This is a genomic window from Algoriphagus sp. (assembly GCF_039969895.1).
Lineage (GTDB): Bacteria > Bacteroidota > Bacteroidia > Cytophagales > Cyclobacteriaceae > Algoriphagus.
Genome location: NZ_JBDVMZ010000014.1, coordinates 230686 through 288356, shown reverse-complemented (window position 1 = coordinate 288356; position 57671 = coordinate 230686). Strand labels below are relative to the sequence as shown.

Below are 57671 nucleotides of genomic sequence, written 5' to 3'. Positions count from 1 at the left end.
AATCCTGAGGGAAAAGTGTATTGAGCAAGTCAATATTCACATTATTTACCGCGAGGCTAAGCTGATCATCAGGCTGAGCGCTAGCTTTTCCTTGTAGGGAAATGGATTGATTTTCGTTGAATAGCCTCAGACTATCTACTTGAATTAGGCCTGGAGTGATGGTGATAAGATTGAGGGAGTCAAATTTCCACTCACGGTCTAGCACTTTTAATGAGGAGGGCTCAAAGGCAAGTTGGGTATTCAGCGCTGAGAACCTAGCCGTGGCATTAACTCGGGCGGAACTTTGCGTGGAATCCTGGTCGAGCGTGAAATCAATATCCATTTCATCCCTGTCCCATATAGCTTCAAACCCGAAATTGGTGAACTCCAGGGAGCTGCCGAGTGCTTGAGTTTTGGAGAAAACATAGAAAGACGCCAAAATATCAGGGCTATTGATCAGTTTGGATGTGTTGAAGTCAATGTTGACCTGTTGGGCTGTGTTGTTTTTGTATTTTAATGTATCAATACTGGTGAAAAAATTGAAGACTGTATTTTCTTGAGTTTGGTAGAAAGCACCCTCTAATACCATATTTCTAGAGAGGCTAAGATTGGGTTCGAACAGCTGCACGATGGGGTTGATATGGATGAGTCGTAGGTTCAGATCTAGATTATAGTTTTCTGAAAAATTCCGCTCCAGATCAGCTATAGGCTGTTCCTCATTGAGAATAATAGCCACGTACTGCTGAAGCAAAATATCTAAATCCCTTCCCATTTGCTCCAAATTGAACTGTCCGGAAGCTGCCGCCACCAAGTAGTCAGAATTGATAGACATGGTACGAGTGCCTCCGGCAAAAAGCGACTGGAAGTTGAAATTTCCCACATCCAGAAACCGATCTTCGTAGCCTACTTTGATGTTTCTGAACCTGGCAATACCCTGAATGTCATCGAGTTCTATTCCTTTGACGTCTATGTCCAAATTGCCACTTATAAAGGTGGCTTTTTCGGTGAGGTTCAGCTGATCCAGAAATGCCGTGTCGATTTGCAGACTCATGCGGACAGAATCTGTGGATTCGCGGAGGTTCAATTCCCCGTTTGCATTGATCTTCAAGTTGGGGTCATTGATGGCTAGATTTCCCTTAAACAAATCCAGGCCGTAGGTAGCATCTGTTTTAATATTGCTATAAACATAACCCTGAACCCCGAACGCCGAAACATCCGCATCCACATCGATTAGGAGATTTTCCAGAGAGTTTCCTGTGGTATTTACCCTGCCTTTTAGTGTAAGTTTTTGTAACAAATCTCTGTTTTCAGCGATCACGCCCAGGTCAAGATTTTGTGTGGAAATATTGGAAACTGTCGTAGGCAGGCCATCCACTCTATCGAAATTCACACGCCCGGTGATATTTCCTATGGATGTTTTGAATTCTCCATTGGTATCGAACCTATTCAAATAGCCGGCAAAGTCTGCCGTTAGTCGGATGAGATTGAATTTATTGATTTGCTTGGAAATATCCGCTGGCAGATAAGGCGCTAAATCTCTCGCCAAAACCGTGGAGTTTTTAAGTGAAAGGTTGATGTAGGTATCTTCTATAGCAGGAAGCCCATCCAGTCTGAAGGCTCCGAAAATCGCGGTTTTTTCTCCCAGTCTGATCAGCAACTCGTCTGAGCGTAGATCCGATACCGGCCCAGACACAGTTCCTGAGAGGTATATTTCATCAGCTATATCGGGTAGTGCTGGCGCAAATAGCTTCAGGTCCCGAAGATCAATTTTAGTTTCATCGAGACTGGTGATAAGTACTACTTCTTCTACAAAATTGGCAAAAGCAGCTGGGGTAGCGTATTCAAAGCGCAGAAAGTTCTTGATATGACTATTGGTGGACTTGAGACTGAGTCTGTCAAATTCCAAAAACTCCCTGGCATAGGTTAGTTTGGTTTTAAGTTCCTTGATTTCCAGACCAGAAGTGAGCTCTTTTCCAGTAAGTATTTTAATATTAACGCCGATTTCCGGTCCGTCTAAGTAGAAATCAGTGGCGTTTAAGGTGATATCCGAAAAGCGGAGTTTGGTATAATCCAGTCCTTTGGTAATCGCGTCCGTGATCTCGTTCACCAGGAAAATTTCGGAATTTCGCAGCTCAACAGTATTGATCTGCAACTGAGTTGGACTGGAAGATTTGCTGGATGTGCTGAACATATTCGCCAGTTCATCTACCCAGATATTAATATTCATAGCAGAATCACCAGCATGGGTAAGCATATGGAGTTTGGCGTTTTCCATGCGTACGGCATTGATGGTAGTGGTGCCAGGTGGGATTAAAGCCAGCAATTCAAAGTCAGCATGGATTTTTTTGGCAGAGATCATCATACTATCCCGATGATCCAGGATGACCACGTCGTCTAATTCCAACGCATCCCACCAGGTAAGTTGAATTCGGCCGATGTTGGTAGTAAAAGTGGAGTTTTTGTTGAGAATGCCTGAAACTGTGCTGATTGCCTGATTTTGAACCCAAGGAATCTGCAGAGAAAGAGCCACAATTACGAAAAGCATGACTGAAGTAAAAACTATCCAAAGAAGTACCCGAAACGCTTTGTGCAAAAAATCCTTAACTTTCGCGTTCTTTTCCAATGGGTACCAACGATATTATTATTCTAGCAATTGAATCCTCGTGCGACGAGACTTCGGCAGCCGTAATAGCTGACGGCAAAGTACTTAATAATATTGTCGCCACGCAATCGGTTCACGAAAAATATGGGGGAGTGGTGCCCGAGCTTGCCTCGCGTGCCCATCAAGAAAACCTCATTCCGGTCGTTCAGGAGGCTATTTTGACTTCCGGGATTTCCAAAGATCAACTTTCAGCCATAGCTTTTACCCGAGGTCCAGGTCTGATGGGTTCCTTGCTGGTAGGAGTGAGCTTTGCTAAAGCTTTTGCTTTCGCCAGAAAAATTCCTTTGATCGAGGTGAATCACATGAACGCGCATATTTTGGCACATTTCATAGAAGATCCCAAACCCAGTTTTCCCTTTATTTGCCTGACAGTGAGCGGTGGGCACACGCAGTTGGTGCTGGTGAGGAGTCATCTGGAAATGGAAGTGATCGGGGAGACGCAAGACGATGCGGTGGGAGAGGCATTTGACAAAACTGCAAAGCTCTTGGGTTTGCCGTATCCCGGAGGTCCGCTTATTGACAACTATGCCAAAGAAGGAAACCCTAAAGCATTCCAATTCCCTATCACCCGAATGCCCGAATTGAATTACTCCTTTAGCGGCATCAAAACCGCAGTGCTTTATTTTCTTAGGGATCAGTTGAAAGAAAATCCAAAGTTTATCGAGGAGAATTTGGCAGACCTTTGCGCTAGCATACAGTATTCACTGGTGGAAATGCTACTCATCAAACTGAAAGCAGCGGTGAAAAAATACGGCGTTAAGGAAATCGCTATTGCCGGCGGAGTTTCCGCCAATTCAGGTTTGAGAGATACGCTGACATTGCTGGCTGCACAAAAAGGATGGAACCTGTACATCCCAAAATTCGAATACTGCACTGACAACGCCGCCATGATTGCCATGGCCGCACATTATAAATACCTGAAAGGTGAATTCTCCACTATGGATGTGACACCGCTCGCAAAAATGAAAATCTAAGCATGGCTAAGGAAAATAAGTTTGACAAAGTCATCAACCTCAAAAATAGAAAAGCTCGATTCCAGTTTGAGTTCATCGATACCTACGTAGCTGGAATGGTACTGAAAGGCACAGAGATCAAATCGATCCGGGAGTCTAAGGTGTCTCTTACAGAATCTTTTTGTGTTTTTTTGGATGGAGAGCTTTATGTACGTCAGCTCCACATTGCGCCATATTCTATGGCGGCAAGCTACAATCATGTGGCGATCAGAGACAGAAAGTTGCTGCTGAGCAAAAGAGAACTGGAAAAACTCGAAACTAAGTCGCAGGAAAAGGGTTTGACTATTATTCCTGTTCGTATATTTATCAACGACCGAGGCATGGCAAAAATGGAAATTGCGCTAGGTAGAGGTAAAAAATCACACGACAAAAGACAGGACCTGAAGGAAAAAGATGCGAAAAGAGAAATCCAGCGAATGGCCTTTGATTGATGCTTTTGGGATCTGCAGGCAGACAATTCTCCCCCTATATCGCAGACCTACTTTTGACTCCGCTTTAGTCACGCAGTTGCTTTTCGGAGAATGCTATCAGACGATAGCGATGACTTCAGATCAGCAATGGTTTAAGGTTTTCCATGAAGACACCGGTTTGCAAGGCTGGATCACGACGCAGACCTTAAAAGAAATTCCCAAATCAGATTACCACAAATTCCTCAATACTGATTTTCAAATAGTCAGTAGCCCCATCGCAGCCATAGAATATCAAGGAACCAATCTTTATCTCCTTCCCGGGAGCAGGTTACATTTTTCTGATTTGGAGTTGTTCAATTGGAAGGACCACATTGGTTTTACCGGTTCTGTACGTAGTCATGCGGTGAAGTCGGATAGGGAGGAGTTGATCGAGATTGCGGTCAAATACGTAAATGCGCCTTATCAGGCTGGAGGGAGAAGTATTTTTGGGCTGGATGAGATTCAGGGGTTTGAGTTGATCTTTACTATTGCAGGCTATTCCTGGCTTTCCGGGCAATTACCAGGTAGAAAAATTGACCCTGAATTGGTTTTGCCGGGTGATTTGATGGTTTTCAAGGAGCTGGGAAAAAAGCATACGAAATACGCACTCTACCTAGGGGCTGAAGAAGTAATGTGGATGGATAATCGGATCAGGGTTTCGGACCTTAGTGAATGGGAATATCTCATCTGGAGCAGTAAGGATGATCAGGTAGAAGTAGAAACACGATCAATCATCAGTTAACCTATGGAAAAGCGGGTGTTGGTATTAAATTTAGATCATTCTCCCGTGGCGGTAGTTTCGCCTCAAAAAGCCATCGTACTACTACTTTTGGAAAAAGCCACTAGCCTCGCTACTTATGAACTTTTACAGATCAGAACTGTAAGTAAAAGCTTTGACTACCCGGCGGTCATCTGTCTCAATTCCTACAAAAACATTCCTTACAGAGGCGTATTGCTCAATCGGGTAAACCTTTTCCGTAGGGATAAAGGGGAATGTCAATACTGTGGCAGCAAAAGACAGCTGACCATAGATCATGTGATCCCTAGATCAAAAGGAGGGAAATCAAACTGGACAAACCTCACTACGGCCTGCCACCGATGCAATGTCCTTAAAGGTGATAAAACCCCGGATCAGTCAGGGCTTACTCTTCGTACCAAACCCTTTAAACCCTCCCTGGCTTATTTTCTATCGGAATATGCCGAAAGACAAGCGGAGCAATGGCTCCCTTATTTGCACAGCAAGCAAGAGAATCTCAAACTTGAAAATTAGCTTCTCGATTCCTCTCATTAGTATGGCAAAATAATTGCCCTTAAACTCACATGTATCTTACATATATCTCTACGATTTTACTAGCCCTTATCCTACAGAGTAGTCAAGTGAAGTTCGAACAGCTCATCGGTACTTGGCAATTGGTTCATTTCGATGCCATGGATGAGTTGAGGAATTCCCCGCAGTATAAAAGCTCTGATTCAGCCATGCGTGCTGGCTTGGAATATAAAATTCAGAATAGATTGGAAAACACCGTCTATATTTTTGTGGCAGGCGATAGTCTCAAGTACACGGATTATGTGAAGAGTGAGGTGGTTCAAAAAAAGGCAACCATAGAGATCAATTCCAATAATATCCTCACCATAAAAACCGGATCTGAAGTGAAGCAGGCAAAGATCGTAGCGTTTGGAACTGAGAGGATGGTTTTGCAACCTATCAGTACCAGTCCAGGATCAGGAAAGCTTGTTTTTGAAAAGATCAAGTAGATTTTTTTAATCGAGAGTTTTTTGATCCTGCAGAAAAGAATCAGCTATCACATCGATACATAGCGATTAATGTTCGTATGGTTGCAAGACCGGAAGACTTTATACCCTTCAACAAAAATGATCGGTTCTTAATTTTAAGCCCTATTAAGAATTACTCTTACTTTATTGAAGCGAATATCTCTGTTTTGAAATCAATAACTGGCCCTAGGCAAAGTACAATTAGATCCGCTGGAGAAGTTAGGCCATTTTGATAGGTAAAAGAGTAGGTTTTTTTTGTCTAGTTCTATTGCCATTTTTGGGGCTGAATATCCCCAATAAGCTATTACTAGTTGGTTGGCAAGCCTCCAGAATGGCCTTAGAGCGCGTTCAGGCTTATTGGTACGGTTTTGAGTCCTAATCAATCGAACCATTAACCAATATATAATATGTTACGCTGGATATTAATTTTCTTAGTAATCGCGCTTATCGCGGCAGTTTTAGGATTTGGTGGGATAGCTGCAGGAGCAGCTTCCATAGCCCAGATCATCTTTTACATTTTCCTGGTCTTGCTAGTGATCTCACTGGTGATGCATCTAGTAAGGAAATAGTAAAGATCATCTAATCATTTATCAAACTAAATCGCAGGATATATCTATCGAAGGTTTCCTGCGATTTTGGAATTCTCCCCAATCATGATCGCGAAACCCACAACCTCCGAAGGCAAAAAAGATAAATCTAACAGAGGGATTTTTATGGATAGTTTGATTCAAGGGTTTTTAATCCTTCTACCGCTAACCATTATCCTAGTCCTGATTTCTTTTGTATTCAATTTTATTTTCGGGATAGTTGCACCGGTGAGCGCCATGCTAGATCCGGGGACTGACGACCCTCACTGGATAATCAACGTGCTTTCATTGGGGATTTTTTGTGTGTTTGTATTTTGTATCGGGTTGCTGGTACGAAACAAAGTGGGTAAAGTTTATTTCAAAAGTTTTGAGAAAAAGTACCTAACCAAACTCCCGCTCTATAATCTTATTCATCAGACTGTTTTTCAGTTTGTGGGATTGAAAAAACTTCCTTTCTCTGAGGTGGTATTGCTGGATCCGTTCAGATCTGGCACCATGATGACAGGCTTTGTTACTGATCAGGTCAACGAGCAACTCTACACGGTTTTTGTTCCTACCGCTCCAAATCCCACCAATGGTAACATCTATCATGTGCCCAAGGAATTACTTACTTTTCTCCCTACCACTACTCAGGATGCCATGAGAACGGTAATGGGAATGGGTACAGGCACTGCGGATATGCTTTCAGGCATGGATCTGGAAGAAATTCTGACTGCGGGAAGCGTCCAGGAAATCAAGAAAAGTGGCCTGCTGAATGAAAATCTGGAAGCGACTCCAGAAGGATGAGCTAAGCCTGATGCTCATTTAGAATTACCCGCTTTTCTACCAGTAAAGAAAATACCAATCTTGGTATTAATTAAATTAATAATGTAGGCCATTTCGGTCGTCCATCTTGCATACAGGTATCCAACAATCCCATGCGCCTGATATCACTGCGGATCACAATATTCTAGTTTTTTAGACTGGTCTTGCAAATGGGATCTATACTCAGGCTTTTTTGCGAGTAATCGGTTTTCCAGATTCCACTTGATTTCGATCATCACTAGTTTTCTTCCTGATAATGTAAGTCACATTAAGGTTATTTAATAGAAGCTTTCCATTACCACTTGTTACACCAGCAATGGTCGAACGCTAGTTTAATTTTCAAGTGACTTCTCCTGCTCAAGCCCAGTCGCATCTACAGGTTTTTTGCGGAACAAAAAAACTAGGCTTTTTTAAGTGGTATTTGATTAGGGGTAACTAGGAAACATGTATTTTGGACATCTATTCTTTTTCTGAAAAGTCAATGACCATCCTAGTTCTATCCAGCCTACTACTTATCGGACTTATTCTTTTGCTTGCAGAGGTTCTCTTTGTGCCTGGCACTACAGTCGTGGGAATCTTTGGCCTGGCCGTCAGCTTGGCTGGAGTGGCTTACGCATTTCTAAGCTTTGATGCGGAGATCGCATGGTGGGTGACTGCTCTTGCCGTAGTGTTGAATATGGCTGCTATTGTGTATGGCTTTAGCTCAGGAGTATGGAATCGTTTTTCACTTAAATCTTCTATGGAAGGTGGAGCTTTTGATGGACGCACTATTGGATTGGAGTCGGGAATGGAAGGCATTGCTATATCAGATTTGAAGCCATTTGGAAAGGCCAGCTTTGCGGATGTGATTTATGAAGTGAAGTCCGAGAATGGATTTATTCCGGTAGAAACTACCGTGACGATTATCAAAATTGAAAACAATAAAATCTTAGTCAAATAACATGGAGAATCTAGATCCCAACAGTTCAATGTTTATCCTCGTGGCCGCTGTCGCAGGAATTGTCCTTCTTTTCATCTTCTTATACTTTGTTCCTGTTAATCTATGGATCACTGCTCAGTTTTCGAATGTTCGAGTAGGCATCGGGGAACTTATAGGAATGCGAATAAGAAAAGTGCCACCAAGCATTATTGTTAACTCATTGATCACAGCTACCAAAGCAGGTTTGGAGATGACGACAAATGAACTTGAGACACATTACATGGCGGGTGGAAATATTCCTAATGTAATCCGTGCATTGATCTCGGCTGATAAAGCCAATATTAACCTGACTTTCAAGCAGGCAACCGCCATAGACTTAGCAGGAAGAGATGTGTTTGAAGCAGTTCAAATTTCTGTTAATCCAAAGGTGATCAATACACCTAATGTAGCTGCTGTAGCTGCTGATGGGATTCAGTTGATCGCCAAAGCCAGAGTAACTGTCCGAGCGAATATCGCTCAGTTGGTCGGTGGAGCAGGTGAAGAGACTATTCTCGCCAGAGTAGGAGAGGGAATCGTCACTTCTATAGGTTCCGCTGCTACCCATAAGAGTGTATTGGAAAATCCTGATAAAATCTCCAAGCTGGTTCTTCAAAGAGGCTTGGATGCAGGAACTGCGTTTGAAATTCTTTCCATAGATATTGCAGATATCGATGTGGGAACTAACATCGGTGCGAAATTGCAAATAGACCAGGCATCAGCAGATCTAAAAGTTGCAGAAGCAAGAGCTGAAGAGCGAAGAGCTATGGCGGTGGCGCTGGAGCAAGAGATGAAAGCTAAGAATGTAGAAATGCGTGCTAAAGTGGTAGAAGCCGAGGCTGAAGTTCCAAAAGCTTTGGCAGAGGCATTTCGCTCTGGAAGACTTGGTGTAATGGATTATTACAAAATGGAAAATATCAAATCTGACACTTCCATGCGAGAATCTATCGCCAATTCAGATGAATCCAAAGATTCGGGGAAAGGCAAAGGAGAAAAGAAATAAAAAAGGGGCTTAGGCCCCTTTTTTATTTCTTTTCCCTACTTCCTCCATGGTTTGAATCACAGTCGGGACATAGTCATTTTTGGTAAAAATCTGGCCATTTGACCAATCTACCAGGATTGTTTTATAAGCTAAGGGAAGTAAAACTTCTCCATTTTCATTGATTACCCCTGTCAATCCATCTTTTTGAACGATGACAAAATTCAGTCGCTCTCGTCGGAGTTTCTCGAATTCGGCGGGGATGACGACCGAACCTTCACTATTGAGAAGTCCTGTTTTACCAGCTTTTTCTACAATGAAATACCCATCTGTCGTCCTGAAAATAGCATCAAAGCCTTCTGTGTTTACTAGATTACCAGATTTGTCTAGGAGGTAAACCTTACCCGAACGTTGAGCGATTGCGATGCCTTTTTGAAAGGGCTTTATTTCATCCCAGCTCGCAAGCCCGATTGCTTCTCCCAGAGTGTTTAGTAATCCCCAGTTTTGAGCGGTTCTGTAGGCAGCTATTTTTTCTGAGAAGAGGGTGGTCTCAGCGTATTGAGGTTGGATCACCCATTTTCCTTCTGAATTTACGAAACCCACTGCGCCCTTTGATTTGGCAGGGAATAGTTCTTCATTACCAAATTTGATTTCATCTACCGCTAGCATGGGCTTTACCAGCCATCCTTTTTTTCCCAACAAACCAATTCTTGCATCTCTGAAATGAACATTGTAAAGGTTTTTGCCGATTTTATTGACCGAGGTAATTCCCACATCGTCAAGCAATATTCCGTCATCTTCCATTACCCGGCGTAGTTTGCCATGAATGTATTCTAGCATGACATCATTTTCGAAGGTAATCTTGTGGAAGGAGTTGTAACGAATATTAGATTGGATATCGTTGCCTTCTATTAGTAAATATTGATCTTGGTTGAATCCGAAATAGAAATTACCATGCGTATGCTGCAAGGTTTCGATGATGGGTTCCAACACATAATCTCCTTCACGATTGATCAATCCATATCCGCTGGGTTCTTTGGCTAGTACAAATTCCCCCTCATTATCTGCTAGAAGTTCGAAAGTTTTATCTGGATTTAGAGACAAGGGAAGGGAATATTCGCTCCCTTTGCGGGTGATTACTAATCCTGTATTTGTGATTTTTGCATCATCCAATTCACCCAGATAGGTTGTTTTGTTTGCACCTCTCTGAAACAACCAATATTCATTTCCTTTACTTGCCAAAAGAAGGTTGAAATAGGTGTCAATTTTCTCATACTCCAAAGGCAACACTTGCTGGCCATATTCATGAAAAGCACCAATTCCTTTCGGGCCTTTCACTAGAATCCAAGGCTCTAAATATTGATAAATTTCCGTTCCAACCAAGGGTACGGCAGGCTTCATGTCATTTGAAAGCAGAGAGAGTTCATTTCCGATTTTTCCTATCCTCACAGTTTCGCTCAGAAAATCAATTTCATCATAGATCAACCGTGACTGGAGCTGAAGCTTGGTGTTATAAACTTCCCAGGATTGAGACAAAACATCTTCTGAAAATAGCAAGGAGGTGATGATTCCTAGGATTAGGGTAAATTTTTTATTCATCGAGCGGTTGATTATTCTGAATGCTGCTAAAGATAAAATGACCAAAGGTTTGATTCAATCCTTTGGTCATTTTTAATGGGGAAGTGGCCTATTTTACTCGCTTTTTATTTTTTCCAAGTCAAACAAATCAGAGATGATCTGAATCATTTCCTCTGCTTGGTCGCGCTGGCAAGCTGCTCGTAGTTGCACCACAGGAACTTTGAGAATCTTCTGCATCATACTTTTGGTGATTTTGTCAATCACGGCAATTTCTTTAGCATCCGTATTTTTCATATATCTCGCCATTTCTTCCTGACGGATTTGTTCTAGCGATTGCTTGAGCTTGTTGATGGTAGGCGATGCGATCATCTCTTTTTTCCAATCAAAAAACTCCTTGATACTGTCTTCGATTATTTCTTCTACTTTGGGTACAGCAGCTAATCTTTTTTCCAAGGTTTCTGAAGCTTTGCTACGGATATTGTCCACATTATAGAGAACTACCCCAGGAATATCTTCTACGGAAGTTTCTATACTTCTAGGTACAGAAAGATCGACCAGCAACTTATAGCTATCGATCTGGAATTTCTTCACCAATTCCTTCGTGATGAAAGGCTCGGAGCGGAGAATAGAACAAACGATAACGTCTGCTTCTTCCATTGCTTCTTGGCAATTCTCATAGGGAACTACTTCAAAGCCCATTTCAGCAGCAATTGCTTCGGCTTTGGAGATCGTTCTATTGGTGATTTTGACTTTGGCTGTAGGTAGATGAACCATGTTTTTTGCAACATCTGTACCTATTTCACCTACTCCTATGAGTAATATTCTTGGTTCGAAGGTGTTTGAAGTCAGGCTTTCGATCAATTCAATGGCAGCATAGGACAAGGAAGCAGCGCCATCTCTGAAGGCCGTTTCTTGAACAATACGCTTATTGGTGAAAAAAACCGTGTGCATCAATCGATGAAGGAATGGACCCGCCAAATTCAAATCTGCGGCGGCTTGATAGGCTCTCTTTATCTGATTAGAAATCTGAATATCTCCCACCACCTGAGCTTCAAGACCCATAGAAACTCGAAATAAGTGTCTGATTGCGGCCTTGTCTTCGTTGAAAATCTCAAAATACTCGAGGTAGTTGACGATATCTGCTAAGCCTTTTTCTAGACCTATTAGCTTGATGATCTCAGTGCTGATGTCTCGCTCGTGGGTGTAATATACTTCGGTCCTATTGCAGGTGGAGAGAACCAAGGCGTTGTTTAAGCTAAAAAAATCCTTGATTTTCAGTAAGATCACCTGTACATCCTGCTCGTCCAAAGAAATGATTTCCCGGATTTGAACTGGTGCATTTTTATGTGATAAACTAAGTGCTCGGAATTTAACTGGCATCGATTAGAGGCTTGGACTGCAAATTTAACAGACTAAGGCAAGGGAAGTGTTCATTTTGTCCATGAACTTTTAATTTAAAATCTATCTAAATAACTCTCACGGCTTTTGGCTCCGGTATCTCCGCTATTGATTTCTGAATCAAATACAGTTACCTTAAAGTATAATTGATACCATGTGCCTTTTTTACTCCTACCATGAGCGCAAGATTTTTTTATTGGCTGAAGGTTTACCTAGGGTTTTCTAGAAAGGAATCTCGGGGTTTCATCCTACTTATCCCTGTATTGATAGCCCTCGTAGCATTTACTTCGATTTTAAAACACCTAAGGCGATCGAGTGCTGAAAAGTTTCATCTCAGCTATTTAACTACGATCGATAGTCTCCAAGCTTCAAACATCAGTCTTATCAACTCTAAATTTCCTGCATTCAATCCCCAGGATACCGTAGTTAAGAAATCAAATGCCAAACAAGTAGAAAATTTGAATCGCATAGCCTTCGCAGAGGCAGATTCTATCTTGCTCCAAATTGTACCCGGGATAGGTCAAAGTACTGCGAGTAGAATAGTGAAATTCAGAGAAAATCTAGGTGGACTTCATAGCAAAAGTCAGCTTTCGGAAGTTTACGGGTTGAAGCCAGAGACAATCGATGCGATATGGGAGTATTTTGATTTTTCGCCGAATATTTTCAGACGTCTGAAAATCAACGAAGTAGATGTTGATGATTTGGCTAAGCATCCCTATTTCACCTATGCTGAAGCTAAGGTTTTGGTAGCGTACCGCAAGCAACATGGAGATTTCGAGTCACCGGATGATATCAAGCAGATCAAGATTTTCAAGGCAGAATGGGTAAATAAAATCTCACCGTACTTAGATTTTCAGTAGGCATCCCCTTTCATTTTTTACTAACTGAGTGATTTTGCCCATCTTTGAATCATGGATTCAAACCTGGACCAAGTCCAATTACCCCATTTAAATTTACCTCAGTTCGATCCGCAGCTGCTGCAAAAGGAGGGTAAATTCTGGGTTTTTGATTCGCTTCGCAAAAAACATTTGGTGCTCACACCGGAGGAATGGGTGAGACAGCACTGGGTTAACTTTCTGATTACCCAGCTTAATTTCCCGAAAGGACTTTTGGCCTTAGAAAAAGGGCTGATGTACAATAAATTACTTAAGCGCACAGACGTAGTTGTTTGGGATAAAAGCGGTAAGCCGTACTTACTCATTGAATGTAAGGCACCAAAAGTAAAGCTGACACAAAAAACTATAGAGCAGGCTTGCATGTATCACAAAGAATTGAAGACACCTTTTCTGCTTATTAGCAACGGTTTACAGCATATTTGCTTGAGTTTTGACGTCCTGAGTGAGAAGTTTACTCAAGTGAATAATTTCCCTGAACCGCCAGTTTAATTCTTATGTTGTAAATTTGAACATCAACTGCAACCTTAATCATCACACCAGAGTATGTCAAAATCACCGTCTATCCACCCTTGCGATCTTTGCGCCAGCCGCAAATTTTCGATGTTTTCTGACCTCACTGAAGAGCAGGCTTGCAATATTTCAGACAATAAAAACATGATTTCTCATCGCAAAGGACAGATCCTTTACTATGAAGGCGCCAAGCCGTTGGGAGTTTTTTGTTTGAACTCTGGGGTGGTTAAAGTTTACAAAACTGCTTCTAACGGAAAGGAGCAAATCATTCATCTGGCTAAAAATGGGGATCTCTTGGCTTACTCGGCTTTGCTCGGAGAGGAGAATCACACCAACTCTGCCATGGTGATCGAGGATGCAAAAATCTGTTTTATCCCAAAGGAGTCATTCTTAAAAACGCTGATCAGTAGTGGGCCATTTTTCAGAAAACTAACCAAAGCACTTAGTCATGAAATAGGCGTAATGGAAGAGAAACTTGTAGATGCTTCGCAAAAAAGTATTCGAGAGCGGTTGGCTTACCTTCTATTGCAATTAGCTAATACCTACGGAATAGATGGTGCTGGACCTCAGCAGATAGATTTGACGCTCAGTAGGGAAGAAATAGCAAGCTTGATAGGGACAGCTACTGAATCCGTTATTCGTCTCTTATCTGAGTTTAAAAAGGATAAGCTGATTGACCTGAAAGGCAAAAAAATAGTAATTCTAAATAAAGAAGGATTGGTGAAGCTGTCGGATTTTTATGCTTGAGGTGAACAGATCCATCCTTATTGGGGTTGAAGCCATATGAAGACGTCACTCTTTAGGAACATTTTCTCGTTTGCACTTTTGCTGGCTTTTTTTTATGTTCCATCAGATCTTTCTGCGCAATCCATTGCCTACAAAGCATTACTATCGACCCTTTACGATTCTGATTTTCCTGTAATAAAACCTGCGGAATTAACCGATTTGAGTCACTACCAAGTTGTCGATACCCGAGAAAAAGAGGAGTTTGATGTAAGTCACCTCAAGGGTGCCATCTGGGTGGGTTACGATACTTTTAGCCTGAATAATGTTTCCTCTTTGGATAAAAGTAAACCAGTTTTGGTCTATTGCACAGTCGGAGCCCGTTCTCAGGAAATCGGCAAAAAACTCAAAGCCGCAGGATTCTCTCAGGTGTACAACTTGTACGGAGGATTGATCCAATGGTCAAATGAGGAAAAACCCATTTTTCATGAGAATGTCCAGACCGACAAGGTGCACACCTATTCTAAGTCATGGGGAATCTGGCTAACGAATGGAGTAAAGGTGTATTGAGATTTTTTAAGTCGTACGAACGACCTAATCGCTTTTCCCCTCATCCTTATTCTTGTTAGTATCGTAACTCTACGTAAACAAATTAGAAATGAAAAATCTGAACATACTACTCGCACTTTTCTTAAGTATAATCTTGCTAAGCTGTAGCAGCTCCGTCCCGGGAATGGCTGAGACTACTCCGCCAAGTCACAAAGCTTGGAATGAACTGCTCAAAGCGAATGTGAGCGCAGATGGAAAGGTGAATTACAAAGGCTTTATCAAAGAAAAAGCTAAGCTGGAGGCTTACCTGAGTAGCCTCAGCAATAACGCTCCCGATCGCAAAATCTGGTCAAAAGATGAGCAATTAGCCTATTGGATCAATGCTTATAATGCCTTCACTGTAAAGTTGATCGTGGATAATTATCCTGTGAAAAGCATAAAAGACTTAGGCCCGTCGCTGAAGATTCCTTTGATTAAGGATGTTTGGCATTACAAATTTTTCAAAATCGGAGGTCAGGAATCCAGTTTGGACGAGATCGAGCATTCGATTTTAAGAAAGGAATTCGAAGAACCAAGAATTCACTTTGCGATCAATTGCGCATCTGTTTCTTGTCCGCCTTTGCTCAATGAAGCGTTCGAAGCCAAAACTATCGATGCTCAATTGGATAAAGTAGCTAAATCATTCATCAATTCATCTAGAAATAAAATCACTCCCGACGCGATCCAGATTTCCTCTATTTTCAATTGGTTTAAGGGGGATTTTACAAAAAACGGCAGCCTGATTGACTATTTGAATAAGTATAGCAAAGTCAAAATTAAGGCAAATGCGAAGGTTTCTCATTTGGATTATGATTGGAATTTGAATGAATAGACCAGAGTTTTAGGTAAATTCCCACCTGAGTCCAAAATCAACCCACCCCCAATGAATTCAAATCGCCATGTAGTCATCATAGGCAATGGAATAGCAGGAATTACTTGTGCCCGGCAACTTCGGAAGTTGGACGAGCAGGTGAGAATTACCGTGATTTCCGGTGAATTCAAGTACTTTTTTTCTCGAACTGCACTGATGTACATCTTCATGGGGCACATGAAATTCGAGCACACGCAGCCTTATGAGCATTGGTTTTGGGAGAAAAATAGAATCGAATTGAAGGAAGCATGGGTGGAATCCATAGACTTTTCTGCCAGGAATCTGCTTTTCCAAAATGGCGAAAAATTAGGGTATGATGAGCTGGTCATAGCTACCGGTTCCAAACCAAATAAGTTTGGCTGGCCGGGACAAGATCTTCAAGGAGTGCAGGGCTTATATTCCAAGCAGGACCTGGAACTGATGGAAGAAAATACCAAGTCGGGAGTTCAGCGGGCTGTCATCGTAGGTGGAGGTTTGATTGGAATTGAGATGGCAGAAATGCTTGCTTACAAAAAGATCCCAGTGACTTTTCTAGTTCGGGAATCAGGCTTTTGGAGGAATATCCTACCAAAAGAAGAATCCGAATTAGTTGGGCGACATATCCGTGAGCATCATATTGATTTGCGTTTGAATGAGGAGTTAGATGAAATCATCTCCGATCAAAATGCCCGAGTCAAAGCTGTCCGAACCAAATCTGGAGAGGAAATTCAATGTCAGTTTGTAGGCTTGACCGCCGGAGTATCCCCAAGCATTGATTTTCTCAGAAATACAGAATTAGAAGTGAACCGAGGGGTGAAAGTGGATTTTGGTTTCCAAACCAACATTCCCAATGTGTATTCCATTGGTGATTGTGCAGAATTTCATGAGGCTCCCGCCGCGGATCGCAAACCTGTGGAGCAAGTTTGGTACACGGGACGAATGCACGGTGAAACCTTGGGGTATATTTTGGCTGGGAAAAAAGTATCCTACCAACCTGGAGTTTGGTTTAATTCTGCCAAGTTTCTGGACATAGAATATCAGACTTATGGGGCTGTTCCTGCTAGGTGGGATGCAGATAGATTTCAGACTTTTTATTGGGAGCATGCTGGAGGCAAAGTTGCCTTTCGCATGCTAATGGATTTGGAAGGAAAACTAGTTGGAGTAAACAACTTCGGTTTCCGGTTAAGACATGAGTTTTTCGATCAAGCAATTCGAGAAAAATGGGCAGGCGCAAAGGTTATTTCCAAACTCGATAAAGCCAATTTCGATCCTGAGTTTTTTGCTCCTTATTATATAGCCATTCAAAAGGCTTTCAAGAGTCAATTTGGTGGAGATGTAACTGTTTCCAAAAAGACATTTATCCAAAAAATATTCGGAGCAAGCGTATGAAATCAGGTATGAAGTTGATTCAGCAAGTAGGAATTGGGTTGTTTTTGATAGGTTTGGCTGTCTTCACTGTAATGCCTTTTCTTGGCAATTATACGCTGACCGAAGAATTGGTTTTGGCTACTACCAAAGACATTCATCAAGAGAAAATGACTGAGATTCTTTCGCCTATGTATGGTGAAACCTACTCATCCAACTTCGCTTTTCTTTCTGCTTTCAATGGCCATTTCAGCTCATACAACGATGCACTGAAAGATGAGTCTAAATGGGATGAGGTGATCTGGGATGATTATAGTTTTCCGCTGGCTCAAGTATCAGTAAGCAGCCCAGTTCGCGACAATCCCTGGCTTTTTATGGGTTTATCGATTGGATTGGCAGTTTTGGGAGGTTTGATGTATAATCTTCCAACTCATCGAAACGAACCCGCTGGGATCAAAAACAACGGGATTTTTCATTCTTCCATGAAAAATCGAGGCTGGATGGGAATGATCACAGGAGCCTATTTGATCCTTTTCTACATAATCCTGTATTGGTTTCCGGCCTACATCGTGAATCAGGTTTGGATGGTCTCGCCGCTAAGCATGATTTTGAGTGGAAATCCAGCAAGTCAATGGTTTCTTTATGGGACAATTTACACGCTAGCAATCATCGTGATGGGGGTGCGGATGTTCCGCAAATACAGAGGAAATAAATATCAGCAGCTGCGAACTGCCTCGGTGATGTTTTTCCAAACCGCCTTTGCATTCCTTATTCCTGAGATCCTCGTTTTGTTGAATCAGCCTTATTTTGATTTCAAAAATATCTGGCCACTGGATTACGATTTCTTCTACGATTATCAGATTGACACCTTTCTGAGCGCAGGTGGAGTCGGGATGTTTATGTTGATTTGGGGGATTTTGCTGATTATTATTGCCGTTCCGCTGTTCACTTATTTTTATGGAAAACGATGGTATTGCTCCTGGGTTTGTGGCTGTGGAGGATTAGCTGAGACAGTGGGCGATCCCTACCGTCAGCTTTCGGACAAGTCACTTAAAGCCTGGAAATTTGAACGGGTGATCGTTCACAGTGTATTGGTTTTGGCTGTGGTAATGACCGGTTTGACCATCATCAATTACTTTTCTGGATTTGCACTATTGGGGAACGTCACGAACCAATTACATTCGTTCTATGGTTTTGCGATTGGGTCGGCCTTTGCGGGTGTTATCGGTACTGGTTTTTATCCTTTTATGGGCAACCGGGTTTGGTGTAGGTTTGGCTGTCCACTGGCAGCCTATTTAGGCTTAGTTCAGCGTTTCAAATCCAGATTCAGAATCACCACCAATGGAGGTCAGTGTATTTCCTGCGGCAACTGTTCCACCTATTGCGAAATGGGAATCGACGTCCGTTGGTATGCGCAGCGAGGTCAGGAAATCGTGCGATCAAGCTGTGTGGGATGCGGAGTTTGCTCTTCAGTATGTCCACGTGGCGTATTGAAATTGGAAAATGGATCAACAGAAAACCGAATCAACGAAATGCCAATCATCATTGGAAATGATTCCATCAAGATTAATGCGTAAATGATCTTCTTATATCTTTTGATTGGGATGTATGCCCTTGGAATGCTGTTCATATTCATCTACAGCTTAGCTCAAGGGCATTTGCTTTTGAGCTTTTTGAGGTCAAAAAAGAACCTGCTCAGCGTGGCTCATCCTGCGCCTGATTCCTGGCCAAAGGTCACTATCCAACTTCCCATTTATAATGAGCTATATGTAGTAGATCGTTTGATAGCGGCTGTCGCCAAAATGAATTATCCATCAGGCTTGCTGGAAATACAAGTGTTGGACGATAGTACCGACCAGACTGCGGCGTTGATTCAGGAGAAAATTGCTGAGTTTCCAGAAGTTAACTTTCAATACATTCATCGGGTAGATCGAACAGGTTTTAAAGCCGGGGCTTTGAAAGAAGGCTTAGCAAAAGCCAGCGGTGAATTCATCGCCATTTTCGATGCGGACTTTATTCCAGATCCAGACTTTTTGCTGAAAACGATTCCCTATTTCTCTTCTGAAAAAGTAGGAATGGTGCAAACACGATGGACACATTTGAATAAAAACTATTCTCTATTGACACGACTGCAAGCTTTTGCGCTGGACGCTCATTTTCTGATTGAGCAGATTGGGAGAAACAGTCAACATGCTTTTATCAATTTCAATGGGACTGGTGGGATTTGGAGAAAGTCCTGCATTATCGATGCCGGTAATTGGCAAGATGACACGCTGACGGAGGATTTGGACTTGAGTTATCGAGCGCAGCGAAAGGGATGGGAGTTTATCTATCGACCAGAAATCGAATCTCCGGCCGAGCTGCCGCCTATCATGTCAGCAGTGAAATCTCAGCAATTCCGCTGGACCAAAGGCGGAGCCGAATGTGCCGGAAAGCATGCTAAGGCAGTTTTGAGTGAGGATTTACCTTTTGGGACTAAGGCCCATGCGATGGCTCATTTGTTCAATAGCAGTATTTTCATTGCGATTTTAGTAGTGAGTTTGAGTAGCATTGGCGTGTGGTGGGCTGGAATGCAGGGATTGATTTCGGCTGATTTATTTCGGGTTGCGGGCATTTTTATGATTGGATTTGTGATCATCGCTGGCGTTTATTTGGTGTCTTATTTTTATGAAAGAAGGTCCTTTTGGAAAAGCCTATTCCAAGCTATTTACATGTTGCCACTTTTCCTTTCTGTATCTATGGGGCTAGCTTTACACAATGCGCAGGCTGTTTGGGAAGGCCTTTCAGGTAAAAAATCACCCTTTATCCGCACACCCAAATTCAATCTGGAGGGAGGAATAGGTTTGAAATCAAATACCTATATCAAATTCAAAATTCCTGCAACTACGTGGATGGAAGGAATCCTGATGCTAGTCTTTTCTGCTATGGTGATACTTCATCTGTATTGGGGCACTTTTGAAATGTTGCCTTTCCACCTCATGCTGGCTGTTGGGTATGGCTTGGTTTTCTTTTCTTCTTTCAAAGCCTACAGTTTAGGTAAATAATCCCCATGCACAATCCTCCCATTATTGATGTTATCATTCCTGCTTACAATGAGGAAAAGTCCATTCCTAAGGTAATTGCAGACGTTCCGGCTATTGTCAGAAATATTGTCGTGGCCAATAACAACTCTACAGACAGCACTGGGAAAATAGCTGAAGCTGCTGGTGCAAAAGTGGTTTTCGAACCTCAGAAAGGTTATGGGAAAGCCTGTCTGACGGCAATGGATTGGATCAAAAAGCTGGACATTCAGCCTGATATTGTAGTTTTTTTAGATGGGGATTACAGTGATTATCCGGAAGATTTGCTGGATTTGATTCAGCCACTACTAGATCAAAAAGCCGATATGGTCATTGGGTCTAGAGCCTTGGGTGAGCGGGAATCCGGCTCGATGACTTTTCCTCAGGTGTTTGGAAACTGGCTGGCAACCACCATGATGAAGTACATGCAAGGTGCCAAATTCTCTGATCTAGGCCCTTTTCGTGCGATAGTCTGGTCGAAATTGCTGGACCTAGCCATGGTTGATCAGAACTTCGGCTGGACGATAGAGATGCAGATCAAAGCGCATAAAGCCGGACTCCGCTACACGGAAGTACCGGTGAATTACCGCAAGAGAATCGGCGTATCGAAAGTCAGCGGAACTGTGAAAGGGGTGTTTGGAGCTGGGTATAAGATTATTTATACGATTTTTAAGTATTGGTAAATTGTAGCGGCTAGTAGTAATACATAAGTGTCAAGATGAATGCTGTTTGAATCTATATTGAACGAAAATCGTAAATTGGACGAATGAAAGAATTAACAAAACATATAGATCAAATCAGAGCACTTTGTAAAGCAAATAAAGTCGCTACGCTTTTTGCTTTTGGCTCTATCACTTCAGATAAATTTACTTCAGAAAGCGACATTGATTTGATTATTGATATAGATGAAAATGATCCGCTAGAATATACAGATCACTATTTTGCGGTGAAGGATGAACTTTCAAAAATCCTTAACAGACCTATAGATTTGCTTGAAAACAAGTCTTTAAAAAACTCCTTCCTGAAGAAGGAAATAGAGCAGTCCAAGGTGCTGGTTTATGGACGTTAAAATTAAAACTTGGCTTGAGGATATTCTTAAAGCGATAACCGAAATAGAGGGATTCTTGCCGGAGGAAAAGAATTTTTTTGTTTTTCAAAAAGATCTTAAAACGAAAAGAGCCATAGAGAGAAATTTGGAAATCATAGGTGAAGCTGTTTCGAGAATTTTGAAAATTCAATCTGATTTTCATTTAAAAAATTCACGAAAAATTGTTGATTCTAGAAATCGGATAATTCATGGATACGATACAGTTTCTGAAGAGATTATTTGGGCAATTGTTGTTCGTGATTTGCCAAAGTTGAAGAATGAAACCACTCAATTACTAGCTCAGAAATGATTGTCTCCAAAAAAAACATAGCAATTGTAATTTACCTCTTTTCCGCTTCTATAATCTCCTCATGCAATTCCACAGGCAGAAAAGCCATCGACGAGGAGCAGTTTGCTTCGCATTGGTATCAGGATAGGGCGGAGATCAATGTCTTTGACTTGAAACAAATGCGCTATGGGCAGGCAAGGGAAGGGAAAGCTGTGATGATTTTTGTGACGGAGGATTTTTCCAAGCGTAAACAAGTCAAACTCGATGATCCTGCTGGTGCCGGTAAGGATGCCATGAAAGTGATGAAGCTGAATATGACCCGAGATTTTGTGACGGGAATTTACCCTTACCATACCATGCTTTCAGTTTTTACGCCGGTTTATGATGACTTGAATTCTCCCAAAATCGCTGCTTCGGTTACGGAATGGTGTGGACAATCCTTCATGCAACTCAACTGGAAAAACAACAAATATCAAGGTCAACTTTATTCGTACTTTGAAGCGGAAGGCGATCAGGAGTTATCAATTTCTGCAAAATCTGAAGACGAAATCTTCAATCTGATTCGCTTAAATCCTGAGTTGGTTCCCACCGGCACTTTGAAAATTATCCCAAGCTTGATTTTCAATCGTTTTACACATCTTCCTTTGGACGCAGAAAGTGCGAATATCGCCAAGAGAAAAATCGGCTCTAATCAGGCTGAGATCGAAGTGATCTATGAGGAAATCGGAAGGAATTTGTTGATCAGGTATGTGGATGCTTTTCCGTATGAAATTATCTCTTGGAACGAGACGCAAACCAAGGAAGACGGTACTGAGGAAGTGACCTCTGCTGTACGTACTGAAGTTCAAATGGTAGATTACTGGAGAAAAAACGGACTTCAGGATGAGCCGCTTCGCAAAAGCTTAGGGCTTTGAGCCAGAAGCAAAAAAAAGGGTTAATTCCTTTGATCTGCCTGCTGATTTCAGCTGGATTTTTTTGCTTGGCTTACCTCATTCCAAGAGATAATTTCTGGCTTACTTTTGCCATTTATTGTGTTTTGTTCGCCGGAATGCTGGCAGTTTACCTTTTGAGTAAGCAAGCGAAATGGCAGCTGATTTTCGTAGGAGGTTTGCTGATTCGGCTTTCCCTAGTATTGGCGATTCCCCAATGGTCTGATGATTATCCACGATTTCTTTGGGATGGGGAGATGGTGAAGATGTGTGAAAATCCCTATTTGGAAACTCCCGAAAATTGGCTACAAAGTAATCCTGAAGCCACAAATCCTTACCTAGAGAATCTCTTGGACCTGATGAATTCTCCGGCTTATTTCTCTGTGTATCCTCCGATTAATCAGGGGATTTTCTATCTGGCTGCTGCAATCGGAAGCCAAGATGTTTTGAAAGGAATTGTGCTGCTCAGGTCAGTTTTGATTTTTGGGGAAATAGGCATTTTTTTTCTGTTACTCAGGCTATTCGGATATTTCAAACGCTCACTTGAGAAGCTTAGCCTGTATTGGCTAAACCCGCTGGTGATCATGGAAATCACAGGAAATCTACATTTCGAGGGCTTGGTGCTGCTTCTATTGCTCGCATCTTTGTTGGCTTTGTGTAAACAAAAAACTGGACTTTCTGGAGCTTTCTGGGGTATGGCTATAGGAATGAAGTTACTTCCCTTGATGCTAATTTCTTCCTTTTTTTCCTTTGGGAAAAGCAGGAAATCCAAGTCTTTCTGGATAGGATCTGCTCTAGCTTTGATTGTGAGTTTTGCCTGGTTACTGATCAATAATTCCTGGATTCCTTTTCTGCAAAGTTTAAAACTCTATCAGGGGAAATTTGAATTCAATGCCTCGATCTATTACCTGATTCGTGAAGTGGGTTTCTGGATTCAGGGTTACAATATTATAGGGGAATTAACTCCGATACTGAGTGGAATTACCTTAGTGGGGATTCTATATTTCTCTTGGAAAAGGAAGCCGGAGAATCCACTGCAGCTTGTAGATCTGTGGGTAATGATTTACTTGCTCTATCTGATTCTTCAGCCCGTAGTTCATCCATGGTATCTGATTCCCGGTTTTGGCTTGAGTTTATTTACTAACAAAAAAGCATTTCTCATCTGGACTTTCGCGGTGATATTCTCTTATCAAGCCTATGGAGATCCAAATTATCAAGAAAGCTCTGTTTTCCTTTTCTTAGAATACACGTTGCTAGCAATAGCTATATACTGGGACTATTTTAGATCATCTACCAAATTTCTTTTAACCAAATGAATTGTAAATCTCTACTCTCTATTCTCCTAGCTCTTTTATTTTTCTCATGTTCTCCTAGTCCTGAAAAGCAGGCTCAGGAACTCATCGAAAAGTCACTCAAAGCTCATCAGCTATCCAAAAACTGGGGGGATGTAGCGACTATTAAGTTCAAGAAAGTGACAAGTTCCTTGGATGAATCTGGAGCTTTAGAAAATGAATCCGAGCAATGGGTTGAGTTTAGACTGAAACCTTATTTCGAAGCTAAACTGACCTGGACGAAAGACAGCATTCTACACGTAGTCAACTTCAACGGAAGCAAAACTAGCTATCAGATGGGTGATAATTCTATTCAGAATGAAGGCTTTTTGAAAGCTAAAAGAGCTGAGATAGACGCTGCATTCTTTGCTTTTGCGCAGCCTTGGAGTCTGCTGGATGAGAATACTAGCATGTCCTACGAAGGTCAAAAGACGCTGGAAAATGGTGAACAAGTGGAGTTAATTCAAGTAGGAAACTTGCCTTCTCCCAATCCATCTTGGGTTTATTTTGACCCGGTTACTTTTAAAGTGAAAGCGATGGAAAGGCTGGAAAAAGATCAAAAAACCTTAGTCGAAAATACATCTTACGATGAATCTACGGGTTTACTTTTCCCAAAAAAGCAGAATAAGTATAGGACTGACGATGCTGGCAAAGCGCTGATTTTACAAGCGGAATATCTTTATTCTGATTTTGAAGTAACTTTTGAATAGGATTGCCGTGACCAATGAGATTGAACAATTATAACGAAGTAGTAATGAGATTACCCCTTTTTCTAATTCTAGCAGTTTTTGTATTTCTTGCTTCCTGCGATTCTAGAACCGATGCTGAGAAAATTGTCGATGATGCGATAGCTGCTCATGGTGGTGAAGCTTTTAAAAACTCGAAAATTGAATTTGATTTTAGAGATATACACTATACTATTTTCAAAACTGAAAATGCATTTGAGTACATTCGGGAGTTTTCGGATTCGACTGGAAATGTGAGAGATCTGCTGAACAATGAAGGTTTTGTCCGAACAGTAAATGGTGCCAAAATCGATACACTTTCTGAAGAGTGGATAGGGAAATACTCCCGTTCGGTGAATTCCGTGGCTTATTTCGCTTTCCTGCCCTATGGCCTGAATGACCCTTCGGTCTTCAAGAAATCTCTGGGCGAGACTGAAATTAATGGAGAAAAGTACAACTTGATCAAAGTGACTTTTGCTGAAGATGGTGGGGGAGAGGACTTTGACGATGAGTTTTTATATTGGATTGGAATAGATGATTCTTTCGTTGATTACATGGCTTACAGCTATCATACCGATGGTGGAGGAGTGAGAATGAGAGAAGTGAGCCGGGTCAATGAGGTGGGAGGAATTCGTTTTCAAAACTACCTCAATCTGAAACCTGAAGATGAAACCGTACCGGTGGAAAAGATGCAAGAACTCTACGAAGCCGGGGAATTAGCGTTACTTTCAGAGATCAACCTGGAAAATATCAAGGTGAATACGTTGAAAAACTGAAGCAAAATGAATCCAAAGCGACTGAAATTTACCAATAGGAACGGAGTTGAACTTGCAGCACATTTATACATGCCTGCCGATCAAAAACCAAAGTTTTTTGCGCTTTTCGCCCATTGTTTTACCTGTTCCAAAAATTTCTCCGCAGTTACACGCATTTGTCGGGCTTTATCACTGAATGGAATTGCGGCATTGAGTTTCGACTTCACAGGACTGGGAATGAGCGAAGGGGAATTTGAGGAGTCAAGCTTTAGCAGCAATATCAGTGATCTGCTGGATGCTGCAGAATTTATTGAAAAAGATTTTCAAGCTCCGAAAATGTTGATAGGTCATTCTTTGGGTGGCGCGGCGGTATTGTATGCCGCTATGGAAATGCCTGCTGTGAAAGCCGTAGTGACTATCGCTGCACCGGCATATCCTGGTCATGTTCGAAATCTCTTTTCTGATAGTGTAGCCAAAATCGAGAAAAACGGCAGTGCGAAAGTGACAATCGGAGGAAGGCCATTTACTGTCAGCAAGTCATTTCTGGATGATTTGGAGCAAAAGCCCCTGGATACCTTTCTCAAAAAGCTAAGGAAATCACTTCTTGTTCTACATTCTCCGCAGGATGAAATCGTCGAAGTATCGAATGCCGCGGAGATTTACAGTTCTGCCCTTCATCCCAAAAGCTTTATCTCCTTAGATGGGGCTGACCATTTGATTTCCAACCCTCAGGACAGCGAGTACATAGCTGAGGTGATTGGAAGTTGGTCCAAGCGGTATGTGATAGAACAGGAGGAAAAGCAAGAAAATGATACGCGAGGGAATCAGGTTTTCGTGAGACTTTCCGGAGAAAAATATACCACCGAAGTGATGACGCCAAATCACCATTTGATCGCCGATGAGCCATCTGAGGTGGGTGGAGCGGATTTGGGGCCAAATCCTTATGATTTGTTGATGGCCTCTTTGGGAAGTTGCACTGCGATGACTCTGAAAATGTATGCAGAGCGAAAAAAGTGGCCTTTGGAACAGGTTTCAGTTTTTTTGAATCATGAGAAAGTCCATTTGGCAGATAGTGAACATCCAGAGGAGAAGTCTGCAAAGGTCAGCCAATTCACTCGAATCATCGAAATAGAAGGAGAGCTTGATACAGATCAGCGGCAGCGCTTGCTGGAAATTTCCAATAAATGTCCGGTTCATAAGACACTACAAGAAGAAATTGTCATCCAAACTATGCTCTCCAAATGAAATGGACTTGGTCTAGGAATTACTTGATGAGTTCGGTGCTAGTAATCCTAGGCTTAGGTTTATGGGCGATTTTTCCCTTGCAACCAGACGCTGTGATCGCTTTGGAAAAATGGAAAGGCGTATGCTGGGTAGGAAGTAGGTCTCCACTAATCGGACAAGAATTGGAGATTTTGAAATCCACAGGTGCGGATGCGATTTCCCAAACTCCTTTTGGCTGGCAAGGTGATGTGAATAGTCCTGAACTCCGCTGGGATACCAGCAATGAAAAAAAATGGTGGGGTGAATCTGCACAGGGCATCAAGGCAACGTTTGATTCATCTGCACGGCACGGGATTATGAATATGCTCAAGCCTCATATTTGGGTTCGGGGGAGCTGGCCGGGTGAAATAGCGATGCAGAATGAGGAAGATTGGGCCCTCTGGTTCGAGAATTACCAAGGTTTTATTCTGGATTACGCTAGGATGGCCCAGGCTTATCAGATTCCGATGCTGTGTGTGGGAACAGAGTTAGAAATGACTTCAGAACGTGAAGAGGATTGGAGAAAAGTTATAGCTGAGATTCGAAAGGTCTATTCTGGCAAATTAATTTACGCTGCCAACTTCACTGAATTTGAGCAGGTTAAGTTTTGGGATGCACTGGATTACATCGGAATTCAGGCTTATTTCCCACTTTCTACCAAAGAAAACCCTAGTCTCTCGGATCTCAAATCTGGCTGGAAGAAGGCACTGCCTAGCATAGATAAGGTGGTACGGAAATACCAAAAGCCGGTGATGTTTACCGAGATTGGCTATTGCAATACGGTCGATGCAGCAAAGGAACCTTGGGTTTGGCCAAGTGAGCGAAAGGAAACAGAGCTTTCGGAGGAGATGCAAGCGCTATGCTATGAAGCATTTTTTGAAACTGCTTGGAAAGAATCTTGGATGGCAGGGGTGTTTTTCTGGAAGTGGTATCCTGACGGAAGGCATAGAAATCCAGATTTTACACCCCAAGGAAAAATGGCAGAACAGGTGATGAGAGCTTATTTTCTCAATGACTAATTCCTGAGTGAATTTTTTGACATTTGTCATATCACGGATCTAGCGCTAGGTGTACTTTTGTACCGAAGAATCCAAACAGTCCTTCCTTTAAAAGTTTGCTTAAAAGTGCGAATCACCCTATTTTTTTAGCTTATTTCTAGATTTAAAGCTAGCAGCTCAGCTAGTAAATCTGCCCCTAGTGTAATCATCAGGTGCCATATCGAAGACCGAAAGACACAATCATTGGGATTTTTATTTGTAAGGTGACCAGACTTCCTTTAATTTTTTATTAATTAGACAAATCTTTAAACTTTAGCTGGTATAAGCTCGAACCAAGTCATTCGCTTTTTGCAAAGCTTGATTTCTGTCAGTTTAAGGTTCAACTGCCTGATGATTAGTAGGTTTGGTAATTAGCTAGAAACTTTAAAAACATGAAGAATAACCAAAGAAGAGAATTTCTTAAATCCACCGGATTGGTAGGTCTAGGGCTTTTTGGGGCGGGAAGTACGCTCGCCAATGAATTTGAAGCAAGGCCTTTTCAAGCCAAAAAAGGTGTCCAACGGATCCAATCCTTCAATATGAGCGGTTTTGCAGCTGCCAAAATTGATACGGTTCGCATAGGAGTGGTAGGTCTAGGTATGAGAGGACCAGGGGCTGTTGACCGATTGAGCAAAATCGAAAATGTAGAAATCAAAGCACTTTGTGATTTGCTTCCTGAGCGTGTAGAGAAGGCTAAAGCACAACTGAAAGGCACGCCACATAGCCCAGATGGCTATTCAGGCAATGCCTATTCTTGGAAAGAAATGATGGATCGGGATGACCTGGACTTGATATACATCGCTACACCTTGGGAGTGGCATACTCCGATGGCTGTGTATGCAATGGAAGCTGGCAAACATGCGGCTTGTGAAGTGCCCATCGCGCGTACACTTGACGAGTGCTGGCAGCTGGTAGAAACTTCGGAACGCACCAAGAAGCATTGCATGCAGCTGGAGAATTGCTGCTATGATTTCTTTGAATTGATGACTTTGAAAATGAAGCGAGAAGGTTACTTCGGTGAAGTAGTTCACGTGGAAGGTGCCTATATCCATGATTTACTTGCGCTGAATTTCAATAAGGAAAATGGCTACCAAGATATGTGGAGGTTAAAGGAGAATTACAGAAATGGAAATCTCTATGCCACTCATGGTCTCGGTCCTATTTGTCAAATTCTTGATATCAACAGAGGAGATCAGATGGACTTTTTGACATCGACTTCTTCCAATGACTTCTCCATGCATCCAGAGGCAGTGAAACTAGCTGAGAAGGATAATTTTTTCGCTTCCTTTGCGGAGAAAAAATTCCGTGGTAACATGAACACGACTATGGTGAAAACCAAGAATGGAAAATCGATCATGATCCAGCACGATGTATCTTCACCACGTCCATATTCCCGACTTCATGTAATCAGTGGGACGGAAGGGTACGCTCAAAAGTATCCTCAGCCAAAAGTGGCTAAAGGACATGGCTGGCTGAAGGATGAGGAATTCAAAGATCTCGAAACAAAATATACCCCTGAGATTATTCAGAAAGTAGGCGAACTGGCGAAGAAAGTAGGCGGTCATGGAGGCATGGATTTTATGATGGATTGGAGATTAATCGATTGCCTGCGCAATGGGCTTCCGCTAGATCAGGACGTCTATGATGCAGCACTTTGGAGCGCGGTATCTCCTCTGAGTGAGTGGTCTGTCGCCAACAGATCTAATTCTATCGATGTACCTGACTTCACAGGTGGAAACTGGAAAACAAACGAACCTGTCAACATTACCTTAGCAGGTGGTGGAACTACAGGAGTGAGAGTTTGATGTATTGCGTAAAAAGTATCAAGTATTAGCAATCGTAAGCTGTCGGCAGGAAATGCTTAGCGTTTCTTAGGATAGTAGAATTCACAAAAAAGCCAGCTGATTTTCGAATCAGCTGGTTTTTGTATGATTAGGGAAAGTTTTACTTATGTGCTGGTTTTGACGCCAATCCTTCATTTACTACTTGATCTAGTTTTTCTTGATCACCTAGATATTCGGTTAGATCGATTAGGCGGACCGTTCTGAAATCAATAGGATGACTTTCACTCTGTAGGGAAATATACCCTCCAGTCAGCATCTGACCGTCCACTTTTACTTTTGGATCGACAGGATTCACATTTCCTCCTCCGATTTGAGATTTCGTATAACTCAAAACCGTATCCTTACCGACGAGATGATGGACGTTTCCATTACCTAGCACGATAAAGTTAGCTGTCACCCATTGATCTCCGTGGTACGTTTCCGAGCTGGAGTTTACACAGTGAGGAGTGAACAATTTTCCGTCTTTCACCACATTTGTTCCAGGAGTACAGAGATTACAGGTGCTTCTCTTGTCGGTACCATTTCCACCTAGGAATTGTGCCTCTATGGCTATAGGGAAGTCCTGATCTTTAAGCATGGTTTTGGGATCCTGAGAATGAAGCATAGCACCGGAATTTCTAGTCGCCCAGCCTTCGCCGCCACTTGCCTGCTCACCTACAAATCTATATTCCACCTGCAAAAGGTAATTGGAATAGGGAGTATTATAGAAAATATGCCCGTACTGCTGATCAAACTGATCATAACCATCATATCGGACTTTCATTAAACCATCTTCTACTCTGAAGGTATTGGCAAAATTATCATTCAATTCATGAGTTCGAATCTTGATAGTCCAGTCATTGATGTCTTTGCCATTGAAGAGCGTTTGCCATTTAGGTTTTTTGACAACTTCTTTTGCATATTGAAAAGCGAAACCTAGGCCGGCTAGACATAAAATTATGATGAGAATAGATTTCTTCATGGTTGTTCAGGGGTTATCAGTCGAAGTGTGACTAGGACTGGGAAGTGGTCAGAAAATGGTACATCTATTATCCTGTAATTAACTAGCTCGAAATGCTCCGAATCATACCAGATGTAATCGATTCTTTTCCCTTCCTCAGAATTGAAAGTAGGGGAGTCATCGTTTGCCACGAGTCCTGCATCTGCCCATTTGGAACCTATGCTTCTGTATTCTTCTGATGTAGGGTCAAAATTCAAATCCCCTACCCAAAATGCTGGCTTTGGTAGGGAATCGGCGTATGCTGTAATCGCAGAAATTTGCGCAAGTCTGTTTTCGGCAAACTCATGGCAGAGATGCGTAGCTCCAAAATAAAGTTCTTTTCTGTTTTTCAATTCTATTTTCACCCATGCTGCCGCACGAGGCTCTCCTCCCGCTGGTGTAGGCAAGGCCTGGGTTTTATAATTCAACGCTTTTTTCACTAATACACCTTCACCATACCCACCTTCAGCATAATTCATTGCCTTGGCAAAATAACTTCTGTAGCCAGTCTTCTTGCCCAGCTCAGCTACCCAGTCAATTTTGCTGCCGTAGATTCCTTCCAGCCGGGTGGTCATGCTATCTACTTCCTGTAAAGCGACTACCTCTGGCTGCAGCAGAATGATCAAATTGGCAATATCATCCAAGTTGGGAGTTCCGAGGGAATCGGGTTTTTCACCATGATATATATTGTAGGTCAATACAGTGAATTCAGTTGCTGAATTCTGGGCATTTGCATTCCAGAATAGACCAATGGAAAAAATAAATAGTACTAAAGATTTTAGTTTCATAGTGTCTGGATTTCCTCTTTCTTTAATTTTAACCTAAAATTAGCAAGAGATCGCATAAAAAGGATCTGAATAAGAACGTAAGATAAGGATTTTACCCAGGTGTGGGGATTTCAATGACCAGTGGAAATCGTCCACTAAAGGAATTCTACCTTTCCTGTGAATGAAGAACTCTCTAGCTTATGGTGGTCTAACCTTTAAAAGCTGATTTAATTCTATATTTCCATACAATTGTCATAATTTACTTCCCTATTATCAGCTCATCTCAGACAGGTTCTGTTTAACTAGTGATCTTTTGAAAAAAATCCTCTGGACTTTAGGTGCTTTACTCCTTTTGGGGGTGATATCTATATTTGTAATTGAACAATGGCTCGCCAAAAACCTCGAAGATCGAGTAAATTCGAATGAAGAAAGAGCCTATGATTTAACTTTTGAAGAAGTAAATGTCCAGCTTTTCAGGAGAAGTATTGAGCTGAAGCAGATCTCTCTTTCCCCTCGCAAAACCGACCTGCCTTCGACCATCCGTGGCACGATGACCTCTACCCGGCTAGGTGGTGTAAATATTTTAGGAATTTTGTTTGGTGATGTTTTAGAGATTCAAGAGCTGAAATTTGAGGAGCCAAAGTTTGTATTCACTAAAATCGATTCAGTCGCTAGGAAGCCTACGGATATTTCCGATGCGTTTCAGGGACTTTTTGGAGATATTATTTCCCGAGGAGTCATTCACAACGTAGTCCTGAATAACGGCTCTGGGGAGTTTTTTACCAAATCTGACTCCTTGACCAAGTTTGGTAGTTTTGACAATTTCAATATTTCTGCTGTAGATCTGGAGACGGATTCGGTCAGGCTGAATTACGCGATTCCTTTCAAACTGAAAAGTATCTCCAGCAGTCTCAAAAACCTTCATTTGCAGTTGGATGAAGAGTTGAGCTTTAGTTTGGGAGGATTTTCCTTTGATTCAGATGCCGATGCCTTTGACTTAAGGGATTTGAAACTGGCCTATGAGGATTCAAACCTCGAGGCGGCCATTAGATCTGATGTGCAAAAGGATTTTATAGAAATCGACGTAAAGCACCTCAAAATCGAGCAAATCAGCGCACGTAGTAGTATCTATGGCAACTGGTCAGTAGTGGCGGGCTTGATCACCATCGATAGCCTGAATCTACATGATCTGCGAAACAAGAATAAGCCTAGGCCCGTCGATGAGCCCGAGAAGCCTATGTTCGAAGGCATGGTAGAGCTTATTCCTTTTCCACTTGAAGTGGACACAATTCGAGTTCTTAATTCCCAAATCACCTATGCCCAAATCTCTGAAGGAAAAACAAAACCTGGTTCTCTGAATTTTGAGAATTTGTCCGCAGAGATTACACATGTGGTGTCGTTGGATTCGCTGCAATCAGGAGAAATGTTGATCCATGGCGAGGCAATTCTCAATGGTTTTGCACCTATGCGAATGGATGTCACTGTGCCTTACACAAGAGAGGAGGGCAAGGAAAACTTTCAGTTGAAGGCCAGTGTAGATCCGTTTGGTCTGCCTTCTCTTAACAATATCTTGGGTGATTTGGTATCGGTGAATATTACTTCGGGCAGTATGGAAAAACTAGAAATCACCATGGATGCCAACGAATACGCTTCTTCTAATTTCATGAAGTTTGATTACCAGGAGTTGAAATTAGAATTAAAGGACGAACAAGAGGAAAAGAAGAAATTTATGTCCACACTTTCTAACATTCTGATCTCAAACAACAACCTTCCGGAAAACAGAAATTATAAAACGGCGACTTTTCAGACAGAGAGAAATATTTATCGCGGGACTTTCAATCTTATTTGGGAATCCCTGAGAGAAGGAATGCTCGAAATAGCCCCCGGAGATCTAATGCAGCTGATCATGGGCGAGCAAGACCCTTCAGATGGAGGTAAGAGAAGGTGATTTTAAGTGCTACCAGAGGTATTTGATAAACGAACCTGCGCTTAACTAGCTAGTGGCTTATCTCAGAATGCTTACCTAGGAGGCAACTGCTTTTCTTTTATTTTTCCTGCTTTCATTCGCTCGAACTTATTTGAGAGTTTCAGTAAAAAGTTGAACTTAGGTAGCTGAAGACTTGGCTTCTGGGATTTAAAATCATTTCTTTTTTTAAAAATAGTAGTTTCGTACAATGGAAAATCAAAGTACTGACAAACTAGAGCTGGCTGCGAAATTTGTCAACAATACCGGAGCACCGATTTTTTTGACTGGAAAAGCTGGAACAGGCAAGACCACTTTTCTGAAAAATCTAGCACGCCAAACGCACAAAAAACACGTCATCGTCGCACCTACAGGCATAGCTGCGCTGAATGCCGGAGGAGTTACGATTCACTCTCAGTTCTTATTTCCCTTAGGTTTTTTTCTTCCAGTCAATGAGCCCGAGGGGAATTTCTCGGATCAATACGGATGCTTCACTCAGCACACCTTGATTCGTAAGCATCCATTGAATGCGCTGCGCAAAAATGTCCTCAAGTCCATAGAATTGCTTGTGATCGACGAAGTCAGTATGCTTCGCGCAGATGTGTTGGACGCGATTGATTATCGCTTGAGGAGTGTCAAGAGAAATTTCAACACGCCTTTTGGAGGTGTACAGGTGTTGATGATCGGAGATTTGTTTCAACTTCCGCCTATCGTACGCGATAATGAATGGCAGATTCTAAGTCGTTTTTATCCAAGCATGCACTTTTTCGAAGCTCGGGTATTGCAGGAATCTGGGTTGGTTTACCTGGAACTTGATAAGATTTTTCGCCAGCAAGACGAAGAGTTTATTCAGGTATTAAATCACCTTAGAGAGAATACGGTGACTTCTGAGGACATAGCCTTGCTGAATAGGCACTTTAAGACGCAAGAGGAAATCTCGGAGATTAAGGATTGCATCACCATTACTACCCATAATTATAAGGCAGATCAAATCAACCGGGAACAGTTAATGGCACTCAAGGGAGAATCTAGTTTTTATGAAGCGGAGATCGAAAATGATTTTCCTGAAAACATCTACCCGCTTCCCAAATCACTCGAACTGCGCGTAGGAGCCCAAGTGATGTTTATCAAAAACGATTCCTCCGGAAATCAGGATTACTTCAATGGTAAATTGGCTACTGTAGATGAATTGAAAGCTGATCAGATCAGTGTACTGCTGGAAGGTTCCAAGTATCCGTATCAGTTGAAAAAGGAGATTTGGGAAAACAAAAAGTACATCATCAATGCCGACACTAAGGAGCTGGAGGAAGAAGTCATCGGTACATTTAGCCAATTTCCCATCAAAACAGCCTGGGCTGTAACGGTACACAAAAGCCAGGGATTGACCTTCGATCAAGCCATTATTGACGTAGAAAATGCCTTCGCGCCGGGTCAGGTATATGTGGCGCTGAGTCGTTTGAGGAGTTTGGGAGGGTTGATCCTGAGGACGAGGATTCAGAATCATGGTATGCAATCGGACATGCAGGTGCAGACGTTCGTGGAAAGTGCGCAGAAGAATTCCAAACTCGATGAGCTACTAGGTGTCTATCAGCAGCGCTACTTAGCACTGCTTTCTGGGGAGACTTTCGACTTGACGAGCTTGCTCCAGGAGATCAATAGTTTTCAGAGAAAAAATGACAGCTCGCTGGAATTTGAAGATCCAGAGATGCAGAAAGCCGTGAGCGAAATCGCCGGGCTGATCAGAAAAGAAGTGGAGACTGCGGGGAAATTTGGCAATCAACTGCGCTTTCTTCTACAGCAAAACGATACGAAGAAACTGATGGAACGCTTGGACAAAGGGGCTTCCTATTTCAAAAATTTCCTGAAAGAGGCTCTAGAGAAAATCCTAATTCATCGCGCTGAGGTGGAGCGATTCTCCAGAACGAAGACTTATGCGAATGCACTCGAAGAATTGGAAGTGAGCTTGCTGAAAAAATATGGGGAAATCAACAAAGTCAGCCAACTGATCGCAGCCATTTTGGAAGGGAAAATCCCCGGCAAAATGGATGAGTTGGAACAAGAAAAAATCAACCTAAGGCTGCGACTGGCGGAGGCTGCCAAGCAGGCTGCTGCAGACAATCCGAAATTTGCGAGCAATAAGACCGGGAGAAAAAAGACTGGGAAATCTAACCTGAAGAGGAAAGTTGGAGAGACTTATGAGATTACTTTTGGGATGATTAATGAAGGTAAAAGTATAGGAGATATCGTGGTGGCACGTGGCCTAGCGGAATCTACTATCAAAGGCCACCTAGCCAAAGGTATCCAGGAAGGTCGTGTGGAGTTGGAAGATTGTCTTCCGCTGGAGGTGATTTCAGAGATCAATGCTCAAATCGAAAACATCAAAAATCTTCAAGCGCTGCGGATTCATTTCGAAGGAAAATACGATTATAACACCATCAAAATGGTAGTGGCAGGATCAAATCAATAGGAATAAACAGGATGAAAAAACTGATAACAGCAGTGCTGATTTGTGTAGGAGTGGGAACCTCACAGCAGGTAGAAGCCCAAAACTTAAAAGTAACTACCAATGGGAGGTATTTGGAAACCTTCGACTCTAAACCCTTCTTTTGGCTAGGAGATACAGCCTGGGAGTTGTTTCACAAACTGGATCGAGAGGAGGCTGTACACTACCTGAAAACCAGAGCTAATCAGGGTTTTACGGTGATTCAAGCGGTTATTTTGGCTGAGCGAGATGGCGTGCGCACGCCCAATGCCTATGGGGAATTGCCATTTCTGAATTTTGATCCGACCAGACCCAATGAAGCTTATTTTTCCCACGTAGATTTTATCATCACGGAAGCTAATAAGCTAGGCTTGACTATTGGGGTTTTACCTACTTGGGGTGACAAGGTGTTCAGCGCACATCCCGGTGCTGGGCCTATTATATTCAATGCTGAAAATGCAAAAATCTACGGTCGGTTTTTAGGTAAAAGATATAGAGATAATGACCTCGTATGGATCTTGGGCGGAGATCGATCTGTCGCTAATGAGGAGGTCGCCCAAACCTGGGAAGCTATGGCTGAGGGTTTGGATGAAGGAGGTAATGCGACGCACTTGATTACGTATCACCCACGAGGTTCGAGCTCGAGTTCAGATTCATTTACTGACGCGGATTGGATAGATTTCAATATGTATCAAAGCGGGCATGTGAAAAAATTCAATGACGTCTATCGTTATGCCCAAAAGGACTTAGCCTTGAGACCGATTAAACCAACTGTAGAAGGGGAGGCGGCTTACGAGGATATTCCGCTGAAATTTTGGGATTACATGAAGTTTGAACCAGGAGAATTCTCTGCTTTTACAGATGAAAATGGCAATCTCAAAGACCGTACTCCTTTTCCAGAGGGGTTTTTCACAGGATATGACGTCCGGGTGTTGGCCTATTGGAATATGCTGGCAGGTGCAGCTGGCTATACCTATGGCAATAATGCTGTGTGGCAAATGCATAAAAATGGGGAAACATTCGTGATTCCTACCTTGACAGATTGGAAAGGGGCTCTGAAGCGTCCAGGTGCAGAATCGATGACCTATTTTAGGAAGTTTTTCGAAGGAATAGATTTCACTAAAATTATGTCCGATCAGGAGTTAATTCTCTCTGAAAATCCAGAAAATGAAAACCATATTCGAGCAGCTAGAGCCAATGACGGTTCATTTCTGATAGCGTACTTGGCAAAGCCGCGGGAGGTTACTTTAGATCTTTCGGAAATGACGGGGGCTAAGCTCTCAGGTGTTTGGTATAATCCAAGAACTGGAAAAAGTAAAGCTTTGCCAAAATTCAGCCCGACCAATCCATTGACTACTTCGCCACCTACTAATGGACCAGAAGATGACTGGGTGATTCTAATCCTGGACAAAGTGGAAATTCGACGCGAAAAATAATTGGCATGCAAAACCAAAAAAATAGCCATCGCCAGGTTTTTTGTATGCCTGGCGATGGTTTTTTTTATTTCAGCGACTTGATCAATCTTTCATTTAATCCTACATAATCTAGGTTTCCTGCCTCTTCAGCTAGATTTTTTGCTACTTCAGCTGTCTCTACAGCCTCAGTTTTATTTCCAAGCGCTGCTTCTATCTTAGCCTTCAGATGTACGGTCCAGTATTTAGGATCGTCTTCTACTGACTCGTTGATCCAGGTATAAGCCTGACTTAGGTCCTTCTTGTTGGTGTAGTAGTAGCTGGCCGCGGAATAGAGCATGCCAGGATCCTTGCTATCCCCGTCAATTACATATTCCTTGATTTGCGCCATGACCAGAGGATCCACTAGCGTTTCTATTCTGAAATCCACGCGCGTATTCTCCCATTTCAGAGACAAGTCAGCGCCAGAGTCTGTCATGTTTACAAAGCTGATTTCAAAGGTTTCACTTTTGGATTTCAGTTTTTCTGGAGTGGTTGTGAATCGGATCGCATCATCACTCTGCTGATAGCCTATCGCGCCCCAAAGTTTGATGTTTTTAGATAAGATCATCGTCCACTCAGATTTGCCAGGGATGGCGTAGAGTGCATATTGACCGGCTGGTAAAGTCTTGCCATCAATAATCACATCTGTCGAAAAAGAAAGCACGGTGGCGCCATTGGCTCCTGTTCTCCAAATTTGGCCGTAAGGAACCAACTCGCCAAAAATCTTCCGGTTTTTGGTACTGGGTCTGCTGTATTCCACTGTTACGTCTGTTAGACCTACTTTCTGGGCGATTTTTGCCGAGGGTGAGGCTTGGGGCATTTGGATTTGCTGCGCAAAAGAAACTAGGCCACAGAGCAAAAATGCTAAGGTGAATGCTACTTTTTGTTTCATAAGAAAGTGATGAAATAAGTGTTTAGATGGTATTTAAGCGTAAAATTTGATAGGAGGTTCTGAATTTTGCTGCAATTTGATGTTTTTTGAGTCAATAGAAAAAATTCAAGTTGGATTAGCCAAGGTGTATGGGGATTGGTAAAACGCTTTCGTTCAACCTTAGCGCTGATCGAAGTGACCAAGAAGTTAGATTTGGCGACTAGGGGTTGGTGGTGGAATTTCTTTTTTCTGGAAAAAGGAAAAAAGCCTATCCGTTTTGACATCAATAATGCGCTCTAAGCTAGGTAGGGTTTGGTTGACTGAAGATTTGAGGCCGCATAGGTCATCGGTCTTCCTGCCGACTGAGCAAGGGGATATTAGCTATTGGCATCATTGCTGATAGTCATACAATTCAACTTGAAGTTTTCTAGTGTTTTTCATCTTCAATTTTTATCCTTCGTATAGAGTGTTATGAGTTTAGCAATTATTTGTCCTGGCAAAAATCCAGAAGTTTGGATCAATGAATTCAAAACCCTTGCGCCTGATCTGGCTATAGAGGTTTATCCTGAAATCACGCAACCGGAAAAAGTAGCGTATGCTTTTCTTTGGCAACATCCCCAAGGAATACTTTCTGATTTTCCCAACCTAAAGCTAATCAGCTCCATGGGGGCTGGGGTGGATCATATCTTAAGGGATAACTCGATCCCGGCTTCGATTCCTATCGTGAGAATAGTGGATGATAAGCTGACCTTTTCTATGACCAACTATGTGGTGATGGCAGTGCTGAATTATCATCGCCAGATTCCCCGCTATCAGATGAACCAGACGCGAAAAGTTTGGGATATGAGTCGTCCCGAACTAGACGTGACGGTAGGAGTGATGGGGGTAGGAGCTTTGGGAAAAGATGTGATGGATAAGCTAAATTACATGGGATTTCCTGTTGTGGGCTTTGGCTTTTCTGAGAAAAATGGTTTTGAATACCCTTACTTCACGAAAGACAGATTGGATGAATTTTTAAAAGAGGTGAATGTCTTGGTGTGCTTACTTCCGCTCACTCCGGACACAGAAAACATCCTAAATGCGGATCTTTTTTCAAAGTGTAACCCAAATACCTATCTCATCAATGTGGCAAGGGGTAGGCATTTAGTAGAAGATGACTTAATGGCTGCCTTGGAAAATGGGCAACTTTCAGGAGCAATGCTGGATGTGTATCGTGAGGAGCCCCTGCCGGAGGATCATCCTTTTTGGGAGAATTGGAAAATCACCATGACACCGCATATCGCCAGCGTGACCAACCCGCAAGCGGCTGCTCCGCAAGTGATAGAAAACATTAGGAGAATTCGAGAGAACAGGGAATTACTTAATGTCGTTAACCGATCCAAAGGGTATTGACCTGGGGAATTTTAGGAAGTAAACAGCAGAAAAATGGATCAAACTTTTAAAATATTATGTCCTACAGACTTTTCTGAATGCTCGCTGAATGCCATTGAGTATGCTACGCGACTAGGTGAAAAGTACCAGGCGGATCTAGTGCTTTTTCATGTGCTCAATCGGGAAGATTACGAGAAACTGTCTCCTAAGGATCCTACTGGAAAGCATCAAATGGATTTCGTGTTGGAGAAACTTCAGAATCTACAAGATGCAGTTCAGAAGGAGAGTTTAAAAAAGGGGTTGAAAAGCTGCACTACGGTAGTGAAAGAAGGAAGTATAGTCAAGATGACACTTGATTTTGCGGCCGAAATGAATGCCGATCTCATCGTAGTGGGTACTGAGGGGGTGAATGATTTCAGAGAGAACATGATTGGTTCTCGTGCTAGCAGGATAGTTGAGCAATCCGATCGGGACATTTTGGTAGTTCCTCGAAAGATGTATTTCAAAGCTCCACGGAAGTTGGTTTATGCCAGTGATTACCTGGAAGAAGATAAAATTGCCATTCAGAAAATCGTAGAAATGGCAAAGTTTTTTGAGTCTGAAATTGATGTGGTTCATGTGAGCACTACGCACAAAGCCTTGGATAAATCTCTTCACATGACGATGGTGGCGGAGATTGAGCCTTTCATCAAGTACGATAAAGTGAATTTTGTTCTCAAATCTTTTCGTGACGATGTAGCCTTAGGTTTAGAAAACTACCTTCAAATCGCCAAGGGTGATATTTTGGTGACATTGAGTGAAAAGAAGTCGTTTTTTGATCAGATTTTTTCGAAAAGCCTATCCAAAAAAATGGCTTATTTTATCAATAAGCCACTTTGGGTGATTAAGTCATTTTAGCGTTATTATTAACCGCAGGGGACAACAAGGTTTCGCAGAGGGCGCAGTTTCCATATATTTTATATCCGCCTATTGGTTAAATCTTTCCTACCTTTTCTTCCCTCCCAATATTCCCTTCAAATAATCGCCAAATTCTTTCCTTGAAGAAGCATTGGTAAAAACAGATCCAAGCGTATTTAAGAAATGGTTGAACGTCATTTCTTTCTTCTGGACGGGAGGAATAGGTTGTTCTGCTGGCTTTGAACCGATCTTAGGAAGTTCATTCTTCTCTTCAGAGGGCTGAGAAGCGGGAGTTGCCTTTGGCTTGTATCCTACCAAATCATCGGCTTTTTCAAAGGACTTTTTAGACTTGGCCTGATACCCCATTTTCTCTTCGACCAACCCTTTGTTATTGTGGGAAACTGCATCTTCAGGATCTAGTTCTATCGCTTTTTCATAGTCAGTTATTGCTCCTTCCAGATCTCCAATTCTATCTTTAAAATAAGCCCGACTGCTAAAACGATACGGATTGGTAGGGTCCAGATTGGCTGCCCGATCCAGTTCGGTAAGCGCCTCCTCATTTCTTTTGAGGAGATGCAAGACCACCGCCCGATCGGAGATGTAGTCAGTATTGTAGGGTTCCAAAGCCGTGATCAGATCAAAGTCCGTCAGGGCCTCTTCAGTTCTACCTAGTCTGGAGAGCACCCGCCCTCGGTTGAGGTGGAGCTCTGCTTGGTTTGGATTGGCTTTCACCAATTCATTGAAAATGGCCAAAGCCTCCTCGAACTTTCCTGATTTATATAATTCAATTCCTTTTTCGAAGCTCATACTACTTTTTTTAAACCGCGCTGTACGCGGAGATTAACACGAAGTGTAAAAGTTAACTTTGGCGCTCATCGTCCCACAACAATCCTCTTTTCACCAAACACTTTCCACTTTTCCCTTCCAGGCTAACACTTCCCACTTATCAAAGACAAAGTTAAGCCCTGAATAGTTTTGCTAAAGAATCTTTTAATGCTTTTTGCCAGCTATTCGATCCGGATGTTATCTTTAAGCCTCCAAGAATTCACCTTCCAATGCCTCAAAATCCACAAACTGTACTTAAAGACCTGAAAGCGAAAAAGTTTGCGCCAATTTACTTTTTGGATGGTGAGGAGCCTTTCTTCATCGATGAGATCGTGGATTTCATAGAGAAAAATGCGATTGCGGAGCATGAGCGCGGATTCAACCAAGTGATTCTTTATGGAAAAGACTCCAACGTAGGTCTGATCCTGAACAATGCGCGGAAATTCCCGATGATGGCAGATCGTCAAGTGGTGATCGTCAAGGAAGCTCAGAGCCTGGCAGATCTTACTAAAGAAGAAATGCAAAAACTCCTCATTAGCTATGTGCAAAACCCGCTACCAAGTACGATTCTGGTTTTTGCCCATAAGTATAAGAAGCTGGACGGTAGATCGGCACTTTACAAAGAACTGGACAAGAAAGCCGTCTATGTTCGCTCCGAGAAGGTCAAAGATTACAAATTGACTGATTGGATAGAGGGTTATATCAAAGAAACTGAGCACTCAATAGATAAGCGGGCTGCTCAGCTTTTGTCAGATTCTATTGGCAATAATCTGGAAGTTCTTTCCAATGAAATCGGGAAGATGCTGATCAATTTCCGGGAACCTACCAAAATCACTAACGAGCACATTTCCAAATACATTGGGATCAATAAGGATTACAACAATTTCGAGTTTCTAAATGCCATTGGGTTTAAGGATGTGGTGAAAGCCAATAAGATCATTCATTTTTTTATTCAAAACCCCAAGGCGAACCCAGTGATTCCTATGTTTTCCCTGATGTTCAACTATTTTACCAGAATCGCTTTGATCCATCAGGCCAAAAAAACAGGAGCATCTGAGCAGCAGCTTGCAAGCCTGATTGGAGTGCCTCCTTTCGTGGTCAAAGAATACCTAGTAGCCTCCCGCAACTACAATTTGGGCAAGGTAATTGATGTGTTCGGATACATCAAAGAGGCCGATCTTCGTTATAAAGGAGTTGACTCCGGAAGTCTGAGCGAAGCCGAAAATCTCCGCGAGCTTGTTTACAAGATTTTACATTGATTACCTAAGCCACTATTTGAAATCTAGTAGTTATTACTTGTCAGCACTGACATGATTTATACTATACGAGATTCCATCTGGTCATTATAAAACAAAATATAAGCAGATGAACTATCACCTGGCGCTCCTTTCGAGCATGCTCGTGTCTAGCCTCGGACTTAGTATGGAGGCATATTCCCAGTCCAGCCTTTATCAGACCAGTCCCCAACAAAAATTAGATCACAACCTAGAGCTTTTCGATAAGCAACTTTTCTCGGCCAGTATCTACGACAATACCCGACTTCTAGAACAACCCATCAATGCTGGTCAAGCCAAAGCTGCTGAGCTGAATCGTGCCATGGGCGCACTTCAGCTAGAAAGCCCTGACGGAGCTGGATTGATGAAAAAATACATCTTTGATCATGCTGGAGACCCTTCAGTAACTACCGCCGGCTTGTATCTAGGTGATCATTTTTTCTTTAAGAGAAATTTCAAACAAGCACTGGAAGGATACAAACTAGTGGATGCTGGAAGATTACCTTTGGATCAGCAAGCAGAGGTGCTCTTCAAGCAGGGATATGCTCATTTTCAAATGAATCAATACAGTCAAGCAGCACCTTTTTTTGATCAGGGAAAGGCCCTGAATCAGGTGGCGAGTTTTGATTCGTATTATTACAGCGGATTTATCGCCATGGAAAATGGGAACACTGCCAAGGCTATAGCCGACCTGGAAACTGCCGCTCAGTCGCCCTATTATGCCAACAAGGTTCCGTACCTATTGGCTTCACTTTACTATAAGCAAGGCAGCTACGATCAGTTGATTGCCTTTGCGGAGCCAAAGATGAGCACTGGACAGAATCTGGAGCAGAAGGATGTCATCTATTTGTACTTGGCAGAGGCTTATTATGCCAAAAAGAATTTCCCTAAAGCTGCTGAGAACTACGATGCATTCATCAATTCTCGCAAGGGTGAAGAGTTGGGAAGAAATGAGATTTATAAAGCGGGAATCTCCCAATTTGAAATCAAAAACTACCAGCGTGCAACAGATTATTTAAAGGTGTCTGCCTCGGCTGAGGACGAAATTGGTCAGGCTTCCAGCTATTATTTGGCTCAGTCTTATTTGAAGCTGGAGAATTATCAGTTTGCTTCTACAAGCTTCCAATCAGCAGCAAAATCAGATTTCAATCCAGCGATTAAGGAGGAATCTATTTTCAACTATGCCAAAGTGAATCTACAGAAGGGGAGTTTTCAGGCTGCTATCACGGCTTTGGACGAGTATATAGAAGATTATCCTTCTGGAAAATACAGAGGGGAAGCCGAAAACCTACTTTCGGAGGCACTGGTCAATACCAACGATTACCTGCGAGCCATAGATCAGATGGATAAAATCTCCAAGAAATCTCCGCGGATTCAGGAAGCTTACCAGAAAGTAGCTTTCTATCAAGCCATGGTGTATTACCGAGATCAAAAATTCAATCCAGCCTTAGCCTATTTGGATAAGTCATTGCAATTCCCAGTCGATAAATCCTTGGTGTTAGATGCACATTTCTGGAAAGGAGAAATCAATTCTGCTGCAGATAATTTGCCGCAGGCCATCAAATCCTATGAAGCCGTGCTGGCAAATAGACCTTCTGGCGCCAGTGGGACGGTAGCCAAAACGTACTATGGGCTTGGTTATGCCTACTTCAATTCTCAACAGTACCCAAAAGCAGAAGACAACTTCAGGAAGTTTACCGAAAACAGGCAGATCATCGCCAATAAGCAGCAGTACGATGATGCCCTGCTGAGGTTGGGCGACTGCTATTATGTGCAAAAGCGTTTTGGAGAAGCGGCTTCTACCTTCCAGCGTGCCATCAACGAGGGAAATTCAGGCGTGGATTATGCCTATTATAGATTGGCGGTGGTCCAAAACTTCCAGTCCAGAAATCAAGAAGCTTTAGGTCAATTGGACGTGCTGATTTCTCGCTATCCAGCTAGTTTGTACTTGGAAGATGCGTTGTATCAGCGAGGACAGATCTACATGGAAGAGACGAGCTACCAAGCGGCTTCTATTTCTTTTTCTGATTTGATCAATACTAAGCCCAACAGTCCATTTGTGCCTTACGCGCTGGAAGGTAGAGCTGTCGCAAATTTCTCGCTTCAGAATTACGATCAGACAGTGAAGGATTACAGCACGATTTTGAATAATCACCCAAACTCAGAAAACTCTGAAACAGCTCTGAAAGGTCTGCAGGAAACCCTAGCACTTCAGGGTAGATCGGGTGAGTTTTCCGCGTATTTGGATAAATACAAAGGAGCCAATCCAAGCAATGGGTCGGTGCAATCGCTTGAGTTTGAGGCGGCGAAAGGGACTTATTTTGACAAGAACTACGCACAGGCAATCCGTAGTTTTGAGAATTATCTGAAAAGCTACCCGCAGTCAGCTCAGCGAGCGGATGCACTTTATTTCTTGGGTGATAGCTACTTGCAGCTCGGCGATACGGAGCGTGCTTTGGCACAATTTAAATCCCTCGAGCGGGAGCCGGCATCGCCACAGCGTATTCGTGCCATGCAGAAGATTGGTGCTATCGAGCTAGCGCGAGGTAATTTTGCGCAAGCGATTCCTTACTTAGAAACTTCCGTAGAGAATGCCCGAAGCAAACCTGAGGAGGCAGAAGCTGTCCAAGGTTTGATGATCGCGAATTTTGAAACTAAGAACTATCAGCAGGCGATCCGGCAAGCTGAGCGCTTGGCATTGCTGGAGGGTGTGATTCCAGAATCCTCTCCAAAGGCATTGTTGATCAAAGCCAAATCTCAGCGTGAGTTAAACCAGAAATCGCAAGCAGAGCTGACCTTGATAGCTTTGGTGGCAGATTACAAAACGGAGCAGGGAGCTGAAGGCTTGTATTGGCTGGCTTTTGACCTTCAGGAAAAAGGCGATATCACCCAATCGAATGAATTGATTTTTGACCAGTCTGGCCCATTTGCCAATTACGATTACTGGTACGGAAGGGTCTTCTTGCTTCTGGCAGACAACTACCTGAAAAGCGGCGAGGAATTCCAGGCGAAAGCAACGCTGGAATCTGTAGTAGAAAATGCGACCAACGCAGAAATTAAACAAATGGCTCAAACCAAACTTCAAACCCTAAATTAAACCATGATGAAGCTAGCTAAAACTATCCTTTTGACAGGAGTTATTGGGTTGACCTTCGGGAGTCTTATGGCACAGACTCAACAGCGAGGAGCTGTCACGGATCAGGAATTTGTGATCCGAAAAGACCGGGTGTTGACAGTTCCGGTGCAGCCAAGAATGTACGAGAAACTCCCAACGCTTCCGAAGCCTACGGGGTTGAATGAATACAATTACTTGGTGTCCAGCTATCCTTTGAATATAAAACCATTGGATCTCAAAGCTGAGCCCTCTCAGAAAGTCTATACTCCTCAGCGCCTAGATCTCTACCCAGGTTATGTAAGAGCGGGATATGGTAACTATGCATCTCCGCTCATTGAGGCGAGATACATGGGGATCGATATCGCGGATTTCAATTATTCCTTGCAGCTGAATCATCAGAGTTTTGGAAAAGGACCCGTCCTAGGCGAGGAGTCCAAGGAATCACATACGAATCTTGGGTTTGACGGAAGTTATTTTACGGATTTCTTTGAGGTTTTTGGAGGGCTAAGTTGGAATCAAGATAGCTATCAATTCTATGGTGAGGATCCAAATTTCTTGCTTGACGAGAATGGAAGATTCACAGGATTTGAGAGCAATGTGCTTCAGGCGATCGAAGTCAAAGCAGGAATTCGGGAGTTGGAGAAAGTGGGGCCTTTTTATTATGAAGGACAGCTAAGCTTTAGAACTTTTTCTGATAGTTATTTGGTCAAAGAAAATCAAGTTGGATTAGAAGCTAGCGGAACCTACAGAGTAACGGAAGATTGGTCTGGGAAGCTGGGCTTGTCCTATTTCTCAACTAAACCTGAAGATCTAAACTATGCTCTGACCCGAACATATTTTGCCATCAGGCCTTCAGTTTCTTATCAATATGAAGCATTTAATTTCACTGCCGGAGTAAATCTTGTCTCTGAGAATGATTCTTTGGAAAATAAGTCTAGCGATTTTCATGTTTTCCCAGTGCTGAAAGCAGAGTATCAGTTTGCTGAGGAGTTTGGCTTCTTTGCAGAACTATCAGGTGATGTGCAACGAAATACCTATTACAGTTTCGTGAATGAAAACCCGTATTTGGGACCAAGCGATCAATTGCTCAATACGATTCAGAATTACAAAGTTGAAGCTGGGATAGAAGGGCAGTTTAACGGAGCCTTCAGCTACCGTGGTGCTATTACTATGAGTCGCTACAATCAGCTGTACTTCTTTGTGAATAACTATACCAACAACTTGGTGACGAGTGATTCGGCCCGGTTCAGCTTGGTTTATGATGACAAAACAACTGTGTTCAATATCAATGCGGAGCTAGGATATAAATTCTCGGACTTATACACGCTCAACAGTAGATTGGATTTATATCAGTATGATTTGAGTACTCAAGCGGAAGCATGGAATAGACCGACTTGGGAGCTACGCGTCAACAATCAAATCACTCCAATCGCTCGATTGATCGTTCAGGCAAACCTTAATTTGATGGGTGGATTGAAAGCTCGTGGAAATGATTTGAGTGATATTTTTAGAGAATCTGGACCTTTTGAGGTAGTCAAATTAAAGACTATAGCTGATTTGCAATTCAAAGCTGATTATGGGATCACGGATCGAATTTCGGTATTTGCCGAAGGCAATAATATTTTCAATGCTACTAACATGCGCTGGCTGAATTATCCAGTTCGGGGGATTCAGTTTATTGGCGGCGCTTCATTCAAATTCTAAGAATGTTTGGGATGAGGGTTGGGGTTTAGACTCAATTCATTTAGTTTCGTAACATTCCCCCATACTCTATGACTGATAAAACCACCGATACCAAACAATGGACGGATCCTAGTGATTTTGGGCTGCCATTTGTAGAAGTTGTTCCTTTAAATCAAGCTCCTGTTACCAAGAAGGAAGAAGTAGCGCCACCAGCAGTGGATGTGGCTGAAGTAAAAAGGCAGACGATGGAGTCTGTTCGGCCTACTTTTATAGAGCAGGAAGTGGCAGAAAAACCAGTTGCTTCAGAGAAGCCTAAGCCTAACGTGGAAGACAAGAAGGTTAGTAATTCTTGGGTTTGGATTGCTGCGATTCTAGCGCTGGGCGTGGTGTTGGTGATTATATGGCAGATGAACAAAGAGGTGGTTTCAGGAGATACGCTAGAAGATCTTACTACAGCAACCTTAGAAAAGCAAACTACCCAAGAAAGCAGCCCTGCTGCTATAAACTCTACACCAGCTGAAGAAACACAAGCGGCTGATGATCAATTGATTATTTCAGATTCTATAAGTTCTGCTACACCTACGCCTGTTCCAGCCCAAACTGGTACAACTATTGCGTCTAAGGTGTCTGGAACTTTGGTTCGAGTGACTGAGAAAGCTGAGCAAGCACAATTTTATATTGTGGTAGGGAGCCTCCCAAATGAAGCCATGGCTTTGGAGGAATCCGAGCAATACAAGAACAGAGCGGAGACGGTTTATCTCATCATGCCATACGATGATGTGACTAATTATCGTTTGGCAATAGCGACTTCACGCGGATGGACGGCCATCAATGAAGAGCTAGCTCGCGTCAGAGATCAGTACACAGAAGATTTATGGATTTTGAAATATTAATATGATTCTACTTCAAACGCTCTCTACAGATACACTTTCTGCAGCAGATAGCCTGGCGATGGGTGCCACCAAAGACAATATTGGACTTCTGGATTTACTGATCAAAGGCGGATACATGATGGTTCCGCTGTACTTACTTTTCATTTTGGCGATTTTTATCTTCGTGGAGCGATTGATCACCTTGAACAAAGCTTCTAAAACCTCCTCTCATCTGATGGATCAGGTGAAGGTGCTGGTGCAAAGTGGACAGACCGAAAAGGCTAGAATTCTCTGCGCCGGGGAACAAACTCCCGTAGCCAATATGATCGCAAAAGGAATTGAGCGAATTGGTTCGCCTCTTAAAAACATCGAAGTAGCGATCGAGAACGTAGGTAAAATCGAGATTTACAAGTTGGAGAAAAATCTGAACCTGCTGGCTACGGTCTCTGGAGCAGCGCCTATGATAGGATTCTTGGGTACGGTTGCCGGGATGATACAGGCATTTATTGCGATAGCGCAGGAGGAAGGGATGGTTTCTCCAAAGTTACTTTCCGAAGGTATCTATGAAGCGATGATCACTACGGCTGCAGGTCTTGTGGTAGGTATTGTGGCTTATCTAGGTTACAATTTTCTGGTATCCAAAGTATCGAAGCTGGTTCATAATATGGAATACTCTTCGATAGAATTTATTGATTTGCTACAAGACAAATAAGATGGGGCTTCAGGCAAAAAACAAAGTAGATCCGGCGTTTAGCATGTCCTCAATGACAGATATTATCTTTTTGTTGTTGATCTTTTTCATGCTCACTTCTTCCTTTATTACACCCTCAGGCTTGCCGGTAAATTTACCATCCAGCGAAACTTCAGACATCGTAATGCAGGAAGTTACCGTTACAGTTACTAACGATCTTAAGTATTCGGTGAATGACAAAATCGTATCTAGGGAGCAGATCAAGGATGAGTTGACTGCCTTATTAAAAGGAAAAGACAGCCAGGTGGTCTTGCACATTGACAAAGATGTACCTGTAGAATACCTGGTAGAGATCGGTGGAATCGCCGCAGGTTTGGAAGCGAACGTATCAATTGCAACAAAACCATTCTAATAAGATGGAATACTGGAATGCAGATAAAATAGAGAACGAAAGCAAAAAGAAATCGTGGATAATCACCATTATCTTCAACGTGTTGCTGTTGATCGCGCTCTACTTTATTGTGGTTTGGAAGCAGCCAGTTCCGCCTCTACCGACTTTTGGATTGGAGCTAAATCTTGGTTTTACACCAACTGGCTCCGGTGATAGAAATAGTCCAAATGCTCCTTCTGAGAAAGTAACGCCTGTAGTAGAAGCTGCTGCTCCCGGAGAAATAGCCCCCGCAGTGACCAAGCCAGCTACACCTCCTCCCAGTCCAAAGACTGAAACTGCCAAGCCAGCAGCTCAGCCAAAACCTTCCGTAAATAAAGCGGTGACAACCAAACCATCTCCAATCAGAGGGGAAGAAAAGGCGACCGAGCAAACCAAAAAGCCTGAGCCGGTTAAGAAAGAAACAGCCAAGCCGGTAGAAACTCCCGCAAAAGCTGAAGAGAAGGAAACCGTGCAAAAGGCTCCTGAAAAACCCAAAATTGATCAGCGTGCAGTGATGGGTGCTGCAGGCACAGCTGGGAAAGGAACTACTCCGGCATCTGGTGGCGCGCAGGGAACATCCAAAGAAAAGGGTGATGAAGGTGATCCCAAAGGTACTGTCGATGGCAGGGCGATTATGGGCGTTGGTTCTGGAAAAGGAGCTAATTCTGGAGATGGTTATAGTCTGGATTTAGCTGGATGGGATTTTGCGCAGCGACCAAATATCAATGATAGAGTATCTACTCGAAATGGTAGAATAGTTTTCAAGATTACCATTGATGATTTGGGTAGAGTAGTGCAGGCAGTTCCTTTAGAATACAATGTTTCTAACGATGTACTCGCCTATTACCGTCAAGTAGTAAATCAGATTTCCTTTAAGAAACAAGGCGGAGCTGCTGCAGAATTTTCAACTGGAAAGATCACTTTTGTTATTAAGGTTGATTAAATGATGAATTACCAGGATACGCTGGATTATTTGTTTAATTCCCTTCCCATGTTTCAGCGCGTGGGAGCCTCAGCATTTCGAAAGGATCTTCGGAGTACGCTTCTGCTTTGCAATCATCTTGGAAATCCCGAGCGAAAATTCAAATCAATTCATGTAGCTGGCACCAACGGAAAGGGAAGCTCTTCTCATTCTTTGGCTGCCATTTTTCAAAGCGCTGGATATAAAACTGGACTTTACACTTCCCCTCATCTGAAGTCCTTCACCGAACGAATCCGAATCAATGGGCTTGAAATCGCACCTGAGGTAGTGGTTCAGTTTGTGGATGAGAACAAAAGCTTCCTGGATGAACTAAAGCCAAGTTTTTTCGAAATGACTGTCGGGATGGCGTTTTGGCATTTTGCGCAGCAGAAAGTAGATATCGCCATCATAGAAGTGGGAATGGGTGGGAATTTCGATAGCACCAACGTTATCACCCCAGAGCTTTCTTTGATCACCAATATTGGGTATGACCACATGCAATTTCTAGGCGATACTTTGCCGCTGATCGCTGGTGAAAAAGCTGGCATCATTAAGAATAATGTGCCTGTGGTGATCAGTGAAACTCATCAGGAAACAAAGGCAGTTTTCTTAAAAAAAGCCAAAGAGATGAATGCTGCTATCACTTTTGCGGATGAAAACTGGAAAGCGGTGAAACTGAGTGAAGTGGATGGGAAGACTAATTATAGGATTGTTTCAAGTAACTCTGATGCATTTCTGTCTGTAAGGACACAGACCGAGGTGGAGGATAATGAACATGGAATGTGGTCTGTGAGGATGCAGACCAGGGATGGAGACGAATTAAATAGTGCTGTGAGGACGCAGACCAAGGAATGGGATAGTAGGGGTGCTTTTGATTTGATTTTTGGTTTGAATGGAAATTATCAGCAATATAATCTTCCGGGGATTCTAGAAGCAGTCGTGCAGATGAGAGAACAGGGCTGGAAGCTATCAAATGATGCGATTCAGGATGGCTTGAAAAATGTAACAGAACTCACCGGCTTGAAAGGCAGATGGCAAACTCTCTCAACAAATCCGCTGGTGATATGCGATACAGGGCATAATGAGGCGGGTTTTCGTGAGATTCTTTCCCAACTGGAAACTTACACTTTTGCGAAGCTATGGCTGGTAATAGGAATGGTACAGGATAAGGATATTTCCAAAGTACTATCTATGCTTCCGAAATCAGCGAATTATGTCTTTTGCGAAGCAAAATTACCTCGAGCTCTCCCCGCTGATCAATTGGCCGCAAAGGCTTTATCCAGCGGCTTGAAAGGAGAAGTCATTTCTGATGTCAATGAGGCATTAGCATATGCGAGAAAAAATGCATCCGATGATGACTTGATTTTTGTAGGAGGGAGTACTTTTGTAGTTGCAGAAATCGAAGAGCTTTAGATGAGTAGAAAAAAACTGGTTCGCTTCCAAGAGAATGACGAGAACCCAAATGTAATACAGGCTGGTAAGCCACTTTTTGAAACAATCAAAGGAAAATGGAATGACGTGCAATTCCAAAATCCCAATCCTCTCGTCGTAGAACTGGCCTGTGGAAGAGGTGAGTTCACCGTCGGCTTAGCACGTAATTTCCCCAATCAGAACTTTATCGGAGTAGATATCAAGGGAAGTAGAATCTGGAAAGGAAGCTCTACAGCCACCAAAGAGGGAATTCATAATGTGGCTTTCTTGAGAACTCAGATCGAATTGTTGGAGAAATACTTCGCTGCCGATGAGATTTCTGAGCTTTGGATCACTTTTCCGGATCCTTTTCCCAGAGATGGAGATGAAAAGCGCCGACTGACTTCCCCTCGTTTTTTGGATATGTATAAGCCCCTGTTGAAGAAGGATGGTATTTTACACTTCAAAACCGATAATACTGATCTTTTTAATTATTCCTTGGAGCTTTTCCAAAGTAGGGAAGATGTAGAAGTTTTGGGTTTTACCCATGATTTCTATCAATCAGAATGGAAAGATGATCACTTTGGAATTCAGACACGATACGAAAAGATGTTCTCTGAAAAGGGGGAAAAGATCAAGTATTTGAAATGTAGGTTTATCTAAGATATGATTATCCGCAATAAGGCCAGTCACCTTATATTCCTTGCTTATCTGGTTGGAAGCCCGATGACCGAAGACCAAAGCGGCCTCAATTCTTAAGTTTAACATTTACTACATTGCTTATTCCACCTTACTGGCTGAAAAGCGGATAATCATAATTTAAGATTTGACTAATTCATTTCCCGCAGATTTACGCAGAAGAAATGATGAATTTAATCTGAATAGAAAAACCAGCGATTACTAGCAATCCTTTTCAGCGTAAATCTGCGGGCAAAAATTAAGATCATGAGCAAAAAGAAACATTTGGTAGTTCTGAGTGGTGCAGGTATTTCTGCTGAATCTGGCATCAAGACTTTTCGGGATTCTGGCGGACTGTGGGAAGGTCACGATGTGATGGAAGTGGCATCTCCAGAAGGTTGGAGAAGAAATCGTGCCCTTGTCCAAGATTTTTACAATCAGCGTCGAAAACAGTTGCTAGACTGTGAACCGAATCAGGCACATTTGATTTTAGCAGAATTAGAAAAAGACTTCGAAGTCTCCATCATCACTCAAAACGTCGATGATTTGCATGAACGCGCTGGATCTTCGAATGTCATCCATTTGCATGGGGAGTTGAAAAAAGCTCAAAGTTCGCTGGATCCTACTTTGGTCTATGATTTGGATCATTGGGAAATCAAAGAAGGTGATACATGCGAACGAGGGAGTCAGCTTCGACCGCACATAGTGTGGTTTGGGGAGCAAGTCCCGATGATGGAGCATGCGATTGATGTAGCTGCTACTGCGGATGTTTTTGTGGTAGTAGGCACCTCACTTCAGGTTTATCCGGCAGCTGGTTTGGTGGATTTTGTCAGCCCAGATTGTATGATTTATGTCATAGATCCAGTAGCACCTGCCGGGAATTTCAGGCGAAAAGTGGTTAATATCTCAGAAAATGCCACAAAAGGCATGAAGACTTTGGCGAGTTTAATAAAGTCTGAAATTTAATTTTTGATCAGAGAGGAAAGTCCATAAATTGAGGATAAACTTTTATTTATGGCACCCAAAAAGAACTCTTGGCCAGTATTTCATTTTGAAGAGAACAAAGACACGATCTATCTCTTGCACCAGTGGACACAGATCGTGGGCAAAGTTCGGCTCAAGAAATCCCCTTGGCAAAATCACTCTTGGCATGTGGCCTTGTATGTAGATGCGCAAGGCTTGACAACAGGGAATATTCCTTACGAGGGCGGTTTTTTTGACATTCGATTCGATTTTATTCATCATGAGCTACGCGTCAAAACGAGCAATGGGACACGTGATCGATTTGCTTTGGGTGGTCAAACTGTCGCGAGCTTTTATGAGCAGTTGATGGAAAAGCTCAAGTTTTTGGGCATTTCCGTGAAAATCCACGATACCCCCAATGAAATTCCTGACCCCATTCCTTTTCCGAAAAATAAAAAACGCCTGACTTACCAGGCGAATGCCGCGCAAAGCCTTTGGAAAACATTGGTTCAGATTCAACTCGTCTTCGGCGTTTTCCGAGCAAAATTCACTGGCAAGAATAGCCCAATTCATTTCTTCTGGGGTTCTTTTGACTTGGCTTATACTAGATTTTCCGGGAGAAAAGCTCCGGAATTTTCGGGTCAGGTTCCTAACATTCCAAGTGACGTGATGAAAGAAGCTTATTCCCATGAAGTAGTTAGTGTGGGGTTTTGGCCAGGATCTGAAGCCTTCAAAACTCCGGTTTTCTATGCTTATTGCTACCCAAATTATCCTGATTTTCAGAAAGCCAAAATCTCCCCGGATAAGGCCTATTGGAGCGAAGAAATGGGCGAGTTTATGTTGAACTATGAAGATGTGAGCAAAGCATCAGATCCTTCCACTATGCTTTTGGAATTCTTACAAAGCAGCTACGAAGCCGCTGCAAAAGCGGGCAAGTGGGATCGGGAGAGCTTAGACTGCGATTTCTCTCATTTCGATCAAAAAAAATAGTTTGTTCATGAAGCAAAAAATTGCCGTCATAGGAGCTGGACCTTCTGGTATCACCGCCTTGAAGAACCTGATAGATCAAGGGTTTAATGTGGTAGCTTTTGATCGTAATTCTGAGGTAGGAGGCAATTGGATCTATTCAGAAAAGGAAAGCCATTCCAGTGTTTTTGAAACTACTCACATCATTTCTTCCAAAACTCTTTCTCAATACGCCGATTTTACTTTCGATGATTTTGATCCCGCTGTTTCTGATTATCCTTCGCATGATGAGTTGAGGAGGTATTTTCAGGCCTACGCCAAAAAATTTAACCTCTACCAATTCATCCGTTTTGATACGCTGGTGATTCACTGCGAGCAGATCGATGAGTCGCACTGGGAAATCACCTCTGAAAAAGGAGGGATGAGGCAGAAGGAGATCTTTACGCATCTGGTCGTCTGCAATGGACACCACTGGAAGCCGAGATATCCGGAATATACCGGAGAATTTGCTGGGGAGTTTATTCATTCACACCATTTCAAGAAAGCAGCGCCTTTTGCCGGGAAAAAAGTGTTGGTCATCGGAGGCGGAAACTCTGCATGTGACGTGGCAGTGGAGACTAGTCGCGTATCTTCCAAAACAGCCATCTCCTGGCGCCGAGGCTACAGAATTGTCCCCAAATTCTTTTTCGGCAAACCCTCAGATGTAGTAGCGGAGCGAACTAAATGGTTACCGCTCAAGGTGAGAAGTTTTTTCAATCAGATTCTGCTCAACGTGATGCTGGGAGACAATAAGCTCTATGGGCTGCGTCCCGTTACCGAACCTTTTGGCTCAGTGCATCCAACGATCAACGATGAGTTACTGCATAAAATCCGACATGGAAAAGTACTCCCCAAACTGGATATAGAACGATTTGAAGGAAGGAAAGTAGTCTTTGAGGATGGAAGTGAAGAGGAGTTTGACTCGATAGTGGCATGCACAGGGTACTGGCTCAGCCATCCTTTTTTCGACAAGAAACTCATTAATTACTCGGAAGGTCCTGTGCCACTCTGGTTGAAAATGTTCCATCCGACTATTACCAATCTATATTTTATCGGGATGTTTCAGCCGCTGGGTTGTATCTGGCCTGGAGCTGAGCTCCAAAGCAAGCTGATGGCACAGGAATTAGTAGGAAACTGGCAAAGACCCGAAAACATAGCGGAACTCTGTCAGAAAGAAGTAAGCAGACCACATTACAAGCAAATCAATACCCCTCGACATACGATTACGGTGGACTTTCATCATTTTGTGAAGGATTTGAAAAAGCAATTACCTAAGAATTTTGTGTCAAAAAGCCCCGTTGCTGTTAAGCAAGAGGATGAATTGAGTCACTTCTAAACGCTACTATGGCTCAAAAAGTCAGAATATTCCTAGTTATTTTGATAGTATGGGCGGTGGGTTTTTTGGCCTGGGAATGGTGGTACAGTTATCCAAAAGTAAATCTGGACAAGATTAGATCCGGCCGAGCACAGACTACTAAACTTGACTCTATTCTTTTACAAGCCATCATTGACTATCGCTTACCGGGAGTGACTGTAGCTTTGGTTCAAGAAGGGAAAGTTTCTTATTTGAAGGCCATTGGTTATGCAAATCTCGAGACTAAAGACTCGCTAAAAGTAGATAGTCCGATTCTAGTGGCTTCGGTTTCGAAGCTGGTCACTGCATTAGCCGTAGCTAATGTCCTGGATGATAAGGGGATTCAAGCCCAGGGTTATATCTCCGATTTGGGAATAGCTAGTCTTCATTCCTTCTCCTCGCTGCCCAATTTCAGTTTGTCAGATCTTCTTTCTCATGAGTCCGGACTTCGAGACAAGACGTTTTCTGAGATGATTTTTTCTTCTTCCAGAAGTCAAAGTCTGCAGATTTGGGGAGAAGATTTTTTGGCGCATGGAAGTAAGTATCAAACAGAATTGTCTTATTCTTATGCAGATACCAATTTCGATTTTCTTGGCTTTTTGCTCAGCCAGTCTGAAAATCAAGATTTCGAAACTCTCATCCAAAATGCTGCCTTAACTCCAGCAGGAATGGTGAATTCTAGTTTTTTGACTGCTTGGCCAATGGAAATTAATGAGCTCACAGGCTATCAAAAGACATTTCTTTGGAAGAGATTAGAGCCGAAGCGGATCAATTTTCGGATTTTCCCGTCTCCTTCTTCAGGTTTGCTGACCACGACTAAAGACATGAGTTTGTTGTTGATTCATTTGTTGAGAGATGAAATGGGTATATTTCATGATGCACTGGATTGGCTAAGGGATGGTGAAAACGTGGTTCCTTTAGGTTTTCAGAAAACTAAAATAAACGGATCGGAATGGATTGGTCATTTTGGTGGACAGGCAGGATATTCTAGCCTTCTTTTTTATTCCATAGAAGCAGATATGGGAATTTTTTTCTTTGCTAACGCCAAAGACAACGAGGATTTTCGAATTGCAATTGCTAATCAAATCATATCGACTATTTCACCATGAAGCTATCTTTTCCACATCCCATCATCATACTTTTAGGGTTCATTTTTGTAGCAGGGCTTTCGACCTATTTCATACAATCAGGGACATTTGATCGGGTTTTGGATGAGAAAACTGGAAGAGAAATTGTCGTTCCCGGTAGCTTTAGAGAAGTAGATGATGTAAATGTTGGGTTGGATGATATACTATTGGCTATTCCAGCGGGAATTATAGATCGGGCGGATTTGGTAGTTTTAATTCTTCTTCTTGGGGGTGCTTTTTATGTCATTGAAAAGACTGGTGCACTTCAAGTAGGGATTGAGTCGCTGATCTATCAATTCAGAAATAAACCCAATTTGCTCTTTTATTTCCTCGGATTTATGTGTTCCATTTGCGGAGGGATTTTTTACATGTCGGAGGAGTTCATAGGCTTGGTACCGATCTTTATTCTTTTAGCCAAAAAGACAAATTACGATTTGCGGGCTATACTATCCATAGGAGTAGGCTCTGCGATTATCGGAGCAGCCTTTTCACCTTTCAATCCATTTGGATCCTTGATAGCGATGAAAATTGCACAAGTTGACCCCGTAGAAGAAATCATTTTTAGAATGATTTTTTTCGGATTGGCTGTCTTCATTTGGATAGCATTCCATAGTAGGAATGGCAAATTAAAATCTGAAATAGCTTCATCCACTGAAATCAATAAAGTTAGTATATCGCTGTCCCATCGCCTGATCTTATCCCTTACGACCATCGGAATTGGGCTTATGATCTGGGGTGTTGCGGTCCAAGGTTGGGATTATAATCAGATGGGAATTATGTTTTTTGTGATAGGCTTTTGCTGTGGGATGATTGGTGGATTAGGGTTGAATGGGACGGCTAGGACATTTTCCTCGGGCTTTTCAGAGATGATTTTCGCAGGGGTTATCATCGGACTGGCTCAGGCGATTTACTTGGTGTTGCAGCAAGGTCTGGTGATTGATCCAATGATCTATGCGCTGCTTCAACCGCTAGAATCTCTTCCGCAGCAAATCGCTAGCGTAGGACTTTATCTTTCTCAAGCTATCATCCATATTCCTGTTCCCAGCACTTCTGGCCAGGCAGTTTTGACTA

The 57671-nt window shown here is 42.5% G+C and carries 53 protein-coding genes (2 of these 53 only partly in view); 46 read left to right on the top strand and 7 right to left on the bottom strand.

Features of this window, described 5'->3' with window-relative positions:
- On the bottom strand, positions 1-2524 hold the 5' portion of the coding sequence (locus ABJH64_RS12600; RefSeq protein WP_348274231.1) for a translocation/assembly module TamB domain-containing protein. Its footprint begins 2015 nt before the window's first position; the window shows 2524 of its 4539 coding nt (coding positions 1-2524); it begins with the start codon at positions 2522-2524; its stop codon lies beyond the left edge, outside the window.
- 77 nt (positions 2525-2601) lie between these two features.
- Here ABJH64_RS12600 and tsaD point away from each other — a divergent pair, with 77 nt between their 5' ends.
- From tsaD to floA, 9 genes are all read left to right on the top strand, one after another.
- Positions 2602-3615: a tRNA (adenosine(37)-N6)-threonylcarbamoyltransferase complex transferase subunit TsaD gene (gene tsaD, locus ABJH64_RS12595; RefSeq protein ID WP_348274230.1), complete on the top strand. Its 1014-nt coding sequence runs from the start codon at positions 2602-2604 to the stop codon at positions 3613-3615.
- A 2-nt stretch (positions 3616-3617) separates the two neighbouring features.
- A complete protein-coding gene (gene smpB, locus ABJH64_RS12590; RefSeq protein ID WP_348274229.1) occupies positions 3618-4085 on the top strand; it encodes an SsrA-binding protein SmpB in 468 nt (155 codons plus the stop codon).
- The gene (locus ABJH64_RS12585) at positions 4048-4845 is read left to right on the top strand and encodes a hypothetical protein (protein ID WP_348274228.1); all 798 of its coding nucleotides are present in this window, start codon (positions 4048-4050) and stop codon (positions 4843-4845) included. The genes smpB and ABJH64_RS12585 overlap by 38 nt, the downstream gene beginning before the upstream one ends.
- 3 nt (positions 4846-4848) lie before the next feature.
- Positions 4849-5373, top strand: a complete 525-nt coding sequence (locus ABJH64_RS12580) for an HNH endonuclease (protein ID WP_348274227.1) — start codon at positions 4849-4851, stop codon at positions 5371-5373.
- Positions 5374-5423: 50 nt separating this feature from the next.
- Complete coding sequence (locus ABJH64_RS12575; RefSeq protein ID WP_348274226.1) at positions 5424-5858, top strand: hypothetical protein; 435 nt, start codon at positions 5424-5426, stop codon at positions 5856-5858.
- 425 nt (positions 5859-6283) lie between these two features.
- Entirely contained in the window at positions 6284-6445 is a 162-nt protein-coding gene (locus ABJH64_RS12570; protein WP_348274225.1) for a DUF1328 family protein, read from the top strand.
- An 84-nt stretch (positions 6446-6529) separates the two neighbouring features.
- A complete protein-coding gene (locus tag ABJH64_RS12565; protein WP_348274224.1) occupies positions 6530-7249 on the top strand; it encodes a DUF502 domain-containing protein in 720 nt (239 codons plus the stop codon).
- A gap of 499 nt (positions 7250-7748) precedes the next feature.
- Positions 7749-8207 carry an NfeD family protein gene (locus ABJH64_RS12560; RefSeq protein ID WP_348274223.1) on the top strand — a complete coding sequence of 153 codons (459 nt, stop codon included), beginning with the start codon at positions 7749-7751 and terminating at the stop codon, positions 8205-8207.
- Position 8208: 1 nt separating this feature from the next.
- Positions 8209-9225 (top strand): flotillin-like protein FloA, encoded by a 1017-nt coding sequence (gene floA, locus ABJH64_RS12555; protein ID WP_348274222.1) that lies wholly within the window; start codon positions 8209-8211, stop codon positions 9223-9225.
- A 9-nt stretch (positions 9226-9234) separates the two neighbouring features.
- On the opposite strand, the gene ABJH64_RS12550 is transcribed toward floA, so the two are convergent.
- On the bottom strand, positions 9235-10800 hold the full coding sequence (locus ABJH64_RS12550; protein WP_348274221.1) for a WG repeat-containing protein: 1566 nt from the start codon (positions 10798-10800) through the stop codon (positions 9235-9237).
- A 93-nt stretch (positions 10801-10893) separates the two neighbouring features.
- The gene (hemA, locus tag ABJH64_RS12545; protein ID WP_348274220.1) at positions 10894-12159 is read right to left on the bottom strand and encodes a glutamyl-tRNA reductase; all 1266 of its coding nucleotides are present in this window, start codon (positions 12157-12159) and stop codon (positions 10894-10896) included.
- Between the two features lie 194 nt (positions 12160-12353).
- Here hemA and ABJH64_RS12540 point away from each other — a divergent pair, with 194 nt between their 5' ends.
- The 18 genes from ABJH64_RS12540 to ABJH64_RS12455 all read left to right on the top strand — a co-directional run bounded on the left by ABJH64_RS12540 (position 12354) and on the right by ABJH64_RS12455 (position 29389).
- On the top strand, positions 12354-13037 hold the full coding sequence (locus ABJH64_RS12540) for a helix-hairpin-helix domain-containing protein (RefSeq protein WP_348274219.1): 684 nt from the start codon (positions 12354-12356) through the stop codon (positions 13035-13037).
- 51 nt (positions 13038-13088) lie between these two features.
- Positions 13089-13562: a type I restriction enzyme HsdR N-terminal domain-containing protein gene (locus ABJH64_RS12535; protein WP_348274218.1), complete on the top strand. Its 474-nt coding sequence runs from the start codon at positions 13089-13091 to the stop codon at positions 13560-13562.
- Between the two features lie 111 nt (positions 13563-13673).
- Positions 13674-14330 (top strand): Crp/Fnr family transcriptional regulator, encoded by a 657-nt coding sequence (locus ABJH64_RS12530; RefSeq protein ID WP_348334696.1) that lies wholly within the window; start codon positions 13674-13676, stop codon positions 14328-14330.
- 36 nt (positions 14331-14366) lie between these two features.
- Entirely contained in the window at positions 14367-14876 is a 510-nt protein-coding gene (locus ABJH64_RS12525; RefSeq protein ID WP_348274216.1) for a rhodanese-like domain-containing protein, read from the top strand.
- A gap of 88 nt (positions 14877-14964) precedes the next feature.
- Positions 14965-15726, top strand: coding sequence for a DUF547 domain-containing protein (locus tag ABJH64_RS12520; protein ID WP_348274215.1), 762 nt, complete (start codon positions 14965-14967; stop codon positions 15724-15726).
- A gap of 51 nt (positions 15727-15777) precedes the next feature.
- Positions 15778-17133 carry an FAD-dependent oxidoreductase gene (locus ABJH64_RS12515; RefSeq protein WP_348274214.1) on the top strand — a complete coding sequence of 452 codons (1356 nt, stop codon included), beginning with the start codon at positions 15778-15780 and terminating at the stop codon, positions 17131-17133.
- An 8-nt stretch (positions 17134-17141) separates the two neighbouring features.
- Positions 17142-18686 (top strand): 4Fe-4S binding protein, encoded by a 1545-nt coding sequence (locus tag ABJH64_RS12510; RefSeq protein WP_348274236.1) that lies wholly within the window; start codon positions 17142-17144, stop codon positions 18684-18686.
- Positions 18687-20153 carry a cellulose synthase family protein gene (locus ABJH64_RS12505; RefSeq protein WP_348274213.1) on the top strand — a complete coding sequence of 489 codons (1467 nt, stop codon included), beginning with the start codon at positions 18687-18689 and terminating at the stop codon, positions 20151-20153.
- Positions 20154-20158: 5 nt separating this feature from the next.
- Positions 20159-20851 carry a glycosyltransferase family 2 protein gene (locus ABJH64_RS12500; RefSeq protein WP_348274212.1) on the top strand — a complete coding sequence of 231 codons (693 nt, stop codon included), beginning with the start codon at positions 20159-20161 and terminating at the stop codon, positions 20849-20851.
- Positions 20852-20934: 83 nt separating this feature from the next.
- On the top strand, positions 20935-21237 hold the full coding sequence (locus tag ABJH64_RS12495) for a nucleotidyltransferase domain-containing protein (RefSeq protein ID WP_348274211.1): 303 nt from the start codon (positions 20935-20937) through the stop codon (positions 21235-21237).
- Positions 21227-21565 (top strand): HepT-like ribonuclease domain-containing protein, encoded by a 339-nt coding sequence (locus ABJH64_RS12490; protein WP_348274210.1) that lies wholly within the window; start codon positions 21227-21229, stop codon positions 21563-21565. Before ABJH64_RS12495 ends, ABJH64_RS12490 begins: the two co-directional genes overlap by 11 nt.
- Complete coding sequence (locus ABJH64_RS12485; RefSeq protein WP_348274209.1) at positions 21562-22458, top strand: hypothetical protein; 897 nt, start codon at positions 21562-21564, stop codon at positions 22456-22458. The genes ABJH64_RS12490 and ABJH64_RS12485 overlap by 4 nt, the downstream gene beginning before the upstream one ends.
- Positions 22455-23789 carry a glycosyltransferase 87 family protein gene (locus ABJH64_RS12480; protein WP_348274208.1) on the top strand — a complete coding sequence of 445 codons (1335 nt, stop codon included), beginning with the start codon at positions 22455-22457 and terminating at the stop codon, positions 23787-23789. The genes ABJH64_RS12485 and ABJH64_RS12480 overlap by 4 nt, the downstream gene beginning before the upstream one ends.
- Positions 23786-24514: a hypothetical protein gene (locus tag ABJH64_RS12475; RefSeq protein WP_348274207.1), complete on the top strand. Its 729-nt coding sequence runs from the start codon at positions 23786-23788 to the stop codon at positions 24512-24514. Before ABJH64_RS12480 ends, ABJH64_RS12475 begins: the two co-directional genes overlap by 4 nt.
- A gap of 44 nt (positions 24515-24558) precedes the next feature.
- On the top strand, positions 24559-25305 hold the full coding sequence (locus ABJH64_RS12470) for a DUF6503 family protein (RefSeq protein WP_348299612.1): 747 nt from the start codon (positions 24559-24561) through the stop codon (positions 25303-25305).
- 6 nt (positions 25306-25311) lie between these two features.
- Entirely contained in the window at positions 25312-26529 is a 1218-nt protein-coding gene (locus ABJH64_RS12465) for an alpha/beta fold hydrolase (RefSeq protein ID WP_348276631.1), read from the top strand.
- Positions 26526-27566, top strand: coding sequence for a hypothetical protein (locus tag ABJH64_RS12460; RefSeq protein ID WP_348276630.1), 1041 nt, complete (start codon positions 26526-26528; stop codon positions 27564-27566). The genes ABJH64_RS12465 and ABJH64_RS12460 overlap by 4 nt, the downstream gene beginning before the upstream one ends.
- A 410-nt stretch (positions 27567-27976) precedes the next feature.
- Positions 27977-29389, top strand: coding sequence for a Gfo/Idh/MocA family oxidoreductase (locus ABJH64_RS12455; RefSeq protein WP_348276629.1), 1413 nt, complete (start codon positions 27977-27979; stop codon positions 29387-29389).
- Positions 29390-29528: 139 nt separating this feature from the next.
- On the opposite strand, the gene ABJH64_RS12450 is transcribed toward ABJH64_RS12455, so the two are convergent.
- Together ABJH64_RS12450 and ABJH64_RS12445 are read right to left on the bottom strand one after the other, a co-directional pair.
- Positions 29529-30389: a DUF1080 domain-containing protein gene (locus tag ABJH64_RS12450; RefSeq protein WP_348276628.1), complete on the bottom strand. Its 861-nt coding sequence runs from the start codon at positions 30387-30389 to the stop codon at positions 29529-29531.
- A complete protein-coding gene (locus ABJH64_RS12445) occupies positions 30386-31195 on the bottom strand; it encodes an endonuclease/exonuclease/phosphatase family protein (RefSeq protein ID WP_348276627.1) in 810 nt (269 codons plus the stop codon). Before ABJH64_RS12445 ends, ABJH64_RS12450 begins: the two co-directional genes overlap by 4 nt.
- 292 nt (positions 31196-31487) lie before the next feature.
- Between ABJH64_RS12445 and ABJH64_RS12440 the strand changes: the two genes are divergently transcribed.
- The 3 genes from ABJH64_RS12440 to ABJH64_RS12430 all read left to right on the top strand — a co-directional run bounded on the left by ABJH64_RS12440 (position 31488) and on the right by ABJH64_RS12430 (position 37055).
- Positions 31488-33122 carry a hypothetical protein gene (locus ABJH64_RS12440; RefSeq protein WP_348276626.1) on the top strand — a complete coding sequence of 545 codons (1635 nt, stop codon included), beginning with the start codon at positions 31488-31490 and terminating at the stop codon, positions 33120-33122.
- A gap of 226 nt (positions 33123-33348) precedes the next feature.
- On the top strand, positions 33349-35604 hold the full coding sequence (locus ABJH64_RS12435; protein ID WP_348276625.1) for a helix-turn-helix domain-containing protein: 2256 nt from the start codon (positions 33349-33351) through the stop codon (positions 35602-35604).
- A gap of 11 nt (positions 35605-35615) precedes the next feature.
- Entirely contained in the window at positions 35616-37055 is a 1440-nt protein-coding gene (locus ABJH64_RS12430) for a glycoside hydrolase family 140 protein (RefSeq protein ID WP_348276624.1), read from the top strand.
- 64 nt (positions 37056-37119) lie between these two features.
- Here the strand turns inward: ABJH64_RS12430 and ABJH64_RS12425 are convergent, their stop codons facing one another.
- Positions 37120-37965 (bottom strand): DUF2911 domain-containing protein, encoded by an 846-nt coding sequence (locus tag ABJH64_RS12425; protein WP_348276623.1) that lies wholly within the window; start codon positions 37963-37965, stop codon positions 37120-37122.
- A gap of 450 nt (positions 37966-38415) precedes the next feature.
- Here ABJH64_RS12425 and ABJH64_RS12420 point away from each other — a divergent pair, with 450 nt between their 5' ends.
- Together ABJH64_RS12420 and ABJH64_RS12415 are read left to right on the top strand one after the other, a co-directional pair.
- On the top strand, positions 38416-39336 hold the full coding sequence (locus tag ABJH64_RS12420) for a glyoxylate/hydroxypyruvate reductase A (RefSeq protein WP_348276622.1): 921 nt from the start codon (positions 38416-38418) through the stop codon (positions 39334-39336).
- 33 nt (positions 39337-39369) lie between these two features.
- Positions 39370-40212, top strand: coding sequence for a universal stress protein (locus tag ABJH64_RS12415; RefSeq protein WP_348276621.1), 843 nt, complete (start codon positions 39370-39372; stop codon positions 40210-40212).
- 87 nt (positions 40213-40299) lie between these two features.
- Here ABJH64_RS12415 and ABJH64_RS12410 read toward each other — a convergent pair whose 3' ends face one another.
- Positions 40300-41019, bottom strand: a complete 720-nt coding sequence (locus tag ABJH64_RS12410) for a tetratricopeptide repeat protein (RefSeq protein WP_348276620.1) — start codon at positions 41017-41019, stop codon at positions 40300-40302.
- A 248-nt stretch (positions 41020-41267) separates the two neighbouring features.
- Here ABJH64_RS12410 and holA point away from each other — a divergent pair, with 248 nt between their 5' ends.
- The 14 genes from holA to ABJH64_RS12340 all read left to right on the top strand — a co-directional run.
- A complete protein-coding gene (gene holA, locus ABJH64_RS12405) occupies positions 41268-42296 on the top strand; it encodes a DNA polymerase III subunit delta (RefSeq protein ID WP_348276619.1) in 1029 nt (342 codons plus the stop codon).
- Positions 42297-42402: 106 nt separating this feature from the next.
- The gene (locus ABJH64_RS12400; protein ID WP_348299610.1) at positions 42403-45408 is read left to right on the top strand and encodes a tetratricopeptide repeat protein; all 3006 of its coding nucleotides are present in this window, start codon (positions 42403-42405) and stop codon (positions 45406-45408) included.
- 3 nt (positions 45409-45411) lie between these two features.
- Positions 45412-47130 (top strand): TonB-dependent receptor, encoded by a 1719-nt coding sequence (locus ABJH64_RS12395; protein WP_348276584.1) that lies wholly within the window; start codon positions 45412-45414, stop codon positions 47128-47130.
- A gap of 68 nt (positions 47131-47198) precedes the next feature.
- Entirely contained in the window at positions 47199-48002 is an 804-nt protein-coding gene (locus ABJH64_RS12390; RefSeq protein WP_348276583.1) for a hypothetical protein, read from the top strand.
- Between the two features lies 1 nt (position 48003).
- The gene (locus ABJH64_RS12385; protein WP_348276582.1) at positions 48004-48693 is read left to right on the top strand and encodes a MotA/TolQ/ExbB proton channel family protein; all 690 of its coding nucleotides are present in this window, start codon (positions 48004-48006) and stop codon (positions 48691-48693) included.
- Between the two features lies 1 nt (position 48694).
- Entirely contained in the window at positions 48695-49084 is a 390-nt protein-coding gene (locus ABJH64_RS12380) for a biopolymer transporter ExbD (RefSeq protein ID WP_348276581.1), read from the top strand.
- 4 nt (positions 49085-49088) lie between these two features.
- Positions 49089-50045 (top strand): energy transducer TonB, encoded by a 957-nt coding sequence (locus tag ABJH64_RS12375; protein ID WP_348276580.1) that lies wholly within the window; start codon positions 49089-49091, stop codon positions 50043-50045.
- A gap of 3 nt (positions 50046-50048) precedes the next feature.
- Positions 50049-51476, top strand: coding sequence for a folylpolyglutamate synthase/dihydrofolate synthase family protein (locus ABJH64_RS12370; RefSeq protein ID WP_348276586.1), 1428 nt, complete (start codon positions 50049-50051; stop codon positions 51474-51476).
- Entirely contained in the window at positions 51477-52136 is a 660-nt protein-coding gene (gene trmB / locus ABJH64_RS12365; protein ID WP_348276579.1) for a tRNA (guanosine(46)-N7)-methyltransferase TrmB, read from the top strand.
- A 282-nt stretch (positions 52137-52418) separates the two neighbouring features.
- Positions 52419-53117, top strand: coding sequence for an NAD-dependent deacylase (locus ABJH64_RS12360; protein WP_348276578.1), 699 nt, complete (start codon positions 52419-52421; stop codon positions 53115-53117).
- 48 nt (positions 53118-53165) lie between these two features.
- Positions 53166-54104: a DUF5996 family protein gene (locus ABJH64_RS12355; protein ID WP_348276577.1), complete on the top strand. Its 939-nt coding sequence runs from the start codon at positions 53166-53168 to the stop codon at positions 54102-54104.
- Positions 54105-54111: 7 nt separating this feature from the next.
- Entirely contained in the window at positions 54112-55455 is a 1344-nt protein-coding gene (locus ABJH64_RS12350) for an NAD(P)-binding domain-containing protein (RefSeq protein ID WP_348276576.1), read from the top strand.
- Between the two features lie 8 nt (positions 55456-55463).
- Positions 55464-56582: a serine hydrolase gene (locus ABJH64_RS12345; protein WP_348276575.1), complete on the top strand. Its 1119-nt coding sequence runs from the start codon at positions 55464-55466 to the stop codon at positions 56580-56582.
- On the top strand, positions 56579-57671 hold the 5' portion of the coding sequence (locus ABJH64_RS12340; RefSeq protein WP_348276574.1) for a YfcC family protein. Its footprint extends 242 nt past the window's final position; 1093 of the gene's 1335 nt are visible here — the first part of the coding sequence; the start codon lies at positions 56579-56581; its stop codon lies off the right edge, out of view. The genes ABJH64_RS12345 and ABJH64_RS12340 overlap by 4 nt, the downstream gene beginning before the upstream one ends.

Bases quoted from the DNA above. Each gene is read 5' to 3' on its own strand.
- ABJH64_RS12430 (WP_348276624.1), top strand. From the start codon at position 35,616: ATGAAAAAACTGATAACAGCAGTGCTGATTTGTGTAGGAGTGGGAACC.
- ABJH64_RS12375 (WP_348276580.1), top strand. From the start codon at position 49,089: ATGGAATACTGGAATGCAGATAAAATAGAGAACGAAAGCAAAAAGAAA.
- holA (WP_348276619.1), top strand. From the start codon at position 41,268: ATGCCTCAAAATCCACAAACTGTACTTAAAGACCTGAAAGCGAAAAAG.
- ABJH64_RS12560 (WP_348274223.1), top strand. From the start codon at position 7,749: ATGACCATCCTAGTTCTATCCAGCCTACTACTTATCGGACTTATTCTT.
- ABJH64_RS12400 (WP_348299610.1), top strand. From the start codon at position 42,403: ATGAACTATCACCTGGCGCTCCTTTCGAGCATGCTCGTGTCTAGCCTC.
- ABJH64_RS12445 (WP_348276627.1), bottom strand. From the start codon at position 31,195: ATGAAACTAAAATCTTTAGTACTATTTATTTTTTCCATTGGTCTATTC.
- ABJH64_RS12350 (WP_348276576.1), top strand. From the start codon at position 54,112: ATGAAGCAAAAAATTGCCGTCATAGGAGCTGGACCTTCTGGTATCACC.
- ABJH64_RS12495 (WP_348274211.1), top strand. From the start codon at position 20,935: ATGAAAGAATTAACAAAACATATAGATCAAATCAGAGCACTTTGTAAA.
- trmB (WP_348276579.1), top strand. From the start codon at position 51,477: ATGAGTAGAAAAAAACTGGTTCGCTTCCAAGAGAATGACGAGAACCCA.
- hemA (WP_348274220.1), bottom strand. From the start codon at position 12,159: ATGCCAGTTAAATTCCGAGCACTTAGTTTATCACATAAAAATGCACCA.
- tsaD (WP_348274230.1), top strand. From the start codon at position 2,602: ATGGGTACCAACGATATTATTATTCTAGCAATTGAATCCTCGTGCGAC.
- ABJH64_RS12390 (WP_348276583.1), top strand. From the start codon at position 47,199: ATGACTGATAAAACCACCGATACCAAACAATGGACGGATCCTAGTGAT.
- ABJH64_RS12450 (WP_348276628.1), bottom strand. From the start codon at position 30,389: ATGAAGAAATCTATTCTCATCATAATTTTATGTCTAGCCGGCCTAGGT.
- ABJH64_RS12475 (WP_348274207.1), top strand. From the start codon at position 23,786: ATGAATTGTAAATCTCTACTCTCTATTCTCCTAGCTCTTTTATTTTTC.
- ABJH64_RS12575 (WP_348274226.1), top strand. From the start codon at position 5,424: ATGTATCTTACATATATCTCTACGATTTTACTAGCCCTTATCCTACAG.
- ABJH64_RS12510 (WP_348274236.1), top strand. From the start codon at position 17,142: ATGAAGTTGATTCAGCAAGTAGGAATTGGGTTGTTTTTGATAGGTTTG.
- ABJH64_RS12380 (WP_348276581.1), top strand. From the start codon at position 48,695: ATGGGGCTTCAGGCAAAAAACAAAGTAGATCCGGCGTTTAGCATGTCC.
- ABJH64_RS12525 (WP_348274216.1), top strand. From the start codon at position 14,367: ATGAAGACGTCACTCTTTAGGAACATTTTCTCGTTTGCACTTTTGCTG.
- ABJH64_RS12385 (WP_348276582.1), top strand. From the start codon at position 48,004: ATGATTCTACTTCAAACGCTCTCTACAGATACACTTTCTGCAGCAGAT.
- ABJH64_RS12490 (WP_348274210.1), top strand. From the start codon at position 21,227: ATGGACGTTAAAATTAAAACTTGGCTTGAGGATATTCTTAAAGCGATA.
- ABJH64_RS12455 (WP_348276629.1), top strand. From the start codon at position 27,977: ATGAAGAATAACCAAAGAAGAGAATTTCTTAAATCCACCGGATTGGTA.
- ABJH64_RS12505 (WP_348274213.1), top strand. From the start codon at position 18,687: ATGATCTTCTTATATCTTTTGATTGGGATGTATGCCCTTGGAATGCTG.
- ABJH64_RS12460 (WP_348276630.1), top strand. From the start codon at position 26,526: ATGAAATGGACTTGGTCTAGGAATTACTTGATGAGTTCGGTGCTAGTA.
- ABJH64_RS12395 (WP_348276584.1), top strand. From the start codon at position 45,412: ATGATGAAGCTAGCTAAAACTATCCTTTTGACAGGAGTTATTGGGTTG.
- ABJH64_RS12435 (WP_348276625.1), top strand. From the start codon at position 33,349: ATGGAAAATCAAAGTACTGACAAACTAGAGCTGGCTGCGAAATTTGTC.
- ABJH64_RS12540 (WP_348274219.1), top strand. From the start codon at position 12,354: ATGAGCGCAAGATTTTTTTATTGGCTGAAGGTTTACCTAGGGTTTTCT.
- ABJH64_RS12485 (WP_348274209.1), top strand. From the start codon at position 21,562: ATGATTGTCTCCAAAAAAAACATAGCAATTGTAATTTACCTCTTTTCC.
- ABJH64_RS12410 (WP_348276620.1), bottom strand. From the start codon at position 41,019: ATGAGCTTCGAAAAAGGAATTGAATTATATAAATCAGGAAAGTTCGAG.
- ABJH64_RS12520 (WP_348274215.1), top strand. From the start codon at position 14,965: ATGAAAAATCTGAACATACTACTCGCACTTTTCTTAAGTATAATCTTG.
- ABJH64_RS12425 (WP_348276623.1), bottom strand. From the start codon at position 37,965: ATGAAACAAAAAGTAGCATTCACCTTAGCATTTTTGCTCTGTGGCCTA.
- ABJH64_RS12470 (WP_348299612.1), top strand. From the start codon at position 24,559: ATGAGATTACCCCTTTTTCTAATTCTAGCAGTTTTTGTATTTCTTGCT.
- ABJH64_RS12465 (WP_348276631.1), top strand. From the start codon at position 25,312: ATGAATCCAAAGCGACTGAAATTTACCAATAGGAACGGAGTTGAACTT.
- ABJH64_RS12585 (WP_348274228.1), top strand. From the start codon at position 4,048: ATGCGAAAAGAGAAATCCAGCGAATGGCCTTTGATTGATGCTTTTGGG.
- ABJH64_RS12355 (WP_348276577.1), top strand. From the start codon at position 53,166: ATGGCACCCAAAAAGAACTCTTGGCCAGTATTTCATTTTGAAGAGAAC.
- ABJH64_RS12515 (WP_348274214.1), top strand. From the start codon at position 15,778: ATGAATTCAAATCGCCATGTAGTCATCATAGGCAATGGAATAGCAGGA.
- floA (WP_348274222.1), top strand. From the start codon at position 8,209: ATGGAGAATCTAGATCCCAACAGTTCAATGTTTATCCTCGTGGCCGCT.
- ABJH64_RS12415 (WP_348276621.1), top strand. From the start codon at position 39,370: ATGGATCAAACTTTTAAAATATTATGTCCTACAGACTTTTCTGAATGC.
- ABJH64_RS12570 (WP_348274225.1), top strand. From the start codon at position 6,284: ATGTTACGCTGGATATTAATTTTCTTAGTAATCGCGCTTATCGCGGCA.
- ABJH64_RS12500 (WP_348274212.1), top strand. From the start codon at position 20,159: ATGCACAATCCTCCCATTATTGATGTTATCATTCCTGCTTACAATGAG.
- ABJH64_RS12345 (WP_348276575.1), top strand. From the start codon at position 55,464: ATGGCTCAAAAAGTCAGAATATTCCTAGTTATTTTGATAGTATGGGCG.
- ABJH64_RS12360 (WP_348276578.1), top strand. From the start codon at position 52,419: ATGAGCAAAAAGAAACATTTGGTAGTTCTGAGTGGTGCAGGTATTTCT.
- ABJH64_RS12535 (WP_348274218.1), top strand. From the start codon at position 13,089: ATGGATTCAAACCTGGACCAAGTCCAATTACCCCATTTAAATTTACCT.
- ABJH64_RS12530 (WP_348334696.1), top strand. From the start codon at position 13,674: ATGTTTTCTGACCTCACTGAAGAGCAGGCTTGCAATATTTCAGACAAT.
- ABJH64_RS12370 (WP_348276586.1), top strand. From the start codon at position 50,049: ATGAATTACCAGGATACGCTGGATTATTTGTTTAATTCCCTTCCCATG.
- ABJH64_RS12420 (WP_348276622.1), top strand. From the start codon at position 38,416: ATGAGTTTAGCAATTATTTGTCCTGGCAAAAATCCAGAAGTTTGGATC.
- smpB (WP_348274229.1), top strand. From the start codon at position 3,618: ATGGCTAAGGAAAATAAGTTTGACAAAGTCATCAACCTCAAAAATAGA.
- ABJH64_RS12550 (WP_348274221.1), bottom strand. From the start codon at position 10,800: ATGAATAAAAAATTTACCCTAATCCTAGGAATCATCACCTCCTTGCTA.
- ABJH64_RS12580 (WP_348274227.1), top strand. From the start codon at position 4,849: ATGGAAAAGCGGGTGTTGGTATTAAATTTAGATCATTCTCCCGTGGCG.
- ABJH64_RS12565 (WP_348274224.1), top strand. From the start codon at position 6,530: ATGATCGCGAAACCCACAACCTCCGAAGGCAAAAAAGATAAATCTAAC.